The organism is Nitratireductor basaltis (genome assembly GCF_000733725.1).
Lineage (GTDB): Bacteria > Pseudomonadota > Alphaproteobacteria > Rhizobiales > Rhizobiaceae > Chelativorans > Chelativorans basaltis.
The window spans coordinates 622,509-677,468 of the sequence record NZ_JMQM01000002.1 but is presented as its reverse complement, the minus strand read 5'-3'; the positions used below and the strand labels follow the sequence as shown (position 1 = coordinate 677,468).

Annotated in this window: 58 protein-coding genes, 1 tRNA gene and 1 riboswitch (2 of these 60 running past the window's edge); of the genes, 32 read left to right on the top strand and 27 right to left on the bottom strand. The window is 60.1% G+C overall.

The annotated features are described in order from the left end of the window. The 3 genes from EL18_RS15670 to EL18_RS15660 all read left to right on the top strand — a co-directional run. On the top strand, window positions 1–105 hold the 3' end of the coding sequence (locus tag EL18_RS15670; RefSeq protein ID WP_036486553.1) for an electron transfer flavoprotein subunit beta/FixA family protein. It extends 645 nt beyond the left edge of the window; the window shows 105 of its 750 coding nt (coding positions 646–750); the start codon falls outside the window, past its left edge; its stop codon occupies window positions 103–105. Window positions 106–131: 26 nt separating this feature from the next. Further along, the gene (locus EL18_RS15665; protein WP_036486238.1) at window positions 132–1,061 is read left to right on the top strand and encodes an electron transfer flavoprotein subunit alpha/FixB family protein; all 930 of its coding nucleotides are present in this window, start codon (window positions 132–134) and stop codon (window positions 1,059–1,061) included. Window positions 1,062–1,167: 106 nt separating this feature from the next. Beyond that, a complete protein-coding gene (locus EL18_RS15660; RefSeq protein ID WP_036486551.1) occupies window positions 1,168–2,049 on the top strand; it encodes a 3-hydroxybutyryl-CoA dehydrogenase in 882 nt (293 codons plus the stop codon). 27 nt (window positions 2,050–2,076) lie between these two features. On the opposite strand, the gene EL18_RS15655 is transcribed toward EL18_RS15660, so the two are convergent. The 3 genes from EL18_RS15655 to tlpA form a co-directional block, all read right to left on the bottom strand. Continuing rightward, window positions 2,077–2,871 carry a GGDEF domain-containing protein gene (locus EL18_RS15655; protein WP_036486235.1) on the bottom strand — a complete coding sequence of 265 codons (795 nt, stop codon included), beginning with the start codon at window positions 2,869–2,871 and terminating at the stop codon, window positions 2,077–2,079. A 70-nt stretch (window positions 2,872–2,941) separates the two neighbouring features. Further along, entirely contained in the window at window positions 2,942–5,248 is a 2,307-nt protein-coding gene (locus tag EL18_RS15650; RefSeq protein WP_036486231.1) for an acyl-CoA dehydrogenase, read from the bottom strand. Between the two features lie 111 nt (window positions 5,249–5,359). Next, entirely contained in the window at window positions 5,360–6,028 is a 669-nt protein-coding gene (tlpA, locus tag EL18_RS15645; RefSeq protein WP_036486549.1) for a thiol:disulfide interchange protein TlpA, read from the bottom strand. Window positions 6,029–6,060: 32 nt separating this feature from the next. Here tlpA and argH point away from each other — a divergent pair, with 32 nt between their 5' ends. From argH to lysA, 3 genes are all read left to right on the top strand, one after another. Continuing rightward, window positions 6,061–7,464: an argininosuccinate lyase gene (gene argH, locus EL18_RS15640; RefSeq protein ID WP_081871280.1), complete on the top strand. Its 1,404-nt coding sequence runs from the start codon at window positions 6,061–6,063 to the stop codon at window positions 7,462–7,464. A gap of 73 nt (window positions 7,465–7,537) precedes the next feature. Next, window positions 7,538–7,741, top strand: a complete 204-nt coding sequence (locus EL18_RS15635) for a lipoprotein (protein ID WP_036486227.1) — start codon at window positions 7,538–7,540, stop codon at window positions 7,739–7,741. Between the two features lie 13 nt (window positions 7,742–7,754). Next, window positions 7,755–9,020: a diaminopimelate decarboxylase gene (lysA, locus tag EL18_RS15630; RefSeq protein ID WP_036486225.1), complete on the top strand. Its 1,266-nt coding sequence runs from the start codon at window positions 7,755–7,757 to the stop codon at window positions 9,018–9,020. A 4-nt stretch (window positions 9,021–9,024) separates the two neighbouring features. Here lysA and EL18_RS15625 read toward each other — a convergent pair whose 3' ends face one another. The 4 genes from EL18_RS15625 to EL18_RS15615 are packed head-to-tail and all read right to left on the bottom strand — an operon-like array spanning window position 9,025 to window position 13,777. Next, entirely contained in the window at window positions 9,025–10,206 is a 1,182-nt protein-coding gene (locus EL18_RS15625) for an OpgC family protein (protein WP_036486223.1), read from the bottom strand. Then, entirely contained in the window at window positions 10,203–12,011 is a 1,809-nt protein-coding gene (gene mdoH / locus EL18_RS15620; RefSeq protein ID WP_051914364.1) for a glucans biosynthesis glucosyltransferase MdoH, read from the bottom strand. The genes EL18_RS15625 and mdoH overlap by 4 nt, the downstream gene beginning before the upstream one ends. Window positions 12,012–12,051: 40 nt before the next feature. Then, complete coding sequence (locus tag EL18_RS17995) at window positions 12,052–12,195, bottom strand: hypothetical protein (RefSeq protein WP_161782011.1); 144 nt, start codon at window positions 12,193–12,195, stop codon at window positions 12,052–12,054. After that, complete coding sequence (locus EL18_RS15615; RefSeq protein WP_036486221.1) at window positions 12,179–13,777, bottom strand: OpgD/OpgG family glucan biosynthesis protein; 1,599 nt, start codon at window positions 13,775–13,777, stop codon at window positions 12,179–12,181. The genes EL18_RS17995 and EL18_RS15615 overlap by 17 nt, the downstream gene beginning before the upstream one ends. A gap of 503 nt (window positions 13,778–14,280) precedes the next feature. Between EL18_RS15615 and EL18_RS15610 the strand changes: the two genes are divergently transcribed. Further along, window positions 14,281–14,511, top strand: a complete 231-nt coding sequence (locus EL18_RS15610) for a hypothetical protein (RefSeq protein ID WP_036486211.1) — start codon at window positions 14,281–14,283, stop codon at window positions 14,509–14,511. Between the two features lie 84 nt (window positions 14,512–14,595). Here EL18_RS15610 and EL18_RS15605 read toward each other — a convergent pair. Continuing rightward, window positions 14,596–14,672, bottom strand: a tRNA-Arg gene (locus tag EL18_RS15605). Window positions 14,673–14,720: 48 nt separating this feature from the next. Then, window positions 14,721–15,887, bottom strand: a complete 1,167-nt coding sequence (locus EL18_RS15600) for a M20 aminoacylase family protein (protein WP_036486209.1) — start codon at window positions 15,885–15,887, stop codon at window positions 14,721–14,723. A gap of 232 nt (window positions 15,888–16,119) precedes the next feature. Here EL18_RS15600 and EL18_RS15595 point away from each other — a divergent pair, with 232 nt between their 5' ends. Then, entirely contained in the window at window positions 16,120–17,241 is a 1,122-nt protein-coding gene (locus tag EL18_RS15595) for a D-alanyl-D-alanine carboxypeptidase family protein (protein ID WP_051914362.1), read from the top strand. Beyond that, the gene (locus tag EL18_RS15590; RefSeq protein WP_081871262.1) at window positions 17,234–18,250 is read left to right on the top strand and encodes a CobW family GTP-binding protein; all 1,017 of its coding nucleotides are present in this window, start codon (window positions 17,234–17,236) and stop codon (window positions 18,248–18,250) included. The genes EL18_RS15595 and EL18_RS15590 overlap by 8 nt, the downstream gene beginning before the upstream one ends. Here EL18_RS15590 and EL18_RS17675 read toward each other — a convergent pair. The 5 genes from EL18_RS17675 to EL18_RS15565 form a co-directional block, all read right to left on the bottom strand. After that, complete coding sequence (locus tag EL18_RS17675) at window positions 18,240–18,485, bottom strand: sulfurtransferase TusA family protein (protein WP_081871261.1); 246 nt, start codon at window positions 18,483–18,485, stop codon at window positions 18,240–18,242. The genes EL18_RS15590 and EL18_RS17675 overlap by 11 nt on opposite strands. Further along, window positions 18,482–19,735, bottom strand: coding sequence for a L,D-transpeptidase family protein (locus EL18_RS15580; RefSeq protein WP_036486203.1), 1,254 nt, complete (start codon window positions 19,733–19,735; stop codon window positions 18,482–18,484). Before EL18_RS15580 ends, EL18_RS17675 begins: the two co-directional genes overlap by 4 nt. A gap of 236 nt (window positions 19,736–19,971) precedes the next feature. After that, on the bottom strand, window positions 19,972–20,922 hold the full coding sequence (locus tag EL18_RS15575) for an acetyl-CoA carboxylase carboxyltransferase subunit alpha (RefSeq protein ID WP_036486201.1): 951 nt from the start codon (window positions 20,920–20,922) through the stop codon (window positions 19,972–19,974). Window positions 20,923–21,014: 92 nt separating this feature from the next. Continuing rightward, a complete protein-coding gene (locus EL18_RS15570; protein ID WP_036486199.1) occupies window positions 21,015–21,929 on the bottom strand; it encodes a site-specific tyrosine recombinase XerD in 915 nt (304 codons plus the stop codon). Window position 21,930: 1 nt separating this feature from the next. Next, the gene (locus EL18_RS15565) at window positions 21,931–22,080 is read right to left on the bottom strand and encodes a hypothetical protein (protein WP_036486197.1); all 150 of its coding nucleotides are present in this window, start codon (window positions 22,078–22,080) and stop codon (window positions 21,931–21,933) included. Between the two features lie 151 nt (window positions 22,081–22,231). On the opposite strand from EL18_RS15565, the gene EL18_RS15560 reads away from it, so the two are divergent. Genes EL18_RS15560 through EL18_RS15550 form a run of 3 tightly spaced genes read left to right on the top strand, consistent with a single transcriptional unit; the run spans window position 22,232 to window position 25,246 of the window. Next, entirely contained in the window at window positions 22,232–22,813 is a 582-nt protein-coding gene (locus EL18_RS15560) for a shikimate kinase (RefSeq protein ID WP_036486543.1), read from the top strand. Between the two features lie 7 nt (window positions 22,814–22,820). Continuing rightward, window positions 22,821–23,954, top strand: a complete 1,134-nt coding sequence (aroB, locus tag EL18_RS15555) for a 3-dehydroquinate synthase (protein ID WP_036486195.1) — start codon at window positions 22,821–22,823, stop codon at window positions 23,952–23,954. Then, the gene (locus EL18_RS15550) at window positions 23,951–25,246 is read left to right on the top strand and encodes an HlyC/CorC family transporter (protein WP_036486193.1); all 1,296 of its coding nucleotides are present in this window, start codon (window positions 23,951–23,953) and stop codon (window positions 25,244–25,246) included. Before aroB ends, EL18_RS15550 begins: the two co-directional genes overlap by 4 nt. A 6-nt stretch (window positions 25,247–25,252) precedes the next feature. Here EL18_RS15550 and EL18_RS15545 read toward each other — a convergent pair whose 3' ends face one another. Next, entirely contained in the window at window positions 25,253–25,552 is a 300-nt protein-coding gene (locus EL18_RS15545; protein WP_036486191.1) for a BolA family protein, read from the bottom strand. Window positions 25,553–25,698: 146 nt separating this feature from the next. On the opposite strand from EL18_RS15545, the gene EL18_RS15540 reads away from it, so the two are divergent. The 4 genes from EL18_RS15540 (at window position 25,699) to EL18_RS15525 (ending at window position 30,297) form a co-directional block, all read left to right on the top strand. Next, entirely contained in the window at window positions 25,699–26,328 is a 630-nt protein-coding gene (locus EL18_RS15540) for a J domain-containing protein (RefSeq protein WP_036486189.1), read from the top strand. Window positions 26,329–26,413: 85 nt separating this feature from the next. Beyond that, a complete protein-coding gene (gene cobS / locus EL18_RS15535; RefSeq protein WP_036486541.1) occupies window positions 26,414–27,400 on the top strand; it encodes a cobaltochelatase subunit CobS in 987 nt (328 codons plus the stop codon). A gap of 13 nt (window positions 27,401–27,413) precedes the next feature. Continuing rightward, window positions 27,414–29,300 (top strand): cobaltochelatase subunit CobT, encoded by a 1,887-nt coding sequence (gene cobT, locus EL18_RS15530; protein ID WP_036486187.1) that lies wholly within the window; start codon window positions 27,414–27,416, stop codon window positions 29,298–29,300. Then, complete coding sequence (locus EL18_RS15525; protein WP_244444618.1) at window positions 29,290–30,297, top strand: esterase-like activity of phytase family protein; 1,008 nt, start codon at window positions 29,290–29,292, stop codon at window positions 30,295–30,297. Before cobT ends, EL18_RS15525 begins: the two co-directional genes overlap by 11 nt. Here EL18_RS15525 and EL18_RS15520 read toward each other — a convergent pair. After that, a complete protein-coding gene (locus EL18_RS15520) occupies window positions 30,294–30,920 on the bottom strand; it encodes a VUT family protein (RefSeq protein ID WP_051914360.1) in 627 nt (208 codons plus the stop codon). The genes EL18_RS15525 and EL18_RS15520 overlap by 4 nt on opposite strands. A gap of 65 nt (window positions 30,921–30,985) precedes the next feature. Next, the gene (rpmB, locus tag EL18_RS15515) at window positions 30,986–31,282 is read right to left on the bottom strand and encodes a 50S ribosomal protein L28 (RefSeq protein ID WP_036486185.1); all 297 of its coding nucleotides are present in this window, start codon (window positions 31,280–31,282) and stop codon (window positions 30,986–30,988) included. 237 nt (window positions 31,283–31,519) lie between these two features. Here rpmB and EL18_RS15510 point away from each other — a divergent pair, with 237 nt between their 5' ends. Further along, the gene (locus EL18_RS15510; RefSeq protein WP_036486183.1) at window positions 31,520–32,281 is read left to right on the top strand and encodes a DUF3108 domain-containing protein; all 762 of its coding nucleotides are present in this window, start codon (window positions 31,520–31,522) and stop codon (window positions 32,279–32,281) included. Between the two features lie 89 nt (window positions 32,282–32,370). After that, window positions 32,371–33,252: an aromatic amino acid exporter YddG gene (gene yddG / locus EL18_RS15505; RefSeq protein ID WP_036486180.1), complete on the top strand. Its 882-nt coding sequence runs from the start codon at window positions 32,371–32,373 to the stop codon at window positions 33,250–33,252. A gap of 2 nt (window positions 33,253–33,254) precedes the next feature. On the opposite strand, the gene gloB is transcribed toward yddG, so the two are convergent. Further along, window positions 33,255–34,022 (bottom strand): hydroxyacylglutathione hydrolase, encoded by a 768-nt coding sequence (gloB, locus tag EL18_RS15500; RefSeq protein WP_036486529.1) that lies wholly within the window; start codon window positions 34,020–34,022, stop codon window positions 33,255–33,257. A gap of 107 nt (window positions 34,023–34,129) precedes the next feature. On the opposite strand from gloB, the gene EL18_RS15495 reads away from it, so the two are divergent. Continuing rightward, window positions 34,130–34,888, top strand: a complete 759-nt coding sequence (locus EL18_RS15495) for a class I SAM-dependent methyltransferase (protein ID WP_036486178.1) — start codon at window positions 34,130–34,132, stop codon at window positions 34,886–34,888. Between the two features lie 3 nt (window positions 34,889–34,891). Then, complete coding sequence (locus tag EL18_RS15490) at window positions 34,892–36,007, top strand: NAD(P)H-dependent flavin oxidoreductase (RefSeq protein WP_051914358.1); 1,116 nt, start codon at window positions 34,892–34,894, stop codon at window positions 36,005–36,007. Here the strand turns inward: EL18_RS15490 and EL18_RS15485 are convergent. From EL18_RS15485 to metX, 3 genes are all read right to left on the bottom strand, one after another. Continuing rightward, the gene (locus EL18_RS15485) at window positions 35,973–36,932 is read right to left on the bottom strand and encodes an omptin family outer membrane protease (protein WP_036486176.1); all 960 of its coding nucleotides are present in this window, start codon (window positions 36,930–36,932) and stop codon (window positions 35,973–35,975) included. The genes EL18_RS15490 and EL18_RS15485 overlap by 35 nt on opposite strands. An 85-nt stretch (window positions 36,933–37,017) precedes the next feature. Further along, complete coding sequence (gene metW / locus EL18_RS15480; protein WP_036486174.1) at window positions 37,018–37,632, bottom strand: methionine biosynthesis protein MetW; 615 nt, start codon at window positions 37,630–37,632, stop codon at window positions 37,018–37,020. After that, complete coding sequence (gene metX, locus EL18_RS15475) at window positions 37,632–38,798, bottom strand: homoserine O-acetyltransferase MetX (RefSeq protein WP_036486172.1); 1,167 nt, start codon at window positions 38,796–38,798, stop codon at window positions 37,632–37,634. The genes metW and metX overlap by 1 nt, the downstream gene beginning before the upstream one ends. A gap of 78 nt (window positions 38,799–38,876) precedes the next feature. Next, window positions 38,877–38,954, bottom strand: a riboswitch (SAM riboswitch). Window positions 38,955–39,033: 79 nt separating this feature from the next. Between metX and hisC the strand changes: the two genes are divergently transcribed. Together hisC and EL18_RS15465 are read left to right on the top strand one after the other, a co-directional pair. Beyond that, window positions 39,034–40,134, top strand: coding sequence for a histidinol-phosphate transaminase (hisC, locus tag EL18_RS15470; protein WP_036486171.1), 1,101 nt, complete (start codon window positions 39,034–39,036; stop codon window positions 40,132–40,134). Window positions 40,135–40,138: 4 nt separating this feature from the next. After that, complete coding sequence (locus tag EL18_RS15465; protein ID WP_036486524.1) at window positions 40,139–41,074, top strand: prephenate/arogenate dehydrogenase family protein; 936 nt, start codon at window positions 40,139–40,141, stop codon at window positions 41,072–41,074. Here the strand turns inward: EL18_RS15465 and EL18_RS15460 are convergent. From EL18_RS15460 to EL18_RS17405, 3 genes are read right to left on the bottom strand one after another with little or no spacing between them, the layout of a single operon-like run. Next, window positions 41,071–41,436, bottom strand: a complete 366-nt coding sequence (locus EL18_RS15460) for a response regulator (protein WP_036486169.1) — start codon at window positions 41,434–41,436, stop codon at window positions 41,071–41,073. The two genes, EL18_RS15465 and EL18_RS15460, sit on opposite strands and share 4 nt — an antisense overlap. A gap of 58 nt (window positions 41,437–41,494) precedes the next feature. Then, on the bottom strand, window positions 41,495–42,037 hold the full coding sequence (gene hpt, locus EL18_RS15455; protein WP_036486166.1) for a hypoxanthine phosphoribosyltransferase: 543 nt from the start codon (window positions 42,035–42,037) through the stop codon (window positions 41,495–41,497). Beyond that, window positions 42,037–42,825 (bottom strand): hypothetical protein, encoded by a 789-nt coding sequence (locus EL18_RS17405; protein WP_051914354.1) that lies wholly within the window; start codon window positions 42,823–42,825, stop codon window positions 42,037–42,039. The genes hpt and EL18_RS17405 overlap by 1 nt, the downstream gene beginning before the upstream one ends. 29 nt (window positions 42,826–42,854) lie before the next feature. On the opposite strand from EL18_RS17405, the gene ftsE reads away from it, so the two are divergent. From ftsE to EL18_RS15430, 4 genes are all read left to right on the top strand, one after another. After that, a complete protein-coding gene (ftsE, locus tag EL18_RS15445) occupies window positions 42,855–43,514 on the top strand; it encodes a cell division ATP-binding protein FtsE (protein WP_036486164.1) in 660 nt (219 codons plus the stop codon). A 111-nt stretch (window positions 43,515–43,625) separates the two neighbouring features. Further along, on the top strand, window positions 43,626–44,570 hold the full coding sequence (locus EL18_RS15440; protein WP_036486519.1) for a cell division protein FtsX: 945 nt from the start codon (window positions 43,626–43,628) through the stop codon (window positions 44,568–44,570). Window positions 44,571–44,680: 110 nt separating this feature from the next. After that, window positions 44,681–45,367, top strand: a complete 687-nt coding sequence (locus EL18_RS15435; protein WP_244444617.1) for a YdcF family protein — start codon at window positions 44,681–44,683, stop codon at window positions 45,365–45,367. A 92-nt stretch (window positions 45,368–45,459) separates the two neighbouring features. Beyond that, on the top strand, window positions 45,460–46,251 hold the full coding sequence (locus EL18_RS15430) for a lysophospholipid acyltransferase family protein (RefSeq protein ID WP_036486160.1): 792 nt from the start codon (window positions 45,460–45,462) through the stop codon (window positions 46,249–46,251). 6 nt (window positions 46,252–46,257) lie between these two features. Here the strand turns inward: EL18_RS15430 and EL18_RS15425 are convergent, their stop codons facing one another. Continuing rightward, complete coding sequence (locus tag EL18_RS15425; RefSeq protein WP_036486158.1) at window positions 46,258–46,773, bottom strand: gamma-glutamylcyclotransferase; 516 nt, start codon at window positions 46,771–46,773, stop codon at window positions 46,258–46,260. A gap of 65 nt (window positions 46,774–46,838) precedes the next feature. Between EL18_RS15425 and EL18_RS15420 the strand changes: the two genes are divergently transcribed. Continuing rightward, window positions 46,839–47,822, top strand: coding sequence for a DUF2125 domain-containing protein (locus tag EL18_RS15420; RefSeq protein ID WP_051914352.1), 984 nt, complete (start codon window positions 46,839–46,841; stop codon window positions 47,820–47,822). Window position 47,823: 1 nt separating this feature from the next. On the opposite strand, the gene EL18_RS15415 is transcribed toward EL18_RS15420, so the two are convergent. Beyond that, window positions 47,824–50,367 (bottom strand): TIGR02302 family protein, encoded by a 2,544-nt coding sequence (locus EL18_RS15415; protein ID WP_244444616.1) that lies wholly within the window; start codon window positions 50,365–50,367, stop codon window positions 47,824–47,826. Between the two features lie 125 nt (window positions 50,368–50,492). Then, window positions 50,493–50,969: a MarR family winged helix-turn-helix transcriptional regulator gene (locus tag EL18_RS15410; RefSeq protein WP_036486156.1), complete on the bottom strand. Its 477-nt coding sequence runs from the start codon at window positions 50,967–50,969 to the stop codon at window positions 50,493–50,495. Window positions 50,970–51,157: 188 nt separating this feature from the next. Between EL18_RS15410 and ectA the strand changes: the two genes are divergently transcribed. The 5 genes in view from ectA to EL18_RS15385 are tightly spaced (at most 49 nt apart) and all read left to right on the top strand, a layout consistent with a single transcriptional unit that may run on beyond the window. Then, window positions 51,158–51,700, top strand: a complete 543-nt coding sequence (gene ectA, locus EL18_RS15405; protein ID WP_152553071.1) for a diaminobutyrate acetyltransferase — start codon at window positions 51,158–51,160, stop codon at window positions 51,698–51,700. 42 nt (window positions 51,701–51,742) lie between these two features. Next, window positions 51,743–53,032 carry a diaminobutyrate--2-oxoglutarate transaminase gene (gene ectB, locus EL18_RS15400; RefSeq protein ID WP_036486154.1) on the top strand — a complete coding sequence of 430 codons (1,290 nt, stop codon included), beginning with the start codon at window positions 51,743–51,745 and terminating at the stop codon, window positions 53,030–53,032. A gap of 6 nt (window positions 53,033–53,038) precedes the next feature. Beyond that, window positions 53,039–53,434: an ectoine synthase gene (locus tag EL18_RS15395; protein WP_036486151.1), complete on the top strand. Its 396-nt coding sequence runs from the start codon at window positions 53,039–53,041 to the stop codon at window positions 53,432–53,434. Window positions 53,435–53,483: 49 nt separating this feature from the next. Next, window positions 53,484–54,416: an ectoine hydroxylase gene (gene thpD, locus EL18_RS15390; protein ID WP_036486149.1), complete on the top strand. Its 933-nt coding sequence runs from the start codon at window positions 53,484–53,486 to the stop codon at window positions 54,414–54,416. A gap of 23 nt (window positions 54,417–54,439) precedes the next feature. Next, window positions 54,440–54,960 carry the 5' end (the start) of an aspartate kinase gene (locus EL18_RS15385; protein WP_081871258.1) on the top strand. The gene runs 970 nt beyond the window's last position, so only the first 521 of its 1,491 coding nucleotides appear in the window; the start codon lies at window positions 54,440–54,442; its stop codon lies beyond the right edge, outside the window.

Here is a 54,960-nt window from a genome sequence, read left to right as displayed (position 1 = left end):
AAGGTGCTCAAGACCGAGGAACCGGCCGGCCGCAAGGCAGGCGTGAAGGTGGGCTCCGTCGCCGAACTGGTCGACAAGCTCAAGAACGAAGCCGGCGTGCTTTGATCAGCGGTCAGAAAGGATACTGAAACATGGCAATTCTTCTCATCGCCGAACACGACAACCAGTCGCTTTCCGACCAGACGGCAAAGGCGCTTGCCGCTGCTGCCAAGATCGGCTCAGACATCGACATTCTGGTGGCCGGCAAAGATGCTTCCGCTGCAGCCGACGCTGCCGCCAAGCTTGAAGGCGTTCGCAAGGTTCTTCTCGCCGATAGTGACGCTCTTGCAGAGCGTCTGGCAGAGCCGCTGGCAGCGACCATTCTTGGCCTCGCCGACGGCTATGACGCATTTGTCGCTCCGGCTACCACCACCGGCAAGAATGTCATGCCGCGCGTGGCAGCACTTCTCGACGTGATGCAGATTTCCGACATCATGGAAGTCGTGGACGAAAAGACCTTCAAGCGTCCGATCTATGCCGGCAACGCCGTGCAGACGGTTGAATCGACCGACGCCAAGCGTGTCATCACCGTGCGCACCTCTTCCTTCTCCGCTGCAGGCGAAGGCGGCTCCGCAACGGTTGAGAAGGTCGATGCAGCAGCCGATCCGGCTGTCTCCAGCTTCGTCGAAAATCGCATCGAGGAAAGCGATCGTCCGGAGCTGACCTCTGCGAAGGTCATCATCTCCGGCGGCCGCGCCTTGGGTTCCGCCGAGAAGTTCGAGGAAGTCATCCTGCCGGTGGCCGACAAGCTCGGTGCTGCAGTCGGCGCCAGCCGCGCAGCCGTCGACGCAGGCTACGCGCCCAATGACTGGCAGGTCGGTCAGACCGGCAAGGTGGTCGCGCCTGATCTTTACATTGCCTGCGGCATATCCGGTGCCATCCAGCATCTGGCTGGCATGAAGGACTCCAAGGTGATCGTTGCCATCAACAAGGACGAGGAAGCTCCGATCTTCCAGGTCGCCGATTACGGTCTCGTGGCAGACCTCTTCGAGGCTCTTCCGGAGCTTGAAAAGTCGCTGTAATCTGCGACTTCTGAATTGATGATAATGGCGGGGTAGACGGAACTATCCCGCCATTTTAGTTTGCGCTGCAACAATACCGGCAATGGCCAGGATGGGGTTCACGAAGATGACGGCGAGGATCGAAACTGTTGGCGTGATCGGAGCGGGGCAGATGGGCAGCGGTATTGCCCATGTCTGCGCAGCATCCGGCTTCAAGGTAAAGCTGTATGATCTCTCAGCTGAGCGCATCGAGGCTGGGATCGCCACCATCAGCGGCAACATGGCCCGGCAGGTATCTTCCGGCAAGCTGAAGGACGAGGATCGTCAGGACGCTCTCAAGCGCATCAATCCTGCACACAAGATGGAAGATCTCGCCGATGCGGACCTGGTCATCGAGGCTGCCACCGAAGACGAGACCATCAAGCGCAAGATCTTCGCGCAGCTTTGCCCGGTTCTGAACCCGGAGGCCCTGGTCGCTTCCAACACCTCATCCATCTCCATCACGCGCCTTGCTGCACAGACGGATCGACCGGAGCGCTTCATCGGCATCCATTTCATGAACCCGGTGCCGGTGATGAAGCTGGTAGAGCTGGTGCGCGGCATTGCAACGGAAGACACCACTTTCGAGACTGCCCGCGACTTCGTGGAACGTCTCGACAAAACCATCACCGTTGCCGAGGATTTCCCCGCCTTCATCGTCAACCGCATCCTGCTGCCGATGATCAATGAGGCGATCTACACGCTTTACGAAGGCGTTGGCACGGTCGAGGCCATCGACACGGCCATGAAGCTTGGTGCGAACCACCCTATGGGTCCATTGCAGCTTGCAGATTTCATCGGTCTGGATACCTGCCTGTCAATCATGCAGGTGCTCTATGAAGGTCTGGCGGATTCGAAATACCGCCCCTGCCCGCTGCTGGTGAAATATGTCGAGGCCGGATGGTTGGGCCGCAAGGCCGGTCGTGGATTCTACGATTATCGCGGCGAGCATCCAGTTCCCACGCGATAGGGGTCGCGCAGGCGCCGCATTGGCAGCCTAGTGCAGTGATATCACTCCTGCCGGTGCCGCCTGATTGATCAGGGCATATTGCACCCGGTTGCGACCGGCTTCCTTTGCCTTGTAAAGCCGCTCGTCGGCGAGCCGGAACAGCTCGGAGAAATCGACCTGCCGGGCAAATGTGGCGCAACCCACGCTAACCGTCAGCGGGCAAGGCTGACCTTTTGGCATGAAGCTCAGGTTGCAGATGGCGGAGCGGATGCGCTCTGCAACAATCCGCGCAACTTCCTCATTTGCGTTGGGCAGGAAAACGCCGAATTCCTCGCCCCCCAACCGTCCCACGAGATCGTCACGGCGTACGGTCGAGCGGATGGCCGTGGCAATGCTCTTCAGCGCCACATCGCCTTCATGATGGCCAAACGTGTCGTTGATCTTCTTGAAATGGTCCGCGTCGATGACGAGTAGTGCGCCACGCGGCTGATCTTCATCGCTCTTTTTGTTCAGGTGGTTTTCAACCTGGGCAGAGAATGAGCCACGGTTGAGGCAGCCTGTCAGGAAGTCGGTTGCCGCAGCTTCCTTGAGCTTGTGATTGGCTACCGCCAGTTCCCGCAGCTTGAGGCTGAGATAGAAAAAAAGCGGGCCTGCGAGGATTATCGGATTGATGACCGCTGAGATCACCGCACGCCAAAGCGTCTGCTCGCCAAAACCGGCGAAAAGGCCCAGATTGATTGCCGTCGCGGGAATGATGCAGCTCAGGGGTCCCAAAGTCGTCCAGAGGAACAGCTTTTTTCGTCCCCGCGAGGACATACCACGCAGCGTTGCGATCAACCTCATACTCATTCCCCCAAATGATCGTTCAGACTAGATGCTGAATCTGAACAATCCGTATATGGCGGAATGGGCGCTACTCGGCAGCTTCCGAAACTGACTTTTTCCGCGGCGGAGCCCGGCGCGCAGGTTTCTTTGCCGGCGTCTTTTTCTGATGCTGGGCCGCCAGAGGCGAAACCTCTTCCATGGGAAATGAATCAACCGCCACTACGCGCTCCACCGTCTGGCGCGCCGTAAGAACACGATAAGCCTCTCCGGCCGAAAGCACCCCGGCTTCGCGTGCACGGGCAACGTCGCTGATTTTCGCTTCGCGCATCTTCTTCTCCAGCGGCGCAACTTCCGTGACCAGCCTGAATGCCTCTTCCAGATCCTTCAGCGGATGCTCCGCATGGCCCTCGCCAAGGTAGAGATCGGGCGTCAGCCTCTCTCGCTGCGCACCAGGCTTCATCAGCATGTTGGCGACCTGGATTGTCAAACGGTCGGATGCAACCGGATCGGGAACACCCCCGGGGAAAGCGATGATGCGTACCAGAATGGCTGCCCAGCGCGCGGGAAGATTGTCCAGAACACCCCTGAAGGCTTTGCCAATACGCCCCTCGCCCTGCTCCATGATGAAGTCGACAAGCGGACGATCCTCATCCGGTCGCCCTTCATCCTCGAACCGCTTCAGGACACAGGCAAGCAGATAAAGCTCCGACAGAATGTCGCCCAGACGTGCTGAAAGAAGCTCCTTGCGCTTCAGGGACCCGCCAAGCGTGAGAAGTGACAGGTCCGAGAGGAGCGCGAAAGCTGCCGAATAGCGCGACAGGCGCTTCCAGTGGCGGCTCATGGCTCCCTTTGAGGGTGCAGGCCCGATATGGCCACCGCTCCAGCCGCGAATGAATGCACGTCCGGCGGTTTTCAGCGCATGTCCCACATGCTTCCAGAAGGCCTTGTCGAACTTGTCGAGACCGCCCTTCTTGTCTTTATCAGACAGGGCCAGAAGTTCTTCGAGCATATAGGGGTGGGAACGTATCGCACCCTGACCGAAGATCATCAGATTGCGTGTCAGGATGTTCGCACCCTCGACTGTGATCCCGATGGGCACGGACCGATAGGCCGAACCGAGATAGTTGCGCGGCCCGTCGATGATCGCCTTGCCGCCATGAATGTCCATCGCGTGCTCGATCGAACGGCGCATGCGCTCGGTGGCGTGATATTTCATGATTGCCGAGATGACCGACGGCTTGTGGCCCTGGTCGAGCGCGGCCAGGGTGGCCCGTCGTGCAGCATCGATCAGATACGCATTGGCCGCAATCTCGGCGAGTGGGCCCTGAATGCCCTCGAACATACCGATCGGCATGTTGAACTGGGTACGCACACGGGCATAGGCACCCGTGGCCCGCGCACACACGGCTGCGGACGCCGCCGACTGGGACGGAAGGGAGATGCTGCGTCCGGCTGCAAGCGCAGTCATGAGCATGGTCCAGCCCTGACCGATCTGCTTCTCACCGCCCAGGATGCGGTCGAGCGGCACAAAGACGTCCTTGCCGTAAAGCGGACCGTTCTGGAAAAAGGTGAACTGCGGAATATGCCGCTCTCCGTGGCTGACGCCGGGCGTGTCCGTCGGCAACAGCGCAACCGTAATACCGAGATCCTCTCCCCGACCGAGATGATTCTCCGGATCATGCATCTGGAACGCCAGTCCCATCACGGTCGCGACAGGCCCGAGAGTGATGTAGCGCTTGTGGAAGTTGAGGCGAATGCCTAGCACTTCCTTGCCCTCGAAGGTGCCATATTCGACAACACCCGTATCCGTCATGGCTGCAGCATCGGAACCTGCGGCAGGCGATGTCAGGCCAAAGCAGGGAATTTCCCGGCCGTCGGCAAGGCGCGGCAGCCAATATTGGCGCTGCTCATCCGTGCCGAAATGCATCAGGAGTTCGCCGGGACCAAGCGAGTTCGGCACCATAACCGTGACGCCAGCAACGACGCTGGTGGAAGAGAGCGTGCGCACGACTTCCGAATGGGCAGTGTTGGAGAAGCCAAGCCCGCCAAATTCCTTCGGAATGATCATGCCGAAGAACTTGTTCTTGCGCATGAAATCCCACACTTCCGGCGGCAGGTCGCGGTCGTGCCAGTTCAGCTTCCAGTCATCGACCATGGCGCAAAGTTCGCGCACCGGCCCGTCCATGAAAGCCTGCTCTTCCGGCGACAGCTTCGCCGGCGGCATGGAAAGGAATTCATCCCAATCGGGGTTGCCCGTAAAAAGCGCGCCGTCCCACCAGACCGTGCCCGCATCGATCGCTTCTCGCTCGGTCTGCGAGATTGGCGGCATGATCGAGGAGGCCCACCCATAGATTGTTTTGGTAAGCCGATCACGACGGAAGCTGTGGAATCCCATAGAAGACTGCCTTTCTGCGTCTACCCCGGTGGTAGCCTATTACACAATGGCGCCGGTTGCGACGGGTTCCCCTACTTCCACCACCAGAAAGTGATCAAAGAGACGTAGCCCTCATTCTGGTGGCTGGAGTGCGTGGCGGATAAGCGCCTTTGCGTCTTCGCTCGCCCATTCCGCAGGGCCGTTCATCTGAGCAATGGCACAGCCATCCTCGTCCACGAGAACGGTGACAGGCAGCCCGAGACCGATGCCCTTGCGCTTGAGATCATTGAACACACCCATGGAATTGTCCCGATAGAAATTCAGCGCCTCGATGCCGATTTCGTCCAGAAAGTTCTTGGGCTTGTCGATATCGCCGCGATCAACGCTGATGGCGACAACCTCGAACTGATCCGACCCCATGTCCTTCTGCAACACGTCAAGTGCCGGCATTTCCTCGCGGCAGGGTGCGCACCACGTTGCCCAGAGATTGACCAGAAGCACCTTTCCCGACATGTCGGCAATCGAAGTCTGCTTCCCGGCAGGGCCCTCGAATGTCAGATCGCGAACCGATTGCGGAGTGTCCGAGGGCAGCATCGCCGCGACATCTCCGACCGCATATTCTTTGAGCCCCGCAGCTCGCGGAGCCTTTGCGGCACAGACTGGACCTGTGCCATTGGCTGCTGACTGGTTGCCATTGGCCTCACCCATCACGTATACGGCGATGATCCCGGCCACGACGCCTGCGAGTGCGGCGAGTACGACGAGGCGAATGGCCGGCAAGTTCAGTTTCGTGTTCGACATATTCATTCAACTCCAAACATCCGGCTATCATGATGACGCAAGACAAAAGCAGCAACCGCATGTGGGGAGGGCGTTTTGCCTCAGGGCCGGATGCGGTCATGGAAGCGATCAACGCATCCATCTCATTCGACAAGAAGCTCTACGCACAGGACATCCGTGGCAGCATCGCTCATTCAGCCATGCTTGCCAAAGCGGGCATCATTTCGGCTGAGGACGTCAAACAAATTCACGAAGGCTTGAACACGATTCTCGCCGAGATCGAGGACGGAACCTTCGAGTTCTCCACGCGCCTGGAAGACATCCACATGAATGTCGAAGCGCGCCTTGCCGAACTGATTGGCCCGGCGGCCGGTCGCCTCCATACCGCGCGCTCGCGCAACGACCAGGTGGCCACCGATTTCCGCCTTTGGGTGAAGGAAGAACTGCAGCGCGTGGAAGAGGCTCTCACCGGCCTGCTGAGCGCGTTCCTGAAGCGTGCGGAAGAACACGCCGACACCGTCATGCCCGGCTTCACGCATCTTCAGACCGCCCAGCCCGTCACCTTCGGCCATCATCTGATGGCTTATGTCGAGATGTTCGGCCGCGACCGCAGCCGCGTGCGCGATGCACTTGAGCGCATCGACGAATGCCCGCTCGGCACCGCCGCACTCGCAGGAACGGGTTTCCCCATCGACCGCCACATGACGGCAGAAGCGCTCGGTTTCCGCGAGCCAACCCGAAACTCGATTGACACCGTGTCGGACCGTGATTTCGCGCTGGAATTCATGTCGGTGGCGTCGATCTGCGGCATGCATCTGTCGCGCCTGGCGGAAGAAATCGTCATCTGGTCCACACCGCAATTCGGCTTTATCCGCCTGTCGGACTCCTTCTCCACCGGCTCTTCCATCATGCCGCAAAAGAAGAACCCGGACGCTGCCGAGTTGATCCGCGCGAAGACGGGCCGCATCAACGGCAATCTGATCGGGCTGTTGACGGTCATGAAAGGCCTGCCGCTCGCCTATTCCAAGGACATGCAGGAAGACAAGGAAAGCGTGTTCGACGCAGCTGAAACGCTGGACCTCATGCTTGCGGCAATGACCGGCATGATCGGCGATCTGCAGGTGAATGCCGACGCTATGGCTGCAGCGGCAGGCAGCGGCTACTCCACCGCGACCGACCTGGCCGACTGGCTGGTCCGTGAAGCGGGCCTGCCCTTCCGCGAAGCGCATCACGTCACCGGACGTGCCGTCGCCCTGGCGGAGGAGCGCAAGGCGCAGCTTGGCGATCTTCCGCTTGATGACCTGAAGGAAATCAACCCAGCCATTACCGACGATGTCTATTCGGTGCTGACGGTTGAGAAATCGGTCGCAAGCCGCACCTCCTTTGGTGGCACCGCCCCCGAACGCGTGCGCGAACAGGTCGCCTACTGGAAAGACCGCCTGTCTCGGGACGTTTGAGCAAAGGGCGCGACTTTGCGCCCGCACTCACCGGTGCTATGAACACCACACGCATCTGAAGGGATCACCATCCATGCTGGCTCGCGCCTCTGCCCTGCTTCTCGCTTTTCTTGTGGCCTCCGCTTTCAGCGCATGCGGTCGCAAGGCACCGCTTGACACGCCCTATGAAGCCGCTGTGGAAGCGCGCAAGGAAGCAGAGCGAAATGACGAGCCGGTGCCAGCAGAACCGGCCAAGCCGGTCGAAGACCGCCCCTTCATACTCGACAGCCTGATCTGAAAGCCAAAGTCCAGTGAACCATTTCGAGTATCGTGACGGCATCCTCCATGCCGAAGACGTTTCCGTACCGCAGATTGCTGAGGCTGTCGGCACTCCGTTCTACTGCTACTCCACGGCTACCCTGACGCGACACTACACCGTCTTCAAGGACGCGCTTGCCGGACTGGACTCGCTCGTCTGCTACGCGATGAAGGCAAATTCAAACCAGGCCGTTCTCAAGACGCTGGCCGCCCTCGGTTCAGGCGCCGACGTCGTCTCCGAAGGCGAACTGCGCCGTGCGCTGAAGGCAGGCATACCGGCTGAGAAGATCCTGTTTTCAGGCGTCGGCAAGACCATCCGCGAGATCGACTTCGCATTGGAAGCAGGCATCCTCTGCTTCAATGTCGAATCGCTGCCTGAACTGGAGGTTCTGTCGACCCGTGCGGTTGCGCTGGGAAAAGAGGCGCCGGTTTCGCTGCGCATCAATCCTGACGTCGATGCGAAGACCCACAAGAAGATCTCGACCGGCAAGTCGGAAAACAAGTTCGGCATTCCATGGAAGGATGCTCGTGCGGCCTATGCGCGTGCCGCCGAACTGCCCGGCCTGAAGGTAACCGGCATCGACATGCATATCGGCAGCCAGATCACCGAGCTGCAGCCTTTCGATGATGCCTTTGCGCTGCTGACCGAACTCACCGAAACCTTGCGTCAGGACGGCCACGAGATCGAGCATGTCGATCTGGGTGGCGGTCTGGGCGTGCCCTATCATGAGGACAATCAGCCTCCGCCCCTGCCCGCAGCCTATGCGGAAGTCGTGCATCGCCACATGCGACGTCTCGGACTGAAGGTCATCTTCGAGCCGGGCCGTCTCATTGCGGCCAATGCAGGCATTCTGGTCAGCGAAGTCATCTATGTGAAGCACGGCGACGGGAAGAACTTCGTCATCGTGGACGCTGCGATGAATGACCTCATACGTCCGACGCTCTATGAGGCCTATCACGGCATTCGCCCTGTCCGCGAAGCGGCGGCAGGCGGCAAGCGGCTGAAGGCCGACATTGTCGGCCCCGTCTGCGAAACCGGCGATTTTCTTGCTCAGGATCGCGATCTGCCGGCGCTGAAGGCAGGTGACCTCGTGGCTGTCGGCTCGGCTGGGGCCTACGGAGCCGTGCAATCAGGCACATATAATTCGCGCCTGCTCGTGCCAGAGGTGCTGGTGAAGGGCGACCGTTTCCACGTGATCCGGCCGCGTCTCACCTATGATGATCTGATCGCTCTCGATTCGCTGCCGGACTGGTTTTAGCCGATCAGGCCGGAGCGAGCGGCTGCTTGCCCGGCTCCTTCGCATCGCGCAATGCCGCATGCGAAGCGGCATCACGCCGCTTCTTACCCTTGTCGGAGATCGCCGACAAACCCGCCGCGACAAGATACTGCACAAGCAGCCCGGCCAGTAGCAGCGCACCATCCTGTGCGATGTTCGTCTCCATCCCGACCCGGACGACCTGCAGTCCCATTGCAAGCACCGATCCCGTCGCGAAGACCGCAAGTCCGTTCTGCCCCATCAATGCGACAGGTTGGAACATGGACGAGGACATCAGCCGTGTCACTGTCGGCAGGTTTGTCACGACATAGGCCAAGGCCAGCACATGCAGCAGTCGGGGCAGCGACTCATAGGTCTTGTCGAAGCCCGCAACGTAGTAAGGCAGGAACGACCGCCCCGGCAGCCCCCCCATGCGCAACTTCATCCAGACAAGCGAGAAGGCGAGAAAGCCCGCGGCCAGCCAGAAGAGCCAGCGCCGGTAGGGCACGAATGCCTCACCCTTGATCATCCCCAGCCCGCCTGCAATGCCGAAGGCATAAACGAGCTGCCAGGAAAACGGATTGAAGAACCAGCCGCCGGGATTGGGATAGTTCGGGAGGTTCAACCGGAAATGTCCGGCAGCAAGCCAGATGACGACAGCCATGCCGATCATGGCCAGTCGGCTCCTCAACCCAACCATGATGTAGATCGGCGACAGGATGAGCAGCACGAAATAGAGTGGCAATATGTTGAAATAGCCGATCTGGTGGCCGAGTGTCGGCAGCCCGATCATGGCTTCCAGAGGCTGGTCCAGAAGCCGCGTGAAGTTCACGCGCTTGACCATCTCATGCGCATCGAGGAACAGGAAACCGGCAGCAATGATCCCGATGGCGATGACGGATGTCACGAGATGCGTCACATAGAGCGTTCCCGCCCGCCGCCACACTCGCAGCACCCCGTCACCGATGGCACCGCGCATGAAGCCCCGGGAATAGGCAAGCCCGACCGCAATCCCCGACATCAGCACGAACCCTTCCGCGGCATCGGAAAACCCGAAATTGCGCGAGGTAAAGTGCTCGTAAAAATTACCCGGCACGTGGTTGATGAAGATCGTGATCAGGGCCAGACCACGAAACACGTCGAGGCGCAAATCACGGCCGCCGCTGCCGGCTATGATGGGACCACTCATGCCCCGCTCCTCTCGCGTATGGCCTTCTCGGCGGATATGGCCACACCTAGTGGCGATGGCGCCTTGGTCGACGCAACGTCACTCATGTTGCGCCAGCGGCTCAAAACCTGTTCCTGATCATGTATCACGCCGGCCTGCACCCGCTCGCGCGAGGGCTCGAAAAGGCCGATCCTGTTCATCCAGCCGGCAGGCGCGTGAGACGTGGCGGCAATCAGCAGCGGAGCGAAAACCTGCGGCCCTGCAACGAGCAGCACCCAGATGAGGTAATCGGGCGCAAGGCGATAGGTCGCGCCAATGGTCATCAGACCGATCACGACAATCCACCAGCTTCCCGTCCAGGCTTCCTGAAGGCTCACGCGCCCAGCCTCGCGATCAGCCGAAGGCCAGCCGCCGTCGGCTCCCGACAGAACCTGCAGAACGGCGCGCGTCTGGAACAGCATCATGACGGGCGCGAGCAGGCTTGTGCAGACGATTTCCACCGCCACACTCAATGCCGTGCGCAGACTGCCACCGAATTCGTGGTTTCTGCGCGTGGCCACGCCATCAAGGACAACCATCAGTTTCGGACCGATCAGGAGACCAAAGACGCCGGTCAGGAGCGCAATCGCGACCGCCTGCTCCACATGAGGGAAGACCGGAAGATGACCGGGTTCGGGGAAGTAGTCCGGCACGACGGATAGCGCGGGCGCCACGATGCTTGCTGCGAGAAAGAGCGCCCAAAGCGGTGCCGCCACATAGGCCATGATGCCCTGCAGGAAGACGAAACGGCTCCACCATTTGAGGCCCGGAGCAGCAACAAGGCGTCCGTGCTGCAGGTTTCCCTGGCACCACCTGCGATCGCGCTTGGCGAAATCCATAACATTGTCCGGGCCTTCTTCGAAGGAGCCGGAAAGATCCGGATCCACCCGCACCTTCCAGCCGCTGCGTGCAAGGAGCGCTGCCTCGACGTAATCATGGCTGAGTATGTGCCCGCCAAAGGGGGGCTTGCCGGGCAATTCCGGCAATCCGCAACTCTGCGCAAAGGCACGCGTCCGGGTGATGGCATTATGGCCCCAGAACGGCCCCTCGTCCCCCTGCAGCACGGAAAGACCGCGCGCATAGACGGGAGAATAATAGGAAGCGGAGAATTCGATTGCGCGCCCGAAGAATGAGCGTGAATGCATGATTTTCGGCAGTGTTTGCAGCAGTCCCAGCTGCGGCTCCGCCTCCATGCGCCGCACCATCTCGACCAGCGTGGCCCCTTCCATGAGGCTGTCGGCATCAAGGATCACAAGATACTCGTAAAGCGCGCCGGACCGGGTGATGAAGTCGGCGATATTGCCAGCCTTCTTGCCCGGATTGCTCTCGCGGCGCCGGTAGAAGATCTTCGCCTGCGGCACTTCACCCCGGAGACGCTCCAACCAGAAGCGCTCCTGATTGGCGATCGTGTCGTCGCGCGTGTCGGACAGAACTGCGAAATCGAAGCCTCCGAGTGCACCGAGCTTCTGCAGGCTTTTCGCCATCGCAGCGACATGGCTGAAGGTTTTCACCGGATCTTCGTTGTAGACCGGCACAAGGATTGCCGTGCGCACATGCTCGCGTGGCAGACTGGAGGGGATGTCGGTCCGGGGATTTGCCGAAAGCCCGTTGAAGGCGATCGAAGCGCCCCATGCGAGCCAGGCAGTGCTTAGCGCGAGCAAACCGATGCGCAGCAGGTCGATCCACTGAACGCCGTCGGCAAAATAATAGTCACCCGCCAGAAGACTGGCCGCAACGGATGTCACCAGCGCGAAAAGAAGCGAGATAGTGCGGCGAATTGGGGTCATCTTGTCAATCTGCCCGGTTCTTCACCGGGCTTTATTTGCGTCAGCGCCAGGCAAGCCAGGCAAGACGCGGGTGAGAGAAAATGCTGCGCCGACGCTGGCGCACCAGCACCTGCTCGGGCATGGCCAGGGGCGCAACGGGAAGGTCCAAGGCGTGGTCGCCACGGGTCTTACGATCTGCGGTCATCACCATTTCTCCACTGATACAGCCAGGTTTCAGTCACGGCCTCATCTTCGATGGCCAGATGCGCTTTCATCTCGACGGGCTTGTCGCCTTCCGGCAGAAGATCAATCACGAGGCGCCAGACGCCATTTGCTTCAACGCGCGACACACCGCTATGGGTGATCTCGGCGTTGCTGACCGATATCTGCGCTAGAACCTCATCATCCGACGAAAGGTTCCGCAGAACCTCCCCATCGAAGTCGATCACGAATTTTCGCAAACCTTCTTCGTTCTTGACCCCGGACACGCCGCCCTCACCGGTGCGAAGCGCAACGACACGGCCAAGCTTCTTCCCTGGCTCCGGCAGATCGCCCCATGAAAGGCGATAGGCAAATTCCAGTTCCTGTCCGGCCTTCACCTCGCCCTCCGGCACCCAGAAGGCGACGATATTGTCATTCACCTCGAGATCGGTCGGGATCTCGACCAGATTGATCCAGCCCTTGCCCCAGTCACCCTCAGGCTCCACCAGCAGCGAGGGACGACGCTCGTAACCGGCACCGGCATCCTGATAGTTCTGGAAATTGCGGTCGCGCTGGTAGAGGCCGAATGCCTTCGGACTGGTTTCAGAGAAGAACGAGGTCGCAAGCTTGCGCGGATTGTTCAGGTTCCGCCAAAGCTCCTCGCCGCTGGCACGAACGATCTTCAGCCCGTCGCTGTCATGGACCTGCGGACGGAAATCATCGAACGAACTGTCATTGTTCTCCGCGAAGAGGAACATTGAAGTCATGGGCGCAATGCCCAGCCGCTTGATGTCCTCTCGGATGAACAGGCGTGCGGTCACGTCCATCTGCGTGCGTGCACCCGGCGTGATGACGAACCGGTAGGCGCCGGTAACGCTCTGGCTGTCGAGTGCGGCATACACCGTCACGGACTTGCTCTGGCGCTTGGGCTTCTCGATCCAGAACTCGCTGAACCGCGGGAACTCTTCCCCTTCCGAAGTGGCCGTGTTCACCGCAAGTCCACGCGCGGAAAGGCCGTAGAAATTGCCGCGTCCAAGTCCGCGGAAATAGCTGGCGCCGAGAAAGGCGACAAGCTCATCCATCACATCCGGCGAATTGAGCGGGTAGTGCAGGCGGAAACCCGCAACACCCGGCAGCTTCAGCCCCTCGAAGTCGCTCGCCTCGAGTGGCTTGTTGTATTCAAAGTGATGGCTGTCGAAGCCAAGCACCTCTTCCACCCCATCTTCGACGACATGGATCTTCACCGGCTCCTTGAAGAGCCAGCCGGGGTGAAATGCCTGGAGTTCGAAGGGAGCTTCGCCGGCCCAAACTGCCTCATCCGGCCGGAAGCGGATGGCCCGATGCTGGTCGTAGTTCAGCTCGGCAATCGCGTCAGGAAGGGTCGCTTCTGCGGCTTCATATGCCTTGGCTGCCCGCTCCTTCATCATGGCCGTCAGCCGGTCGAAAGAGAACGGGTTGCCGGCTGGTGCCTCCGACGCGCCAACAGGCTCCGGCGCACTCTGCGCCGATGCGCTGGACGCCGCGAAGACAGTATGGCTGGCCAGCACTGCCGCGCAGCCGTTCAAAAGCAGAGAACGTCGATTCATATCCGGATATGTACTCATGAGTATTCGCGCGGAACGCGCTATTGGCCCCTCTGTCATCCCGAATGGAATGTCGAGCTGGTTCAACGCACTAAACGTGATCAGGTTGAGGCGAAAGGCCTCAAATAAAGCGACAGGTTGTTATAGAAAATGATGACACCATTCGCTCGGAAGAACGCCGGCAAATGGTCGCGGACAGCTGTCATCGTGAACGCGGGAGATGACTCCCGGTTCCCGTATTCCGTCGCAAGTGAAGAAATCGCGGCCCGAAAGCCAAAAGCAGCGCGAAGCCGAAGCATGGTCGTTACGCCAACAACAAAGGGTGCGCTCGCATAGTACATCCGCTGATGAAATGCACGCGGATTCGTGCGATCGAACTTGGGAAAATCGTGTTCAACTTATTCGACGGGAGACCTCAACCCGTTGTTGACAGAACCACGCATTACAACCAAAAAAACGATGACAGTTTCCTACACTTTACTCTTGCGCTTCTGGAGAGAAACTAAATGACAACAAGCGATAAGACGTTGAACTTTGCCACTTTAGAAGGGCATCTAATGAGTGTGCTAGCGGAGGTCGAACGTGGCAACTTGAGCCGTCGTCAAGCCTTGCGATTGATTATGCAGCCAACAAAGCAGTGGCTTATGGGCGATGAGCAGGGTGCTTTGGAAATGATGGAAGCTGCTCTTCACACCTGGGAAGACACCGTGCAGCACTATAGAAGCCAATCCGATTAGTGCGACTGCTTCGTTTCCTACTATTATCGAAGCTACTCGCCATACTGCAAATGGTGTCGAACGTTTGCAATAAAAAAACGTTTATGGCGATCCCGACAGGATTCGAACCTGTGACCCTCAGATTAGGAATCTGATGCTCTATCCTGCTGAGCTACGGGACCGCATGGGTGACGTCATAACGCGTCTTTCCTGCTTCGCCAAGACTGCCGTCAGGCGGGTGCCAGTGCCGTCTCCACAAGACGCGCCCAATAGCTGATGCCGAACGGAATGGCTTCGTCGCAGAAGTCGTAACGTGAATTGTGCAGATAGGCGCTGTCGCCATTGCCGATGAAGATGAAGGCGCCGGGGCGGGCTTCGAGCATGTAGGAAAAGTCTTCTCCTCCCATGAGCGGTGCAACGTCGCCGTCAACCCGCTCAGCACCCGCGATGTCACCGGCTATCGCCTGCGCGAACCTGGCTTCATCGGGGACGTTGAAGGTAACGGGGTAGTTGTTGTCATAGTCGACCGAGATCTGCGCGCGATGCGCCGCGGCGATACCGGCAGAGATTTCGCGCATGCGCTGTTCGGCAAGTCCTGCCATCTCCTTGCGCAGCGTGCGAACCGTACCGCGGAGTACCACCTGGTCGGGAATGATATTGTGCGCGTCGCCGCCGTGGATCTGTGTCACTGACACCACCAGCGATTCCAGTGGATCGGCTGAGCGTGATGCGATGCCTTGCAGCGCCACGACCAGATGGCCGGCGGCAACGACTGGATCGATGCTCTTGTGGGGCATGGCAGCATGGCCACCGCGCCCGCGCACGACGATCTCGAATTCCGCCGTCGCCGCCATGATCGGTCCGGGACGTATGGCGAACTGGCCGACAGGAAGGCCAGGCAGGTTGTGCATGCCATAGACCTTCTCGATCCCGAAGCGCTCCATCATCCCGTCCTGAACCATTGCGGCACCACCAGCGCCACCCTCTTCGGCCGGCTGGAAGATCAGAGCAACGCGCCCTGCAAAGTTCCGCGTCTCCGACAGATATTTCGCGGCACCCAGAAGCATGGACATGTGCCCGTCATGTCCGCAGGCATGCATCCGCCCTTCGGTGAGCGAGGAATAGGGCTTGCCGCTCTCCTCACGCATAGGCAGGGCATCCATGTCCGCCCTCAGCCCGATGACGCGACCTGCCCCCTTCGAACCGTTGATGATGCCGACCACGCCGGTGCGTCCGATACCTGTCACCACCTCGTCGCAACCGAACTGGCGCAGCTTGTCCGCAACGAAGGCTGCAGTCTCGTGCACCTCATAGAGGATTTCGGGCCTTTGATGCAGGTGATGGCGCCACGCTGTAACCTCGCCTTGAAGTTCTGCTGCACGGTTTAGAATGGGCATGAAAGTTCCTGATCCCTGGCCAGAGCGTTAAGGCTGGCGAAAACGTCGCGGCGGCACCGCTTTGCCATCATCAGGTCATATGCTCTAGATAACGGCGATACAATGCCGATATGCTGGACCAGCAAGCGGGCGATGAGTAGGTCGCCGGGCTGGCTGCTGGCAGCAGAACATCTGCCACATGTCGGGGCAGGCAAGAGCGGCAAAATTATTCGCTAGGATTCAGGGGCGCTTCATGCGGTTCAGTCGAAACATATTTGCAGCAATCGCTGCCACGCTGCTTTTGGTTACAGCGGCCCCATTGGGCGCCGCCAAGGCGGAACCCTATGTTCTCATGGACATTGCCAGCGGTCGGATTCTTGCCGAAGAGGATGCCACCAAACGCTGGTATCCGGCTTCGCTCACCAAGCTGATGACAGCCTACACGGTTCTGCGGGCGGTGGAAAAAGGCTATATCCGGATGGATTCACCGGTAGTCATCTCTAAGAGTGCGACGCGTGAACCACCAAGCAAGATCGGATTTCCCGCCGGCACGGTCCTCACTTTCGAGGAAGCCCTGAAGATCATCATGGTGAAGTCCGCCAATGACATTTCGACCTCCATTGCCGAAAGCCTTGCCGGCTCGACCTATGGCTTTGCAGCCTTGATGAACGAGGAAGCGAAACGGCTCGGCATGACGGGCTCGAATTTCGTGAATGCCCACGGCCTTTTCGCGACAGGGCAGTACACCACCGCCCGCGACATGGCGATCCTCACCCGGGCGTTGCGCACGGAGTTTGCCCGCTATGACTGGCTCTACCGGATCGATGGCCTGACCGTTGGCGAAAAGCGCTACCCGAATTACAACTACCTCCTGGGCCGCTTCCCCGGAGCAGATGGCATGAAGACCGGCTATGTCTGTGAATCCGGCTTCAACCTCATTGCCACCGCCACACGGAACCAGCGCACTCTGGCAGCGGTCGTGCTTGGCGCACCGGGCCAGGTGGAGCGCGCGGCTCTTGCCGCCACACTTCTGGAAAAGGGCTTTGCGAACGAAACCGAGCAGACCGCCATGCCCGTGGCCATGTACACGCAGCGCCCCGAAGACACCGAGCCGACCAATCTGCGCCCGACCGTGTGCTCTCCGGAAGTGGTGAAGACACGTATCGATCGCGGCGATGACGAGAACGTGCTGATCAACGCATCGCAATTCGTCAGCGCCCGCGCCAGCGAACCCGTGTTTCAGGAGGTAAGGTTCGGTGCTTCGGGACCTGCTTCAACTGCACCGAAATATGCCGATGTGCCCCTGCCGACCCCGCGTCCCAACTACACGCCGCCCGCGCAGCCGGTAGCCGCCGAGGCCGCTCAGGGTGGCTGACACATTGATCCCGGTCACCATCCTCACCGGTTTTCTGGGAGCCGGGAAGACGACCCTCCTCAACCGCGCGCTGTCGCACGCGGAGTTTGAGAACGCCGCTGTCCTCATAAACGAGTTCGGTGAGGTCTCGGTTGATCACCTGATCGTTGCCGCCGTCTCCGACGACGTGACGGAGCTCGCCGACGGCTGCATGTGTTGCGCCGTGCGTGGCAGGATGGTCGATGCGCTGCGCGATCTTGCAGCACGCGATAAAAAGCCGGACCGGGTCATTATTGAGACCAGCGGTCTTGCAGACCCGGCGCCGGTCGCCGAAGCGCTGCTGCGCGACGACGAACTTTCGCGCCATTTCGCGCCCGCGCGCATCGTGACCGTGGTGAACCTGGCGGAGACGGAAGCCCAACTAGCCGACTATCCGGAGGCAGAGCGACAGATCGCACTGGCCGATGTCGTCATTCTGACCCGCGCGGAGCGTCTGGATGAAACCGTCCGCCACGGAGCGGCAGCGCGTATTGCTGCACTCAACCCGGCAGCCGATCTCATCGCTGACCCGTCAGGTAATGAACTAGCAGGCCTTCTGACGGGTTCGGCCAGTAAAACCGTAGGCCTGCCGCGAACCGATGCAGCCCATCATCACGCTCACGGAACTGCGACCTCCACCATCGTGCGTGAACCGCAGCCGGTTCAGCTTGCCGTCATCACCGGCTTCTGTGACTGGCTGATCTCGCGGCCGGACTTCCGGCTCCTTCGTCTGAAGGGAACGGTTGCAACCCCGCAAGGCGCTTATCTACTGCAGGCCGTGGGTCGTACATTGGAAACACCGCAGCTTCTGATCAGACAGGATGCAGCAGAACCCGGGACCATGCTCGTGATCATCGGTGAGGGCCTGGACGCAGCAACCATCGAAGACGCGTTTTCCGGCTTCATCGGGCGACCGGTCCTGGATCGGCCCGATCGGACCGCGCTTCAGGATAACCCGCTGTCTGTTGCCGGTTTCAGCTTCAATCCCTGACGGGCTCACCCCGCTCCAGGAGAAAACGATGGCCGCCGTCGAAAGCGGCACTCTCGATGAGCCTGTGTCCTTCCTGCTGGCAGAAGGCAGGGATATCGATGACGGCAAGCGGGTCTGTCGTCTCGATCCAAAGCCGCGCACCTGTGCGCATGCCCGCCATGCGCTTTCGCGTCTTCAGGACAGGCAACGGGCAATTCAGTCCACGCAGATCGTAAAGGTCGATTTCAGTCGTCATTGACTGCCGAATAGATTGCCGATGGCGCCGCGCGCGCGCTGGGCGGCGGATGGCGTCGCGACGTCATTGCCTGTCGCACCGAAGCGGCGCGGATTGGGCGCTGGCAATGCAGCCGGCTGTTCGGGTGCCTGAGCTGCCTGCGGCTCGGCCGGCTCGTTCTGAGCTGCACCGGTTTGCGCAGATACGGGAATGGTGGAGCCGGTCGATTGCGGCTGCACATCTGCCGCAGCAGTATCGGGACTGGAATATGCAGTCATGGTTTCCGGAGCCGAAACGCCTGTTGGAGCAGGCGCAAGGCTCGGCGGCTCAGCTGATACCCGCTCGCCACGAGCGCGCTTGCGGCTCCAATCCGCCACCAAAGCTGCTTCCTGGACGCCATAGATCGACGGCTTCGTCTCCTGATTGCGCTTGGCCTTCGTCGCCTTTGCAAAATCGAGCTGATAGGCCTTCTGGTAGCTTTGATAGGCAGTCAGGAGCGGCTGAGGGGTAGAGGCCGGCGGACAGGCTGCTACCGGGTCAAACCGTGCGCCGTCGGCTGCGACCTTGTTGAAGACATAGCGCCGCTCGCAAACATCGACTTTCGGCGGCTGCTTTGTCACATGGAAGTAATCATAACCTTCCTTGAGCATGGTCCAGAACGGGTAGTTCGGATCATTCTTGTACCGGGCCATGTTGGCTGCAGTCATGCGGAAGGGATATGCCTGAAGCTGAAAGGCCTGCTGGCCACCGCGGAAGGCGTCGCGGGCGAAAGCATAGATTTCCTCGACCTGCTCGTCGGTCATGGAATAGCAGCCAGCCGATGAGCAGGCGCCATGCACCATGAGATGCGTGCCGGATCGGCCATTGGCGCGATCATAGGCATTCGGAAAGCCGATATTGAAGGCGAGGTGATACTGCGACTTCGGGTTCATCTGGGCCGGGCTGATCGTATAGAACCCTTCGGGGGCCTGGCGGTCGCCCTCGGTGTATTTGGGACCGAGTTTGCCCGACCATTTGCAGATGTCGTAGCTCGCGATCAGGTCGTAGCGGCCATTGGTCTTTTGCTTCCAGACCTCAAGCTCACCTTCTTCCTTGAAGATGCGCATCATGATGGGGGCATCCTTGCGCATGCCCTTGGCCTTCATCTGCGTCAGGATCTTCTGCGGAAGCTCACGCTCAGCCTTGGGGGCGATATCTTCGAGAGAACCGCTGCAGCCGGCGATCACAAGCGCGGACACCATCAAAGCTGCACTGGCAAGGCGACGTATCATGAACTTCTCTTAGACTTCGTACCCACGCGGACGATCCGCAGGTCCCACATCAACGCCCAGTAAACACCCGTTAAGCTTGAGAAATGATTACCGGCCGATCACCCCGTTTGGCTGGCTCCCGGCTAGATTGGGCATTTGAGCGGCGATTTTGTGGCAAATTGATACAAACTGACGCAACCCCGCGCAAGCTGTCTTGCGCGCAGTTCCATTTCAAGAAGCCATGAGAGCAGAAGTGCCTAGAGTGTGCGGCCGATGGCCAGGAACTTGTCGCGGCGGTGCTCCCGATAGTCGGTGCCAGCCGCCTGTAGATCGGCGAAGCCCTTCTCGATCGTCGCTCCGGTGGCTTCGATGACGGCCTCACGTGCCCGATGCGCACCGCCAACCGGCTCTTCGATGATGCCGTCGATCACCTTGAGCGCCAGCAGGTCCTGGGCGGTGATCTTCATGTTCGTGGCAGCATCCTTGGCGCGCGTCGAGTCATGCCAGAGGATGGAAGCCGCACCTTCCGGCGAGATCACCGAATAGATCGAGTGCTCGAGCATGTAGACAAGATTGGCCGTCGCAATGGCGATTGCGCCACCTGAACCACCTTCGCCGATGATGACGGAAATGTTCGGAACGGTCAGGCCGAGGCATTTGGACGTCGAGCGCGCGATGGCTTCCGCTTGGCCGCGTTCCTCCGCACCGATGCCGGGATAGGCACCGGCGGTATCCACCAGGCTGACCACCGGGATCTGGAAGCGCTCGGCAAGATCCATCACGCGCACCGCCTTGCGATAGCCTTCCGGCCGCGCCATGCCGAAATTGTGCTTCAGCCGGCTCTGCATGTCGCTACCCTTCTCCTGACCCAGGATCGCGACAGACTGGCCTTTGAAGCGGGCAAAGCCGGCAATGACGGCCTCATCATCGCCAAAGCTGCGATCACCGGCGAGCGGCGTGAAGTCGGTGAAGAGTTGTCGCACATAGTCCATGCAGTGGGGACGGTCGGCGTGCCGGGCCACCTGAGCCTTCTGCCAGGGCGTCAGCGACTGATAGACATCGTGCAGCGCATCACGGGAGCGCTTTTCCAGCCGGGCGATCTCGTCGGCCACATCCACGGCCTCGCCGGTTTCGTTGAGCTTCTTGAGCTCGAGGATCTTTCCTTCGAGATCTGCGACGGGCTTTTCGAAATCCAGATAGTTATACATGAGCGCCTGCGGACACGGGATCTACGATACGGCTGCATGTTGCCGGTGCGGCAACAACCGCTGAATGTGCGCCTCACATAACCGTCATCTGCCTAATCGGCAAGCGGGTGGTGATTCTGCACCAGTTCTTCCAGCCGCTTTTCCAACACATGTGTATATATTTGAGTGGTTGAAATGTCTGAATGGCCCAGAAGTTGCTGCACGGCGCGCAGATCAGCGCCATTTTGCAACAAGTGACTGGCGAAAGCATGTCTCAATACATGCGGTGAGAGTTTCGCAGATGGAATTCCCGCCCGTGCCCCGAGAGCTTTCAACTCGCGACCAAAGACCTGCCGCGGAAGATAGCCTGTTCGGGATGCGGCGGGGAACAGCCATGCACTTTCCTGGAAGGCCGGCACCAGTGTGCGATAATCCAACCACTCCTTCATGACCTGCCGCGCGCGCGGCGACAGGGGAACGATGCGTTCCTTGCCGCCCTTGCCGCGCACCACGAAGAAGCGCTCATCGCGTTGCGCCACGGTGATCGGCAGGCTGACGAGTTCCGATACGCGCAATCCGGATGCGTAGAGCACTTCCAGAAGCGCTTGCATGCGCAGTGCCAACAGATGCTCTTCGCTGCCGGCCACAGCCTCCCTCACCTCGACCGCTGCTCTTTCGAGGAGGGTGCCGACTTCGGCTTCACCAAGCACCTTCGGGAGCGCACGCTCTTTCTTTGGACTATCCAGTACCCCTGTCGGATCATCCGAGCGCATACCTTCGGCATACAGGAACCGGAAGAACTGGCGCAGTGCGGAAAGCTTGCGCGCCTGGGTGCCCGGCGTGAAGCCGCGAGATGCCATATCGGAAAGGAAGTGACGAATGTCATCGGCACTGGCTTTTTCCAGCGGCCCGTCCATGAATGCGCTGGCATCTTCCAGGTCACGGCGATAGGCGCCGAGGGTGTTGTCGCTGGCACCGCGCTCCGCTGCCATCATTTCCAGAAAGTTTTCGACCCGAACTCCGCTCATCTCAGCGCTGGTCTGTCAGGCGTTCGGCCGGTATGCGAACCTTCATTTCACCCTTTTTCGGCTCAACGAATGTCGCCAGGGCAAACATGGCGCCATAGACGAGACCCACCAGAACGGCGATGACGGTAATAAGCCGGAATAGGGTCGGCATCAGCAATCTGCCCTGAGCATGCGTAAACAGGAATGGACATCAATCTTATGAGCACTCGGCTGGGTCAATGCAAGTTTGACCATGACAATTGCTTGACGCGACAGGCCTTTTCATGTCGAACCGGCGTGAGTTCAACAATGCTGGCGCGGGGATGACAGAGACAGCCATCAAGCACAGCGTGGATACGAAAACCCTGCTGGACCGGCTGGGGCGGCGCAGCATTGTCTTTGTCGGCCTCATGGGTGCCGGCAAGACGGTCATTGGCCGCAAGGTGGCATCCGCACTTTCGCTTCCGTTCATCGACAGTGACCACGAGATTGAAGCGGTGTCGCGGATGAGCATCCCGGACCTTTTTGCCAATTACGGCGAGGCGGAATTTCGTTCGCTGGAACGCCGCGTGCTCGCCCGGCTGCTTCGGGAAGGCCCGCAGGTGCTTTCCACCGGCGGCGGCGCATTCATGAGCGAGCGCACCCGCAAGGCTGTTGCACGAAACGGGGTCTCGGTCTGGCTGAAGGCGGATCTGGACACGCTCATGCAGCGCGTCGCAAAACGCCAGAACCGCCCCCTTCTGCAAACACAAGACCCTCGCGCCGTCATGGAAAAGCTGATGGCAGACCGCTATCCGCTCTATGGCGAAGCCAATGTGGTCGTGCGCACACGCGAAGAATCGAAAGACGTGATCGCCGCGGAAGTCCTGGATGGTCTCGCGGCCCATCTTATCGCGGATCATTGAGGGCAGGATGAACGAACAGGCGGCAGCGGGAAATCAGACCACGGTGAAGGTTGGTCTCGGCGAGCGAAGCTATGACATCGTGATCGGACCTGGCATCCTGCGGGACGCAGGCAACCGGCTTGCACGCGTTCTGCCCGGTGCACGCGCAGCCGTTGTTACTGATGAGACCGTGGCGGGCTTTCACCTGGATACACTGAAAACCGCGCTCGATAACGCTGGCGTCGGGCATGAGGTGATCACTGTTCCGCCCGGCGAAAAGAGCAAGAGCTTCGAGCACCTGCAGGAGGTCGTTGACGGGATACTGGCTGCCCGCCTGGAACGTGCGGATGTGGTCATTGCGCTCGGCGGTGGCGTGGTGGGCGATCTCGCCGGCTTTGCCTCGGGCATCGTGCGCCGTGGCATGAACTTCGTGCAGATCCCGACATCCCTGTTGGCGCAGGTTGATTCCTCCGTCGGCGGGAAAACCGGTATCAACTCCACCCATGGAAAGAACCTTATCGGGGTCTTTCATCAGCCGAAGCTGGTCATCGCCGACTCCGCTCTCCTCGACACGCTGACCCCGCGGGAATTCCGCGCTGGTTACGCCGAGGTGGCAAAATACGGCCTCATCAACCAGCCCGATTTCTTCGGATGGCTGGAGAAGAGCTGGGAAGACATTTTCGCAGGCGGCCCGGCCCGTGTGGAGGCGATTGCCCGCTCCTGCCAGTCCAAAGCGGATATCGTGGAACGCGATGAACGCGAATCCGGTGAGCGCGCATTGCTAAATCTCGGCCACACCTTCGGGCACGCGCTGGAAACGGCCACCGGATATGACAGCAAACGCCTCGTCCATGGGGAAGCCGTGTCCATCGGCATGGTCATGGCGCATCGCTTCTCTGCCCGCATGAACCTGGCAAGCGTGGACGATGCCCAGCGCGTCGAGGCGCATCTTCGTGAAGTCGGCCTCCCGACCCGGGTGAGCGACATAAGGGGCGAGCTCCCTGACGAAGAGACACTGCTTTCCTATATTGCACAGGACAAGAAGGTTTCGCGCGGCGCGCTGACCTTCATCCTGACCAATGGCATAGGCCGGTCCTTCATCGCACGCGATGTGCCGGCTTCTGAAGTATTGTCCTTCCTGAGGGAGAACAGACCGCAATGACCGGCGAAATCCTGATCACCGGCGGCATCATCATCGGGCTCATCGCCCTGTCATTTTTCTTCTCGGGCACGGAGACTGGAATGACAGCGGTCTCGCGTGCGCGATTGCATACGCTTGAGCAAGGGGGCGACAAGCGCGCCGGAATCGTTGCCACGCTGGTGACACGACGCGACCGCCTCGTGGGGGCGCTGCTCATCGGCAACAATCTCGTCAACATCCTTGCTTCGGCATTGACCACCAGCCTCTTCCTGACGCTGTTCGGTGAGGCAGGCGTGGTCTACGCCACGATCATCATGACGGTGTTGCTTGTGATCTTCGCGGAAATCCTCCCGAAGTCCTGGGCGCTGTCAAACCCCGAACGCTTCTCCCTTTTCGTCGCGCCCTTCGCGCGTCTTGTGGTTCTGCTGTTCGGAACGCTCTCCTCGGCGGCCAATGCCCTGGTTCGCTTCATGCTCGGACTGTTCGGCGTAAGCCTCTCGCGCGACACCTTCATGCTCTCCGCCCATGAAGAGCTTCGCGGCACGGTGGAAGTGCTTCACCGCGAAGGCGGCGTCTACAAGCAGGACCGTGATCGCCTTGGTGGCTTGCTCGACCTGCATGAGCTCGAAGTTTCCGACGTCATGATCCACCGGACCAATATGCGTTCGGTCAATGCAGATGATCCTTCTGAGACAGTGGTGCGCGAGATCCTGAGCAGCCCCTATACGCGCATCCCGGTCTGGCGCAATTCCAACGAAAACATCGTCGGCGTCGTCCATGCCAAGGACCTGCTGCGGGCACTCAACGACGTGGAAAACGACTCAAGCCGCATCGACATCATGAAGGTGGCTTCCAAGCCATGGTTCGTGCCTGATACCACCACGCTTCAGGACCAGCTCAATGCCTTTCTGCGCCGCAAGGCCCATATCGCCATCGTCGTTGATGAATATGGTGAAGTGGAGGGGCTCGTCACGCTGGAAGACATCATCGAGGAGATCGTCGGTGACATCTCCGACGAACACGATGTCGACATGCAGGGCGTGAAGCAGGAAGCAGACGGCTCTGTCGTGGTCGATGGGTCGGTGCCGATCCGCGACCTCAACCGCGCGCTCGACTGGAACCTGCCCGACGAGGAAGCCACGACCATCGCCGGCCTCGTCATTCACGAGACGCAGACGATCCCCGAGGAGAAGCAGGCCTTCACCTTCTTCGGCAAGCGATTCATCGTGATGAAGCGTGACAAGAACCGCATCACCAAACTGCGGATCCGTCCTGCAGTGGACGAGACGACACTCGCATCCACCGACAGCTAGCAGGTTCTACCAGCGGGTAGCCTCACCGGGCGCTGCCGGCTCGATGGCGAGCGCGTGAACGCCATCGGCCAGTTCCTGCGAGAGGGCTTCATTCACCGCACGGTGACGGTCGATGCGTCCCATGCCCGCGAATTTTGGGGAAACGAGACGCACGCGAAAATGCGTCTCGCCCTCCCCGTCGAAGGTTTCGCCCGCTCGGTCGCGATTGTGATGACCGGCATGGAGATGGCTCTCATTAAGCACCTGCATGCGTTCGGGTGCGAAGGCCTCATTCAGCTTCTTTTCGATGCGTTCCTGTATGGACATTGACGTCTCCTGGACCCATATGGGGCTCTCACCCCTGAAATCTTCTCATTTGTCTGGCTAGGTCCCTTAGCTGCGAAAAGTCAATTCTTGTTTCGCATTGCTCAAGGTCCATAATCCCTGACTGATTTGCGTGAACCAGGTAAGCGATGAAAGTGAACTCGAAATATTTCGAGAAAATCAGGATCCGGCCCGAGAAAAAGGCCGAAGCCAACGCCAGTGCGCCTCGCTGCCAGTGGGACGGCTGTGATGCGCCTGGCACGCATCGCGCGCCTGTGGGCCGCGAGCGCGAAGGCGAGTATTTCCGCTTCTGCTTCGATCATGTTCGCGAATACAACAAGGGCTATAACTATTTCTCCGGCCTGCGCGACACCGATATCCAGCGCTTCCAGAAGGAAGCGCTGACCGGGCACCGCCCGACCTGGAAGGTTGGACTGACGGGCCCCGGAGGCTCCAAGCCGTCCGGAGACTTTGCCCCGTTCCGTTCGGGCCGCGCCGGCTACTACAAGCGCATTGGCGACCCGTTCAACCTTTTCGGGGAAGCGGCAGCCGAGGCGCGTGCAGCGACACCGGCCAAAAGAGTGCGCCCGCTTGAGGCCAAGGCGCTGGAAACGCTTGGTCTTGGCGCAGAAGCGACTGGCGAAGATATCAAGGCGCGCTATAAAACTCTGGTAAAGCGTCACCATCCCGATGCGAATGGCGGCGACCGCGGTTCCGAGGCCCGTTTGCGGGATGTTCTTCAGGCGTACCGGCTTCTCAAGCAAGCGGGTTTCTGCTGACCGCGATCTCTGCTAGACGTTCCGGGTTTTCACGAAAAAGGCTGCGCAGCTTGGAAATAACGCACAAGCGAGCGCTGGAGGCATGATGAACCAGATGGACCGCGATATCGCTAACCTGCCCGACACGACCGTTTCCGTTCAGGAGACTTTCGGTTTTGAGTCGGACATGGTGGTACCGGCTTACACGACCGCCGATTCCTACGTACCTGATATCGATCCGGACTATCTGTTCGACCGCCAGACGACCATGGCGATCCTGGCCGGTTTTGCCTACAATCGCCGCGTAATGGTGTCGGGTTATCACGGCACGGGCAAATCCACCCATATCGAGCAGGTAGCCGCACGCCTGAACTGGCCGCTGGTGCGCATCAATCTCGACAGCCATGTCAGCCGTATCGATCTCGTCGGCAAGGACGCCATCGTGGTCAAGGAAGGCAAACAGGTCACCGAGTTCAAGGACGGCATGCTGCCCTGGGCATACCAGCACAATGTCGCGCTGGTCTTCGACGAATATGACGCCGGTCGCCCGGACGTGATGTTCGTGATCCAGCGTGTTCTGGAATCCTCCGGCCGTCTGACGCTCCTCGACCAGAGCCGCGTTCTGCGCCCGCACCCCGCTTTCCGCCTTTTTGCAACGGCAAACACGGTGGGTCTTGGCGACACCACCGGCCTCTATCACGGTACGCAGCAGATCAACCAGGCGCAGATGGACCGCTGGTCCATTGTGACGACGCTGAACTATCTGCCCCATGACGAGGAAGTCTCCATCGTCCAGGCGAAGGCCAAGCACTACCAGAACGAGGAAGGCCGCGAGACCATCTCCCGCATGGTGCGCGTTGCCGACATGACCCGTTCGGCCTTCATGAATGGCGATCTTTCCACCGTCATGAGCCCGCGCACGGTCATCATGTGGGCGGAAAATGCTGAAATCTTCCGCGATGTCGGCTTTGCCTTCCGCCTCACATTCCTGAACAAGTGCGACGAGCTCGAGCGCACCATCGTAGCCGAATTTTACCAGCGCGCCTTTGGTGAGGAACTGCCCGAATCTGCAGCCAATGTGGTCCTGAGCTAGGAGCGGCGTTTCCTTGAGCACCTCCAACCGCAAGCCAGGCCAGCCTCATGACGCGCCCCTTGATCCATTCAAGCGCGCGGTCACGAGCTGCATGCGTGCGGTGGCAAGCGATCACGAGCTGGAGGTCATCTTCTCCAAGGACAAGCCGGGCCTTAGCGGAAACCGCGCACGGCTGCCGGATCTGGGGAAGAAGGCGACATCCGAAGCTCTGGAAATCACGCGAGGCCTTGGCGATTCCATGGCCCTGCGCCGTGCGCGCCACGACCAGCAGCTTCACAGCCGTCTGGCCCCACATGGTCAGCAGGCCCGTGCAATCTTCGATGCTGTCGAACAGGCGCGCGTGGAGGCCATAGGTGCACGCGCAATGCCGGGCATGGGTGACAACATCACCGCCATGCTGGAAGACAAATATGCACGCGCCAATCTTGCGGATGTGAACGATCGTGCCGAGGCGCCGCTGGAAGAGGCAGTTGCGCTGATGGTGCGCGAGAAGCTGACTGGCCGCCCTGCCCCCAAAAGTGCGGAAAAGCTCGTCGCGCTCTGGCGCGACTGGATCGACGAGAAGGCCGGTGCCGACTTCGATGCGCTCGAGGCCAATATAGAAAACCAGGACGCATTCGCACGCGCCGTGCGCGATATCCTTGGCTCCATGGAAATGGGCGAGGAGCTTGAGGAAGAACAGCCTCTCGACGAGGACGAGAACGCTGAAGACCAGCCGCAAGGCGAGGATTCTTCCGACGAGGGTGACACGGACGAAGCAGAAGGCGAAAGCGCTCAGGCCGAGGAAAGTGACGCCGCTGGTGAGGATCAGGAAACCGGCGAAAGCGAACCTTCCGAATCCACCGCCGAAGATGCGGGCGAGGACGAGGATGTCGATACAGAGACGCCCGGTGAGGCGCGCAGGCCTGACAATCCGTTCGACCAGGCCGCCAGCGAGATGGATTACAAGGTCTTCACGACCAGGTTTGACGAGACCATCGGCGCCGAAGAGCTTTGCGACGAGGAAGAGCTTGATCGCCTGCGGGGCTATCTCGACAAGCAGCTGGCCAACTTGCAGGGCGTGGTTGGACGCCTCGCAAACCGCCTGCAGCGCCGCCTGATGGCGCAGCAGAACCGCTCCTGGGACTTCGATCTGGAAGAGGGCGTGCTCGATTCCGCGCGGCTGGTGCGCATGATCATCGACCCGATGCAGCCCCTTTCCTTCAAGCAGGAGCAGGATACCAATTTCCGCGACACGGTGGTCACGCTGGTGCTGGACAATTCCGGCTCCATGCGCGGTCGGCCTATCTCGGTTGCCGCCACCTGTGCCGACATTCTTGCACGCACGCTTGAGCGCTGCGGCGTGAGGGTGGAGATTCTCGGCTTCACCACCCGCGCCTGGAAGGGCGGGCAGGCCCGCGAGCAGTGGCTGAAGGACGGAAAGCCCGCCACACCGGGCCGCCTCAACGATCTGCGCCACATCATCTACAAGTCAGCCGACGCCCCATGGCGCCGCGCGCGCCGGAACCTTGGCCTCATGATGCGCGAGGGGCTTCTGAAGGAAAACATCGACGGCGAAGCACTTCTGTGGGCGCATCAGCGCCTGATGGCGCGCCCGGAGCAGCGCAAGATCCTGATGATGATCTCGGATGGCGCGCCGGTGGATGATTCCACCCTTTCGGTCAATCCGGGCAACTATCTGGAGCGCCATCTGCGTGGCGTGATCGACCTGATCGAAACGCGCTCACCGGTCGAGCTTCTGGCCATCGGCATCGGCCACGACGTCACGCGTTACTATCGCCGCGCCCTAACCATCGTCGATGCGGAAGAGCTGGCCGGCGCGATGACCGAGCAGCTTGCCTCGCTCTTCGAGGAGGAAGGACGCGGGGCGCGCAGCGGAAAATTGCGTCGTGCGGGCTAGCGCGCGTCGGCTGCTGGCTGCGGTCGGTGTCAGCACCTTCGCACTTGCGGCGACAGTTCAGACCCATGCCGCGTCCATTGAAGTGCAGTCGCGACAGATTGAACAATTTCGGATAGGGCATCAGCAGACGAGGTTCGGCACCCTCGAATTCGTTGGCGGCCTGGAAATGGTTTCCACCGCCCGCGATTTCGGCGCCATCTCCTCCATGCGCTTTGTCAGCGGCACCACCTTTCTGGCCGTGACCGACACCGGCTTCTGGCTAAGAGGTGACTTGCGCCATGACGCGCAGTCGCGCCCCAGCGGCATCAGCAATGCGCGCATGGACCCGATCCGCGACGAGAACGGGAATGCCAGCGGTGAAAAATGGACCACTGACGCCGAGGCACTGGCCGTAGACAAGGGTCGCGCAACGGTCGGTTTCGAGCGGGTTCACCGCATTGTGGAATACGATCTGTCGGAGGAAATGTCCGGCGGACCGCTCTCGGAGGTGGAGTACCTCATCCCTCGCGCTGAACTGCGGTCGAACCGAAGCTTCGAAACGATCGCCTACGCGCCGGAAGGAAGCGCCCTCTCGGGTGCCCGCATAGTCATCAGCGAGCGCAGCATAGACGAAAACGGTAACATCTTCGCCGCCATTCTCGAAGGACCCCGCAAGGGCATTTTCAAGGTGAAGCGGTCGGACGACTTTGACGTAACCGACGGCGCGTTCCTGCCTTCCGGTGATCTGATCCTGCTTGAACGTCGCTTCTCCATGGCAACCGGTGTGGCCATGCGTCTGCGCCGCATCGCCGGCGACACATTGGCCAAAGGTGCATTGGTAGATGGGCCGGTGCTGTTGGAAGCGGATATGAGCTACCAGATCGACAATATGGAAGCGATGGATGTCTGGCAGCGCCAGGACGGCGCCACCATGATCTCGATCATGTCAGACGACAATCATTCGATCCTGCAACGCAATCTCTATCTCGAATTTACGCTGCAGGATCAGACTGATTAACCGGCAGCTTCCGCGGGCTGTGTGATTGCAAGTATGCCGCGATAGGGAACCAGCATCGCAAGCCCCACCAGGATCTTCACGCCAAAGTCGCCCAGCGCCAGCGAGAACCAAAGCGGCACCATGGCGCCAAACCCAAGCAGCGGCACTTCGAAGGCCAGAGAACCATCGCTGAGGCCAAGACCGGTGTCGAGGAAGGCGAATACACCTGCGAAGGCGATCGAGAAGAACAGTACCGTATCGAGCACCGAACCGATCAGCGTGGAAATCAGCGGCGCGCGCCACCAGGCATCGCCCCGCAGCCGATTGAAGACAGCGGTATCGAGTAGCTGGGCTGAGAGAAACGCGGTCCCCGACGCAAGCGCGATGCGCGGCGTGGCAAGCCAGATCGACAGAAGCACGGCAAGCGCGAAACCGACCAGGACCACCCGACGCGCAGCCACAGGGCCGAAGCGGCGATTGGTCAGATCATTGATCAGGAACGCAGCCGGATAGGTGAATGCACCCCAGGTGAGGATCTCACCAAGGCCAAGATGGCTGAACGGGTATTGTACGAGAATGTTGGAGGCAACGACCGTGACAGCCATTGCGGCCACGAAGGGCCAGACAGCATATATGCGTGTCATTTTTTTATCCTGGGTGATGGAACCAGTGGACGGGCCCGAGGGCCCATCCGAAAGGATCGGGTTGCTTATGCAGCTTCCTGTTCGGAAAGCTTCTTTGCCACCTGCTTCTTGATCAGGCGGGCACGCTGCGACAATTCGTTGGACTTCGCCTTGAGAAGGAAAGCGTCCAGGCCGCCACGATGCTCGACCGTGCGCAGTGCTGCCGCGGAAACGCGCAGGCGGAAGTTCTGGCCGAGAGCCTCGGACATCAGCGTCACATCGCACAGATTGGGCAGGAAACGCCGACGGGTCTTGTTGTTGGCGTGGCTCACATTGTTGCCGCTCATCACGGCCTTACCGGTCAGTTCGCAAGCGCGGGACATATTTTCTACCTTATCTTTCGGGCCATGATACTCCCACCGCACCTGTGAGTGCGGCTAGCGAAAGCATCAAGCAGCCTCGTGGAAATTGCGCTTCCCATAGAGGCATTCCGCCATTGCGTCAAGTAAACAGCGCCGGAAGCACGGGATAGAGCAGGCAACTTGCAGCATCATCCCCATAAATGCCGGATTTGACCTTCTCATACGACATGAAGGGACGCCCATCCAAGGGGAACTGAAATGAAGACCCGTCATCTTTTCGCGCTGATACTGGCCGGCACCTGCCTGGCTCCGACAGTGGCTGCAACGCAGGAGCGTTCGGTGCGGGTGCGATACGATGCCTATTATCTGGGCCTGCCCATCGGCAAGGCGGAGTTCGATACCCGCCTCAACAAGGCCGGCTATGCCATATCGGGCAGCTTTGCCAGCGCCGGGCTCGTGCGCATTTTCGACCAGACCAATGGCCGGATAAGCATCAATGGCCGTTTCGCCGGCAGTGAAATACGGCCAAACAGCTATGATCTGAAATACTCAAGCGGCAAGAAGCAAAAGCGCACGACCATTGCCTTCGACGGTAGCAAGGTGAGCAAAACGACAAATGTCCCGGAACTGAAGAAGCGCAAGGACAAGGTCCCGCTCAAGCAGGACCACCTGACTGGCGTGGCCGACCCGATTTCCGCAAGTCTGATCAACACGGACGATGCCGCCTCTGTCTGTCGCCAGACCCTGAAAGTTTATGACGGCGAGATGAGGGTCGACCTCAAGCTTTCTCCTGCCCCGCGGAGTGAAAGCTTCAAGCAGTCTGCAGTGACCTGCAGAGGCAGGTTCGTACCACTTTCGGGCCACCGTCCGAACCATTCCTCGATAAAGTTCCTGCGCGACAAGGCTGTCATCCGCATCGGCTTCAACCCGGTCGAGGGCACCAGCCTTTACTCACCTTCAGAGGCAATCGTGGGAACAAAGATCGGCAATGTGCATGTGAAGGCGCGACGCATCCAGTGATGCACCGTACCAATGGGATGATCTGTGCCATTGCGCGCTAACCGCGGGAAGGGCAGAAGCTCCTGGACTTTGGCAGCAGGGCAATCAGGATGATCAAGGCAACGCTGGTCGGCTTTTCGGCAGTTGTTATGTGGGCGCTTCTGGCGCTGTTCACTGCGGCATCGGGCAATGTCCCGCCATTCCTTCTATCGGCGCTGTCATTCAGCGTTGCTGCCTTAATCGGCATTGCGGCCCGTCCGTTCACGCAAAACGAGAATGCTCAGCCCGTTCCGGTGACCGCCTGGATCGTGGGCATTGCGGGCTTGTTCGGCTACCATTTCTTCTACTTTACCGCATTGCGTAACGCGCCGGCCGTGGAAGCCAGCCTCATCGCTTATCTCTGGCCCCTGCTCATCGTGCTTGGCTCCGCCCTGATGCCGGGAGAAAGACTTGGCTGGCATCATATCGCCGGCGCCATGATGGGCCTTGCCGGAACGTTCCTGATCATCACCAAGGGCGGCGGCTTCAGCTACGATTCCAGCTACAGCCTCGGCTATGCCGCAGCCGGAGCCTGTGCGCTGTTCTGGTCCGGATATTCCCTGTTGTCGCGGCGCTTTCAGGCAGTACCCACGAGCGTGGTCACCTGGTACTGCGCGGCAACGGCTGCGCTTTCGGCACTTTGCCATCTGGCGCTGGAAACGACCGTCTGGCCCGCAACGCTGCAGGAATGGCTGGCTGTGGCCGGCCTCGGTCTGCTGCCGGTTGGCGCGGCCTTCTACGCCTGGGATTTCGGCGTGAAGCACGGGAACATCCAGGTGCTGGGTGCAGCCAGCTATGCTGCCCCTCTGCTCTCCACCGTGGTACTAATCCTGGCCGGTCAGGCGGAAGCGACGGCCAATATCCTTGCCGCCTGCCTCCTGATTACCGGAGGCGCAGCACTGGCGGCCAAGAACATGATCCTGCGCCAGCGATCCGCCGCACCGGCGGAGTAGTTTCAGGCAACATCCTTGCGCTTGCGGATTTCGGCAAACACCTCCGCATCGCTCGCCCGTTCCATACCCAGATTGCGCCGGATGACCGGATCATGCCAGCGCATGAATGGGTTGGTCGCAAGCTCTTCCGCAATCGTGGTCGGAAGGGTGGGCCTGCCTTCCTCACGCAACCTCTTGATCTTCTCGGCACGCTCCTTGAGAGCCGAGTTCGTCGGGTCGACTGTCAGCGCAAAGCGGGCATTGGCCTGCGTGTATTCATGCCCGCAATAGATTTGCGTCTCCAGCGGCAACGCCGCCAGCTTCTTCAGCGATTCCAACATGACCGGCGGCTTGCATTCGAAGAGCCGACCGCAGCCAAGGGCGAACAACGTGTCTGCTGTGAAGGCGATATTCGCCCCGGCGAAATGATAGGAAACATGTCCGGCCGTATGCCCCGGCGTCTCGATGACGCGCGCCCTGGCCGCCCCGATCTCGACAACATCGCCCTCGCGAACAGCTTCGTCGATCCCCGGGATCCGATCAGCTTCGGCGGCAGGGCCTATGATCTTCAGTCCGAAGCGCTCCTTCAGCGCCAGATTGGCTTCCACGTGATCGGGATGGTGATGCGTGGTGAGAATGAAGCTTGGACGCCAGCCGGTGCGGCCAATCATTTCAAGAATGGCCGTTTCCTCGGGCGCATCGATCAGCGCCACCGTACCCGTTTCGCTGTCGCGCAACAGAACCCCGAAATTGTCGCTCCGGCACATGAACTGTTCGATCTGAAGCGTCATCATTCCCCTCCATCTGGTCGCCGCGCACGATAGGACGGGCGTGGCCACTTGTCATCTCGGACAGGTAATTCTTGCGCCCGAACGAGGGTGAACATACCGTCGCTGCCATGAATTCGGATATCGTTGATCTCAAGGCATTTTATTCCTCCGTCCTGGGTAGGCTTACAGAGCGGTCCATCGCCATGGCGCTGACAAGCCTGTGGTCGCGCCTGCCCGATGAAAGGCTGGTGGGGCTTGGGTATGCCCTGCCGTGGTTGGAACGCTTCGGGCAGGATGCCGAGCGCTGCTTTGCCTTCATGCCAGCCCGGCAGGGAGCGGTTCGCTGGCCAACACAAACGCCTTCTGCAACCGCACTGGTCTTTGAGGAAGAGTTGCCTTTGAGCGATTCCTCAATAGATCGCATGCTGCTTGTGCACACGCTGGAGCACATGGAAAATCCGGGACAGGCCTTGAGCGAGATCTGGCGGGTGCTTGCGCCGGGCGGGAAGCTGATCCTTGTCGTTCCGAACCGACGCGGCATGTGGGCGCGCTTCGAACATACGCCCTTCGGCACGGGCAGGCCCTATTCCCGCACGCAGCTCACCAATATTCTGCGCGAAGCCAACTTCACGCCAACGAAATGGGCAGACGCGCTGCATTTCCCTCCTTCGCAGAAACGCTGGATCATGCGCCTGCACCGCTGGATGGAGCAGGCGGGACGGCGCTTCTGGCCCTTGTTCGCAGGTGTGCTCGTGGTGGAAGCTGAAAAGCGCCTCTACCAGGGCATAAGGGTCGCCAATCGCCAGAAGCGCAAGGTTCTGGTGCCGGTGCTCTCACCGCAGGGTGCGACCATGGCGGGCGCGAAGCGCGAGCCGATCAGGGAGTAATCCATGTGGCATGACACACGCATCACCGGGATGTTGGGCATAAAAAAGCCGCTGCTGCTTGCACCCATGGCAGGATCAGGAGGCAGCGCGCTTGCCATTGCGGTGATGAAAGCAGGTGGCCTCGGCGCCCTTCCCTGCGCCATGCTCTCGCCCGACCAGATAAGGCAGGAGGTTTCGACCATCCGAAATGCGGTGGATGGACCGCTGAACCTGAATTTCTTCTGTCATGTCGAGCCTGAAGCGGACCCGGCGCGGGAGAAGAGCTGGCTGGAGAAATTGTCCCCCTACTATCACGAACTGGGCATCGCCCCGCCGAGCGCGATCTCCGGTGCCGGTCGCAATCCCTTTAATGAAGAGGCCTGCGCCCTGGTGGAAGAACTCAGGCCGGAGGTGGTAAGCTTTCATTTCGGCCTTCCGGTCCCGGACCTGCTTGAACGTGTTTTTGTCACGGGAGCCAAGGTCATTGCTTCCGCGACCACGGTGGCTGAAGCACGAGAGCTGGAAGCGCATGGCTGTGATGCCATTATCGCTCAAGGCGTGGAGGCTGGCGGTCATCGTGGCATTTTTCTGGAAAGCGATATCGCTTCCCAGCCGACCACTATGGCGCTTGTCCCTCAGATCGTTGACGCCGTTTCCGTGCCGATCATCGCTGCTGGAGGCATCGGTGATGCCCGTGCAGTGGCGGCGACCTTCGCCCTGGGCGCATCTGCGGTTCAACTGGGCACTGCCTTCCTCCGCTCGCCCGAAGCGCTGACCACCAAGATCCACCGCCGCGCTCTGGCCGAAGCGAAAGAAGATGAAACGGTACTGACCAACATCTTCACCGGCCGCCCGGCACGTGGCATCGCCAACAGGGCAATTGCCGAACTCGGTCCGCTTGCACCCGATGCTCCCGCATTTCCCCGTGCAACAGGTGCGCTCACGCCGCTGCGAAAGGCTGCGGAAGACCGGGATTCGGGCGATTTCTCGCCGCTATGGGCCGGTCAGGCGGTGGCCTTCGCAAGGGAAGCGCCGGCCGAGGAAATTGCAGGGAATCTGATGAAAGAAGCCGCGCAGCTGGCACGGCCCTCACTGTTGGGGCGCATCAGAAGCGCAAGCTCAGCCCGCCTGAAATCGTGAATGCTTCAAGTTCGGCACCAGCGCCATCGGCATCGCTGTCGGTGACCAGTCCGTCATCGATATTGCTGAGCACGACATCTCCGACATCGTGAAAATAGCGGTCGTATGACGCGGCCAGGAAGATGCTTGTCATCGGAGCCACCGCGTATTCGGCGCGTCCTGAGAGACTGACGAATGGCAGGGCGTTGAACTCGTCATCGAAGCGGGTGTTGGTCTGCCAGTGCCAGTCGTGGTCCTGTGCGTTGATCGTGACGCCGCCGCGGGCCTGCGCCGTCAGGGTAAGATCACTGATGCGGGTTTGCGCACGCGCGCCGATAAAGACACCGGGAAGCTTCTGCCGATAGGAGATGGCGCGCTGGCCTTCTGGCTCGGTGCCGGTTTCGTTCCGGTATCCGCCATTCTCGCTATAGACATAAGAGCCGCCATAGGACGCCCATTTCACATCCGTATATTTGAATCCGGCATGGAGGTTGATGCTTGAGGTGACCAGCGAGAAATTGCGGCCGAGCGCAATATCACCGGAGAAATAGTGCTCCAGATCTGTATTCGGATGCTCCGAGCGGTCCGACCAATCTTCGAAGGCAAAGCTGGGGGCGGTGTCCAACCAGTCATAGTCGACCATGTGGCTGTCGCCACTGAACCCGACGACTAGATTTGAGAGGATACCCCAATTGTTGCCAAGGTGGATCTCAGCCGCAGCAGTCACGACCGGAATGTCTGACTCCCAGAAGAGCTGACTGATCCGGTTGCCCGAATCGTCATAGACGAACTCTTCCGCACTCAGTGACGCATAACCCACGCCGCCAAGCAGGCGGATTCGCTCTGGTACGATCAGGTCCGGATTACCAACGGCCTCCAGGTCTGCTGCCTGCAGAGGCATGGTCGAAAGAACGGATGCAAAAACCGCCAAACACAACTTCTTCATGAAACCACCCCATAGAAACCCTGACCGTTCTTACAGAACCGCTCGTTAAAAAAAGCAACAGGAATTACAGCCGGTGATTGAAATTTCAGCGTTTCAGAAGAAACACGGCCTGCTGACCGAAGAAGTTCCAGAACCACCAGGGCATGGACAGACCGATCTTCTGGCCGGTCGCATCAAGTGCCGTGGCGCTTTCGACGGTTGCGCCGAGTTCGTCCGAAAGTTCCACGAAATCACGGATCGTACAGAAGTGGATGTTCGGCGTGTCATACCATGAATAGGGAAGATCCTTGGTAACCGGCATCCGCCCCTTCATGAGCAGTGACAGGCGCACGCGCCAATGCCCGAAATTCGGGAAGGAAACGATGGCGCGGTTGCCAATCCGCAAGAGCTCGTCCAGCACCTTCTTGGGATTGTGGGTGGCCTGCAGCGTCTGCGACAACACCACATAGTCGAAGCCCTTGTCGGGATAGAACCCCAGGTCACGGTCTGCATCACCCTGAATGACAGAAAGGCCACGAGCCACGCATTCATTGACACCGCGCTGGGAAAGCTCGACCCCGCGCCCGTCCACGCCTTTCTGTACTTCAAGCAGTTCGAGAAGCGATCCGTCGCCCGACCCGACATCAAGAACCTTCGACCTCGGTTCGATCAGATCCGCAATGACCTGCAAATCCACGCGCTGTGCATTGTTCACACTCATCAGATCAGCCCCGCATTGCGCGCCGCGGCCTTGAGAAAGCCGTCTATGGCAGCATGAAATTCCGGTTCGTCCAGAAGAAAGGCGTCATGGCCGCGATCGGTCTCGATTTCCACGAACGAGACGGAAGCGCCGGCAGCGTTGAGCGCATGAACCACCATGCGGCTCTCCTCGGTCGGAAACAGCCAGTCGCTGGTGAACGATACCACGCAAAAGCGGGTCTTCGTGCCCTTGAAGGCTCTCGACAGAAGCCCCCCATGCTCGCTCGCGAGATCGAAATAATCCATTGCCCGCGTCAGGTAGAGATAGGAATTGGCGTCGAAGCGATCGACGAAGGTGATGCCTTGGTGCCGCAGATAGCTTTCGATCTGGAAATCGGCGTCAAATCCGAAGGTCGGCTGGTCGCGATCCTGCAGATTGCGACCGAACTTGCGGTGCAGCGCCGGTTCGGAGAGATAAGTGATATGCGCGGCCATGCGCGCGACAGCGAGCCCCTTCCCCGGATGGCGCCCATCCTTCAGATAGGCACCGCCGCGCCAGTCCGGGTCGGCCATAACGGCCTGGCGCCCGACTTCGTGAAAGGCGATGTTCTGTGCCGTATGCCGCGCGCCGGTCGCGATGGGCACCGCCGTATTCACCCGTTCAGGATAGCTCGCCGCCCATTCCAGAACCTGCATTCCGCCCATGGAGCCGCCAACGACGGAAAACAACCGTTCTATGCCCAGATACTCGACCAGCATCGCCTGCGCACGCACCATGTCCTTGATGGTGATGACCGGCAGGCCGAGACCATAGGCCTGGCCCGTCTCTTCATTGGCGGAAGCCGGTCCGGTAGAACCAAGACAGCTTCCGATAACGTTGGAGCATATGACGAAGAAGCGATCCGTATCGATTACCTTGCCCGGTCCCACCAGCGCTTCCCACCAGCCAGGCTTGCCTGTGACTGGATGCTGGTTGGCAACGTGCTGGTCACCGGTCAGCGCATGACAGATCAGTATGGCATTGCTCTTGTCCGCATTCAGTTCGCCATAGGTCTGATAGGCGACCTGGAAGGGCGACAGCGTTACACCGGCAGCAAGCTGCAACGGCTTGTCCGACCCGAAACGCACCACCTTGCTTGAGGGGTTGTTCGCCTCGTCCCGCGCTTTAGCGACCCGCGACTTTGCCATTACACGCTCCTTCGACCATCCGTGCGCCACAGGCGCAGGCACAAAAAAACCGGCCCATGCCAATATCGCAAAGCCGGTCAGGAACGCTGCACGGCCTTTTAGCGACTTGTTTAACGTGGCTGCAAGCCGACCGGCCAAATCACCACGAGATGGGCCTGCTTTTAAGCTCCAAGCCCCTTTGCGTCAACGCTGGTGATGGGGTAAGTGAGGCGGCTTCAATCCGTGGGAACTTCCTATGAGCTCTTCCGACCGCCCCCAGCCGAAACCCGGCGTAATGGAAATTTCTGCCTATGTGCCCGGCCGCGAAACGGCCGAAGGCGTTGCAAAGGTACACAAGCTGTCGTCCAACGAGACCCCGCTTGGCCCTTCGCCCAAGGCCATAGAAGCCATGCAGGCGGTTACGAACCATCTGGAACTCTATCCCGACGGCGCAGCCAACGCGCTTCGTGATGCGATTGCGGAAATCCACGGGCTGAACCCTGCCAATATTCTCTGCTCGAACGGTTCCGACGAATTGCTCGGTCTGCTCGCTCATGTCTATCTGGGCGCAGGCGATGAGGCGATCTTCACCGAGCACGGCTTCCTCGTCTATCGCATCCAGACGCTGGCCAACGGCGCGACCCCGATTGTTGTCAAGGAAAAGGATGCGCGCGCCGATGTCGATGCCATCCTGGCCGCTGTCACCGAGCGCACGAAGATTGTCTTCCTCGCCAACCCCAACAATCCGACCGGCACCTATCTGCCGGTGGACGAGGTCCGTCGCCTGCAGACCGGCCTGCCGCCCCATGTTCTGCTGGTGATAGACGCAGCCTATGCCGAATATGTGCGCCGCAACGACTATGAGGCCGGTGTGGAGCTTGTCTCCTCCTGCCAGAACGTCGTCATGACGCGCACCTTCTCGAAGATCTACGGGCTCGCTGCCCTGCGCATTGGCTGGATGTATGGTCCTGCACATGTGGTGGACGCGATCAATCGCGTGCGTGGCCCATTCAACGTAAACGCAATGGCAATCGCGGCAGGTGCTGCGGCCATCCGCGACCGCGAATATCTGGCAAAGGCGGTGGCGTTCAACGACGAATGGCTGAACTGGCTGACGAAGGAATTCGAACAGATCGGACTTGAAGTCACCCCGAGCGTCGGCAACTTCCTGCTGATCCATTTCCCCGAAACCGACGGTAAGGGTGCTGCCGCGGCTGACGCATTTCTCGCCTCGCGGGGTTTCGTCCTGCGTCGCGTCACCGCCTATGGTTTCCCCAATGCCTTGCGCATGAGCGTGGGAACGGAAGAAGCCAATCGCGGCGTGGTCGCTGCCCTGAGGGAATTCATGAATGGCTGAGGCCATGACAGCACCGCTCTTCGAGAAAGTTGCACTGATCGGCATCGGCCTGATCGGGTCATCGCTCGCACGGGTCATTCGCCGCGAAAATCTGGCGAACGAGATTATCGTCTCGACCCGCAGCGCCGAGACGCTGAAACGCGCCGAAGCACTGGATCTGGGCGACGCCTATTTCCAGGATGCCGCCCAGGCGGTCGAAGGTGCCGATCTTGTGGTCGTCAGCGTCCCCGTCGGCGCGTCCGGGACCGTCGCCAAGGCCATTGCGGGATCGCTGAAGCCCGGGGCGATCGTGACAGATGTTGGCTCCACCAAAGGCTCCGTCATCTCCCAGATGCAGCCCGAACTGCCGGACCACGTTCACTTCATTCCCGGCCACCCGATTGCCGGTACCGAACATTCCGGCCCTGATGCGGGCTTCGCTGAACTGTTCGAAGGCCGCTGGTGCATTCTGACGCCACCGACCGGCGCCAGTCAGGAAGCGGTATCAAGCCTGACCCGTTTCTGGGAGCGCTGCGGCTCGACCGTGGAAGTGATGGACCCTGAGCATCACGACATGGTGCTCGCCATCGTTTCGCACCTGCCCCACATCATCGCCTACAACATCGTCGGCACTGCGGACGACCTGGAGGCGGTGACGAAATCCGAAGTCATCAAATATTCCGCCTCCGGTTTCCGCGACTTCACGCGTCTGGCGGCATCCGACCCCACCATGTGGCGCGATGTGTGCCTGCACAATCGCGACGCCATCCTGGAGATGCTGGCGCGGTTCTCGGAAGACCTGTCAGCACTGCAACGCGCCATCCGCTGGGGAGATGGGGACAAGCTCTTCGAGCTCTTCACCCGCACGCGCGCCGTCCGCCGCTCGATCATCGAGGCAGGTCAGGATATCGACGTACCGGATTTCGGCCGCCACGTCGTTGCACATCCGAAGAAGGACTAGGCGGCGAGTGCCTCGCCGACGCGGTCGCGGATCTCGGCCAGCGTGAAGGGCTTGTTGACGACGCCCTTGGCGGTGCCGTCGAGCTCCGCCGCGCGTTCGCGCTGATCGGCAAAGCCGGTCATCAGCAAAAGACGCAGGTCTGGGAAATCGCTCGCCGCTTCGCGCGCCATCTGGATGCCGTCCATTGCCGGCATGCGGATGTCGGAAAGCACGAGATCGAAGCTGCCTTCTGCAGCCTTGATCTTGTCGAGCCCGTCCATACCATCCTCGGCGGTCTCGACCGTATGGCCGGCAGCCGCAAGAGCACGGGCGGTGAAGGTTCTGACGGAAACGTCGTCTTCGACAATGAGAAGTCTAGCCATGGCGTCAATCTCGCCGCAAATCGTTACGGTTCACTGAACGCATTCGCACAGCAAAGGTTCAGTCTTCGCCCTTGATCACACCGACGAAGGGCAATTCACGGAATGCATGTGCGACATCCATCCCGTAACCGACGACGAAGTAGTCGGGACACTCGAACCCGACGAAGTCCGCGTCCAGCGTCGCCTTCCGCCGCGACCTCTTGTCGAGAAGAACGGCGATGTGCACCTTGTTTGCCCCACGCGAAAGCATGAGTTCGCGCGTGTATTTCAAGGTATTTCCTGATTCGAGGATATCGTCGATGAGCAGAATGTCGCGCCCGCGCACATCATTGTCGATATCGCGCAGGACCTTGATCTCACCGGCGGTTTTACCTGCACCATAGGAAGAGATCATGATGAACTCGACTTCAGGTGAGATGCCGACATCATTCATTGCGCGGATGAGATCGGCCGCGAAGATGAAGGAGCCTTTCAGCACCGAAATGACCAGGAGATCCTTGTAGTCTCGCTTCGCGATTTCCTTCGCCAGTTCCAGATTGCGGCGTGCGATGGTCGACGCCGAAAAAAGAACCTCGATTTCCTTGCCACGCACCTGATGCATCAGCGGGCGAACTCCTGAAAAGTGACTGAGACGGACTGTACCCCCTCTTTAGGGGCGGCCAACCGGCCGGAGAAGGCAATGCGTCCACCTGCGGCCAACTGGCTTTCATTTGTCCCCAGATAATGGTGCGTCTTGCGCCCATCGCCGGAAGCCAACGTGATCACAAGCCCGGGAACTGCGGCTACATCGTGGCCACTATTCTCTACCATCCCCTCAACCAGCACCACTTCCCGCTGCCCCTCGCCCGCGGGGAGAATGCGGCTGGAAATGCTCTCCAGGCGCAAGTCGCTGCGCTGCTGCTGCAACGCTCCGGCCACCAGCGACGGCAGTTGATGACCTCCCGCCATCCAGAAAGCGCAAAATGCAACGAGAGCGCCAGCCACCCAAAAGACAAGGCCAAAACCGGCTCTGCTTCCGGTGGAAAGGCTTTGAGCGCCGACCAGGCTTGAGAACCCGCTCGTTGCCGCCGTGCCGGAGACACTCGACTTTGTGCTCAGCCCTGCTACAGGGCCAAATGGGTGAACCACTGTTTCGAACTCGGCATCCACGATGTCGCCATGCGTCGAACATGCCGCAGCGGCTCCCGCTCCTGCGGAGCCGGATGCCATCATCCCTGATGAACTGAAACGCGCCATTGCACCCATTTTTGTGATGAGGGTCCTTTTTCTGTCAGCCTCAAGCATATAGACCCCAATGGTTAACATTTGCCCGAAGCAGGCAAATCTTAACGACGCATTAACCATGTTTATCTGAAGGTCGGATGAAGCCAGCCCGAAGGCCTTCTCCACTTCACACTCAAGCCCGCAGGTCGTGCCGCGTGATCCGCTTAGAAAATGTCGGTCTTAGATACGGAATGGGTCCGGAAGTGTTGCGCGACATCTCGCTCAACATCCCCGAGCGGTCGTTTCAGTTCCTGAGCGGGCCGTCAGGCACCGGCAAGACAACCTTGTTGCGCCTGCTTTTCCTGTCGCTGAAACCGACGCGCGGGCTGATCACGATCTTCGGCAAGGATCGCGCACGCATCACCCGCGAGGAACTGCCGCTTATTCGCAGACGCATCGGCGTTGTGTTCCAGGACTTCCGTCTGCTCGATCACCTCACGACCTACGAGAATGTCGCGCTTCCCCTGCGCGTACGTGGCCGGGAAGAGGCAAGCTACCGCAATGACGTGGTGGATCTCCTGAAATGGGTAGGCCTTGGCGATCGCATGCATGTGTTGCCGCCCGTGCTTTCCGGTGGAGAGAAGCAGCGCGCCGCTATCGCCCGCGCGCTGATCGAGCAGCCACGCATTCTTCTGGCCGACGAACCGACCGGCAATGTGGACCCGCAGCTTGCCCGCAGGCTCTTGCGCCTGCTGATCGAACTCAACCGCATGGGCACGGCGGTCGTGATCGCCACTCACGATATCGGACTGATGGATCAGGTCGACGCCCGCAGGTTGGTTCTGGCCGGAGGAAGGCTCGACATCTATGAGTAGGCCTGCCGTTTTCCGCTTAGCTTGGAGGCGCTCGTGAACCAGCACACCGCGCGCCCGAAAGCCCGCGCCAAGTCCGCACCATCTGCCAAATGGCAGCTAAACCTGTCGGCCATGGCAAGGACCGTCATCTCGGTTTTACCCTTTGCGAAGCCGGCCCGTCGCCAGACACCAATCGTCCCGCCGGACAATATCGCCGGACGCGCCATGGTGCTCGTCATTGCCATCATGACCTTTCTGTCATGCCTGACCCTTGGGGCGGTTACCCTTGTGCGCGATACGGCGTCCACCTGGCAGACACAGATAGCGCGCGAGGCGACAATCCAGATCAAGCCCGACGAGGGGCTGGACATCGACGCCGCCCTCCAGACTGCTCGTGGCATCGCCGGCGAATTTACAGGCGTACTTCAAGCCACAATCGTGGACAATGAGGCCACCGCACGTCTTCTGGAGCCATGGCTTGGCACAGGTCTCGACATCGAGGAGCTTCCCGTCCCGCGCCTCGTTATTGTCACGATAGACCCACGGGAAAAGCCGGATTTCGAAGCCATGCGAGCGCGTCTGGCCGAAGAGGTTCCATCGGCCAATCTCGATGACCATCGCACTTGGGTAGACCGTCTCGTTGCCATGGCGCGCACAACCGTGACCATCGGTCTATCGGTGCTTGCGCTGATGCTCGTGGCCACGGCACTGACCGTGATCTTCGCCACTCGCGGTGCAATGTCCGGCAATGGACATGTGATCGAGGTGCTTCACTTTGTCGGTGCCGAAGCGCCCTATATCGCCCGCCAGTTCCGGCGCCACTTCCTGCTGGCCGGCATGAGGGGCGCAGCTGCCGGCGGCATCGCCGCGATCATTGTTTTCGTGCTCTTCTCCTGGTGGTCCGCACGCAATGTCGCGACACCGGAAGCCGATCAGGCCTCCGCCCTGTTCGGGGATTTCGCGATCGGCCTGTCGGGATATATGGGTGTCGGCCTCATCGTTTGCGTCATCGCCATCCTGACCGCTGCCACCTCGCACTTCACCGTGATCAGCTTTCTCAAGCGCATCGAGACGTGAAGAAAGCAGAACTCACGCATTGAATCAGCACGTTATGCATTGTGCATACCCGAAGCCGCGCCGTCCTCTACTTGCCTAAATTGTCTGATAGCGCTTTGAATATGACGAGTATGGCACACACCGATTCGGAACATGTCCAGGTAAATTCTCAGACGCGGCTGGCGCGCGCCTACCGTGTGCTCGTCCTCGGCGGCCTGTTCCTTTCCGCTGCCTTCCTTGGTGGCTTCGCGGTTTTTGCTGCTCACATCGCCTCGCTCGAAACACCTGCCGAATTCGATTCCGCGGACGGCATCGTTGTCCTGACCGGCGGACAATCACGTCTTGATACAGGCGTTGATCTGTTGAAGGCAGGCAAGGGCAAGCGCCTGCTCATCAGCGGCGTGAACCCGAAGGCGCGGGTTGAGGATCTACGCGTTGCAACGGGCGGCGAGGAACAGCTCTTCAATTGCTGCGTGGACATTGATCGCGCGGCACTCAACACGATCGGCAATGCGGAAGAAAGCGCCAAATGGGCGGCTGCAAACACCTATGGCAGCATCATCGTGGTGACCAACAATTATCACATGCCCCGCAGCCTTCTGGAAATGCGCCGCATCCTTCCCAAGGCGGATCTGCAGCCCTATCCCGTCGTGAACACGCCCCTGCGCAGCAGTGTCTGGCTGTCGAAGCCCGATGCCCTACGCGTGCTGGCAACCGAATATTCCAAATATGTCGCAGCTCTCGCCCGCGGCATGTTCCCGGCTCCAAACGCAGTCGAGCCCTATGAAATGGTCCGAGTAAACACTCCCGCGCAATAGCTGCATTCGTCCCGAGGGCTTTCCGCATCCGGCAAGTTGGGCTAACCACTCGCGTCAATGGGTCACTTTGCCCAACCGAATGGATAGCCGACATGCTGAAGCTTCGCTCCCTGGCATTCAACATCGCGTTTTATGTCAATCTCATCATCCTGATGATCATATTCACGCCGATCTATTTCGTCGTGCCGCGCCGGATGGCGTGGTTTGCGCCGAAGACCTGGGCAAGTACGAGCATGTGGCTCCACCGCGTCATCGCCGGCACCAAGGTGGACATTCAGGGACTTGAAAACCTGCCCGAAGGCCCCTGCATCCTGGCTCCCAAGCACCAGTCCTTCTGGGATACCTTCGCCTTTCTCCCCGTCATTCCCGATGCGCTGTACATCCTGAAGCGCGAGTTGATGTGGATTCCGCTGTTTGGCTGGTATGTCGCCAAGATGCGCATGATACCGATCAACCGTGGAAGCAGATCGAAGGCGCTGCGCGAAGCTGTCACCAAAGCGCGGGAACGCATGCGGGAGCGCCGCCAGCTCATCATCTATCCCGAAGGCACCCGCCGCCCACCCGGCGCCGAACCGGCCTACAAATACGGAATCGTGGAACTCTATTGCCAGCTCGATGTGCCCGTTGTGCCCATCGCCCATGTGGCCGGGCTCTATTGGCCCCGCAGGCGCTTCCTGCGCCATCCGGGCACAATCAGGGCCCGCTTTCTGCCGCCGATCCCGCCAGGTCTGTCCCGCGCTGAATTTCAGGACCGGCTGGTGCGTGAAACCGAAACGGCCTGTGACGAGCTCCTTCTGGAAGCAGCCCATAGCGAGAACCCTCCGCCCATGCCGCCCACAGCTGCCGCGCGCCTGGCCGAACTGCGCGGACTGGAACAGATTTAGATAGGTTCAGCGCAGACGCTGCGCCACGCTCTCAAGCCAGTGGTCCCGGATATCCAGCGCCTCGAGATGCTCGACTGTGTTGAGCACATATTCGATATTCGGTCCGGACTGGCCGTGTGAAGCTGCCACCGTCGCGGCTGCATGGATGACATCCATGCGACCTGCATATTGCGGGTGGCTCCGGTCGACAACATAGGTCAGCGCCTCGACATGTCGGCCGTCCTGAAGCCGAACCTGCAACTGCCGCTCGCGATAGACATGCGTGACCAGTTCCCGCGAGCGAAGATAGGAGACGACCTCCTCACGCAGGTCACCGGGCACTCGAAACGCCAGACCCAGGCAGGAACCGCCTCGGTCAAGGCCGAGCACCAGACCCGGCCGCTCTGGGGTGCCACGGTGAACATGGGAGTGGACGCACAACGCGCGACGATAGCCGAAGAGACGGCCCTTCACGGTCTCCACATGCGCAAAACCGGGCCGCCACATCAAAGAGCCGTAGCCAAAGACCCAAAAATCGTCCATTTCCACCTGCCAGTTGCATGATGTCGCCGCACCGGCGATGTGGAGCGAGTAGCGGGATGAGGACCATGACGTCAAGGAATGCGGGCGGATCTCGGATCTTTCGCCGGTTTATCTGGTTCGCAGGAGCAATTCTGCTTGCCATCGCGGCCTATACCGGCGCCTGGTTCTATCTTGCCGGGAAACTGGAAGCGAAGGCGAACCAGACCGTCTCCGAGCTCAACCGAAATGGCACGCGCGCGCATTGCGAAGAGCCCGAAGCCCGTGGCTATCCGTTCCGTATCGGCCTGTATTGCGGCAGCATATTCTATGAGGATGTCCGCCAGGGGTTTTCGATAAGGGCTGGAGCTTTCCGTTCGGCCGCGCAAGTCTACCAGCCGCAACATCTGGTGGGTGAGGTCGATGGTCCAGCAGAACTCGAATTGCCCGTCAGCTCGCCCCTGACGATCGATTGGGAAGTCCTGCGTGCCAGCGCTCGTATCGCCGACCCCTTGCCGCAGCGGTTCTCAAGCGAAGCGCGCAGGCTGACTGTCGCGCTTGAAGAGACGCCTTCCGAAGTCCTGGCAACAGCGGAACTCGGGGAGTTTCATGCCAGGCTGCATGACGGTGACCTGCAGATGGCAGGCCTGCTGCGCCAGCTCGCGGCCACGCAAGCCCTTGGCGTGTCTCTACCCTCCATGGACGCACAATTCGCCGCCACCTTGAAGCAGGGCGAGACGGTTCTGACCGGAAAGCCTGAAAACCTTCGAGGCAAGGAATGGCAGCTCGATGAGCTCGTTTTGAGCCAGAATGGCAGTACGGCCAGCATCGCGGCATCAGGACCGATCAGCATCGGTGCGGATGGTCGCATGAACGGCATGCTGACGATCACCGTCACCGACGCCGACAGGATTCTTGAGATGGTGAGCGCCAATGCACCCGAACTCGCCGAAAAGATCGATGGCGTCAGGCCATTGATTATGGGCCTCGCTCAAAAGCCGATGGAACTGCGCATCAACAATGGACGCATGATGCTGGGATTCATTCCACTGGGGGAAATCCCTCCGCTTTGAACTACTGAAGCTCCAGAAGACGCTCCAGATACTGCTTTTCCAGTTCAGGGCTTAGCGCATCGCCAAGACGCTTGCGGATGGCGTCGAGGATTTCGCGCGCACGCTGCCTGTCGATCTCGTCCGGCACTTCAACGGAATCCCCGAAATCCGGTCCGGTGCTTGCGCGCGGCCGCCCCAGCGGATCCTGTCCATTCTGGCCTTGTGCGCGGCCTTGCTGGCCCTGCCCTTGCTGGCCCTGCATGGCCTGCTGCATCTGGTTCATCATGTCCTGCGCGCCCCGGCGCATGGCTTCAAGTGCACGCCCCTGCTCACCGACAGCGCGCTCACCTTCACCTTCGCCAAGTGCGCCTTCGGCCTCGCCCATGGCCTCACCCGCCTCGCCGAAGCCCTCGCCAGGCTGGATGCCCATGCCTTCGAGATCGTCCATCAGCCCCTGCAATTCCTGCTGCAGCTGACCCTGACCCTGCTGCAACTCCCGCAAGGCCTCGGCCAGCTCCTCAGGCGACATGCCCTGCCCGTTCTCGCCCTGCTCCTGTCCTTCGCCTCCGGGCTGCCCCGGCTGGTTCATCTGCCCCTGCCGGTTGCCTTGCTGCTGCTGGTCGAGGCGGAAGGTCTCGTTCATGAGCTCCTGCTGGCGCCGCATGAGGTCACCAAGCTGGTCCATCTGCTGGCGCATCTGTGACTGCTGCTGACCGTTCTGCCCCTGCTGGGGGCGACCGGCCTGCAGATTGTTCATCATGTCCTGCAGCTGCGAAAGAAGGTCCTGCGCCTGGTCGCGTGCACCGTTTTTCGCCAGATCTTCCATCTGGTCCAGCATGCGCTCCAGGTCATTCTGCGTCATCATCTGACTGTTCTGGTTCTGGGAGAACTGGTTGTTCTGCTGCTGATTGCGCTCGGCGAATTCACGCAGGAATTCGCGCATGGCTTCGCGCAGTTCGCTCATCAACTGTTCGATTTCTTCATTGCTTGCGCCATCTTCGAGCGCTTGCCGCAGCGCTTCCTGCGCCTGTCTGAGGCGTTTCTCCGCCGCGGTGAGATCACCGTCTTCAATGATGAGCGCGATTTCCCAAAGGTCGTCGACCACCTGCCGCAAGGCATCATCATTGCGCGCGATCCCCAGCTTGGAGCGCGCAGCCGAGATAAGAAGGAAATGCCGCGGTTCGTCGAACGTCTCTTCCGGCCATAAAAGCACGGCATCCATGAGCCGTGCGACCCGATCACGCTCGCGCGCATCGAGCGCCAGCATCTGGCGCTGTTCGATCAGCGCGCGTGAAACGGGGTTGGAAAAGGGACGCTGCGGCAGCGCAAATGACTTGGCTTCGCTGCGCCCCGCCTGGTCCGCGGCATCGCGTGCTTCAAGCACGAGGCGAACCCGCTTGCCCGCCCAGGGATGCTCCGTCAGGTCAATGGATGACTTGGCCGCTCCGTCCTTGGCATTGCGCCGTGGCAAACCCAGCGAAATCTCCGGAGCCTCATACAAAGCCTGCGCCTTCGGGTCGAACGCTTCAAGCTCCATGATTCCTTGTGCACTGACAGCGCCATAGTCATCGGTGATCGCGTAGATGAGTTCCAGCGCGCCAATGGCCGCGCGACGCGGTTCCTGGGTGAAGGAAATCGATGGAGGCGCATCCGGGACAATCTCGAAATGCCACGACAAATCGCCCACGCCACCCCCGCTCAGTTCCACCTCGCCATTTTCGGTGAGTAGCAGCGAATATTGTCGCGCGCTGATACCTTCATCCGTTGCATCCGGGGCAACGAGTTGATCGTCACCCTCATCAGCCCGCATGAGCAGTTGGGTTCCCTCCCCACCGCCGCTGATACGCACCTGCAACTGGCTGTTCTGGGGAACCGAGAAGCGGTTTTCCTGCAGGTTCGCCTCGGCCGTCAGGAACACGGGCGCCTTGCCCGTGTAGCCAGGGGGCGTGACCCAGGCATCGACGCGAGCCGATGCAGCCTCAGCGCCGGTCTCTCCTCCGAATATGTCGGATATGCTGCCGCTCAGCGGGCTGAGGGAAAATGCGAGTGCTGTCACGAAAAGCAAGGCAACCACGGCCCGCAGGCCCCACGGATCACGATCAGGAACGCGGGTCCGCGGCAGATCGCTTTTCATCTGCGAAAGTTGCCGCGCCATTCGTGCCTGATGTTCTTTCCACAAGGCTTGCGCGAACGCATCCTCTCCGCCCGCTGCAAGCTGATCTCGCTGCGTGGCGGCCGGCGCATGTTGCAGCTTGTTCGAGAGCTCGATGCGACGATCGATTTCCGGCTCGCTGGGTCTTTTCAGACGCCGGAAGGGCCAGAACGAGACGACGAGGCAAAGGCCCAGGATCAGAAGGATCATCACCCTCGTCCAGCCCGGCACGACACGAAACACGCCGAACCAGGAAAGGCTCAGAAACAAGCCTGCGACGAGCACTAGAGGGAGCATGAGCGGCCAGAGGCGCTCGAAAACCATCGTGAGGCGCGTGAGAAACCGCATCCGGGCAAGGCGCATCATGAGCGGTCCGTGCTCTGGTGAAGCCTTGTTGTCGCTCATATCGGCCATGGCTGCGATCCGTTTCAGCGCGCGTTTATGCGTCAGGTTTCAGGATAGCAGCAATCGCGGCGAAGGCGAGGCATGAAGGGAGATTTCCCGGCATCACCCGCCCTTTCCGTCACCATCGCCAGGCATCAACGCCGGTCTACTGCTCCGACATCGAGAAGCGGGGATGCGTCGATCATCTCGGCATTCAACATGGCTCCGACCTTTTCAAGCGCCGCCACGATCATGGCTTGTTCCCAATCCGGCAGCCGCTCGAACTGGTCGGAGAATGTGCGCTGCAGGGGATCCGGAGCGGAATCGATCATCTGCTTGCCGGCATCGGTTGGGGCCACCCAGACCACGCGCCTGTCACGCTCGCCCCGCGTACGCGTTACAAGCCCCGCTGTTTCAAGCTTGTCGACCAGCGAGGTCGCCGTCGCCTGTCCAATTCCCGCCTTGCCTGCGATGTCCTTCGGCGTTGCGCGCCCGGCTGCGGTCACGATCTCCAACACGATCAGCTGTGGCGTCGTCAGCCCCGTGGCCTTCGCAAGCCTGCGCGCGTTTAGCTCCGTCGCCCGCAATATGCGCCGGAGCGCTATCAATGTCGTTTGTGTCCGGTCTTCCATTGCCCACCTGATCGTGCTGCCCACGGTCTTTTGATAGCAGAAATTCTTTATTTTGATTAGCGAAAGATATTTCGCCTTTAATTCCCGCCGTTTAGCGGCTTTTTCGGCCTTGTCGGAACTTTTTTATCCTGCAGCGGTTGAAATATGGTTCGCTGATCGTAATATTAAGCGCAACGAAGAGGAGAGTCATGAGCCCCAGTGAGATCAAACTTGTCCGGAAAAATTCCGGGACATTTTCATTCCGCACGCCGGTCACCGAGGACGGCACTGCCGTGTGGAATCTCATCCGCTCCTGCCATCCGCTCGACGAGAATTCCCTCTACTGCAACCTCCTGCAGTGCGATCACTTCGCGGATACCTGTGTCGTTGCCGAACGGGACGATGGCGAGATTCTTGGCTGGATCTCGGGCTATCTGATGCCGGATGATCCGAGCACGCTTTTCGTGTGGCAGGTTGCCGTCGACGAGCGCGCCCAGGGGAATGGTGTCGCCAAGCGCATGCTGAACGCGCTGCTTGAACGCGACTGCTGCGACCAGGTCGACACGATCAAGACCACCATCACCCGCGACAATGATGCCAGTTGGGCGCTGTTCCGCTCCTTTGCGCGCTCACAGGGCGCCAAGCTGAGCGACGAGCCCTACTTCCGCAAGGAAGAACATTTCGACGGCGAGCACGCCACCGAGCACATGGTGACGATCTCGCTGATGAATGCGGCACGCAGCGCCGCCTGAAGGCAGGCGCGCCCGCAGCGAAACAACCCGAAAGGAAGAACCATGACGACCGTTACGACGGACGATAAAGCTGTATTTGAACGCCGGGAATCGGCTGCGCGCTCCTATTGCCGCAGCTTTCCGGTTGTTTTCGAGAAAGCCAGCGGCGCAACGCTGAAAGGTGCCGACGGCAAGGAATATATCGACTTCCTCGCCGGCTGCTCGTCGCTCAATTACGGGCATAACGACCCGGACATGAAGACGGCTTTGGTCGACTACATCACCAATGACGGCGTCACCCACGGCCTCGACATGCATACGAGCGCAAAGGCAGCGTTTCTCGAGGCATTCGAACGCATCGTGCTGAAGCCGCGCAACATGGACTATCGAATGATGTTCATGGGCCCGACCGGCGCGAACGCGGTTGAGGCAGCGCTCAAGCTTGCGCGCAAGGTGACAGGTCGTACCAACGTGATCTCGTTCACCAACGGCTTCCATGGCGTGACGCTCGGTGCGCTGGCCGCAACGGGCAACGGCTATCACCGTGGCGGTGCTGGCGTTCCGCTGACCGGTGTCACGCGCATGCCCTTCGAAGGCTCGATGGGCAAGGATGTCGATACGGCCGACTTCCTGAACCGCATGCTTTCCGAGCCATCCAGCGGTATCGAGCCGCCGGCAGCGATCATCCTTGAGACGGTTCAGGGCGAAGGTGGCCTCAATGCCGCATCGCGCAACTGGGTGCGTCGCGTAGCCGAAATCGCCCGTGCGCATGGCGCGATGTTCATCGTGGATGACATCCAGGCCGGCTGCGGACGTACCGGTTCCTTCTTCTCCTTCGAGGAGATGGGAGTGGAGCCGGACATGATCACGATGGCGAAATCGCTGTCGGGCTTTGGCCTGCCCCTCGCCACACTGCTCATCAAGCCGGAGCATGACATTTTCGGCCCCGCGGAGCACAACGGCACTTTTCGAGGCAACAACCATGCCTTCGTGACCGCACGTGTCGCTCTGGAGAAGTACTGGGCCGACAGCGATTTCCAGACGGAAATCCGCAAGCGCGCCGACCTGATGACCAAACGCCTTGGCGAAATCGCGTCCATGCTTCCCGACGCGCGCCTGAAGGGCCGTGGCATGATGCAAGGCATTGACGTGGGCTCTGGCGAGCTTGCCAGCGAGATCTGCGCACGCTGCTTTGCAGCAGGCCTCATCATCGAAACCTCGGGTGCGCACGACGAGGTGGTGAAAATTCTGTGCCCGATCAACATTGAAATTGGAACCTTTACCCGTGGTCTCGACATTCTCGAAGAGGCCGTTGGTGAAATTGCACGTTCCACCAAGATTGCAGCGGAGTGATTTCAGATGATCATACGTGACCTGAACGAAGCGAAAGGTACCGAACGCCATATCCACTCCGATGGGTGGGACAGTGTTCGTCTGCTCCTGAAGTCCGATAATATGGGCTTCAGCTTCCACATCACCACGATCCATGCCAACGCCGAACTCGAGATGCACTACAAGAACCATCTTGAGAGCGTGTATTGCGTGGACGGTACAGGCTCGATTGAGGATCTCGCGACTGGGGAGATCCATCAGATCCGCCCGGGCGTGATGTACGCGCTGGACCAGCACGACAAGCATATCCTGCGTGCGAACGACAAGCCGATGATCATGGCTTGTGTGTTCAACCCGCCGGTGACGGGAAAGGAAGTTCACCAGGAAGACGGCTCCTACGCACTCGAGGCCGAAGAGGCGTGAGATAAAACTTCTCGCGCCTTCCAATCCAAAGGAAGAAGGAGAAGCGAAAATGTCTGCCATCACAAATCCGGTCGACCGAACCAGCGACCCCTATCCAAGCCGGCTGCAGGAAGAAAAGTGGCTGCCGCGCGAGGATAAGGTGGTCTGGTCCCAATGGCGCCCCGATGCGCCGCTTACCGCCCAGCAGGCGGATCAGTTTGATCGTGACGGTTTTCTGATACTGAAGGATCTTTTCACAAAAGAAGAAGTCGAGGCTCTCGTAGCCGAGTCAGCCGCCCTTCGCGGCGGTGAACGTGACCTCATGGAAGGCAGTGTTGTAACGGAACCGGACTCCGACGAAGTCCGTACCATCTTCAAGCTGCCGGAACAGAGCCCGCTTTTCATGCGCCTGGCTGCTGACCGACGCCTTGCAGGCATCGTTAGCTTTCTGTTGGGCGATGATGTTTACATTCATCAGTCACGCCTGAACTACAAACCCGGCTTCACGGGCAAGGAATTCTACTGGCATTCCGATTTTGAGACCTGGCATGCGGAAGATGGCATGCCGCGCATGCGCGCCATTTCTGCCTCGCTGCTCCTGACGGACAATGATGCAAACAACGGTCCGCTGATGCTGATGCCCGGCTCTCACAAGACCTTTGTGGCATGTGCCGGCGAAACCCCGGAAGACAACCACAAATCTTCGTTGAAGAAGCAGGAGGTGGGTGTTCCGTCCCCGGAGGCTCTTACGAAGCTTGCCTCGGACCACGGCATCACCACCGCGACCGGCAATGCGGGTACTCTCGTTCTGTTCGACTGCAACACCATGCATGGTTCGAACGGAAACATTACCCCTTTCCCGCGTTCGAATGCCTTCTTCGTGTTCAACGCAATGTCGAACCAGCTCACCGAGCCGTTCGGCGCGAACAAGCCCCGCCCTGACTTTCTCGCCGAACGCGGCGAACCGACTCCGGTCAAGGTCGAGACGGGGCGCCTGGTGTAACCAGAAAGGCTGTAGACCTGAAAATGACACATGAGAACAAGACGAAGCGTGGCGCGCAGATGCGCGCTGCGCCGGAAGAAAAACGCGGCAATCACACGGTGGAGAAAATCGGCGGCACGTCGATGAGCCGTGCCCGCGAGCTTCTGGACACGATCCTGATCGGAAATCGAAAAGGGGCTGAGCTCTACGAGCGTGTCTTCGTCGTCTCGGCCTTCGGCGGCATTACCGACAAGCTGCTTGAGCACAAGAAGTCCGGCGAACCGGGTGTCTATGCGCTCTTCGCTCATGCCGACAATGATCACGGCTGGATGGATTCACTTTCGAACGTCAGCCGTGCCATGCTCGAAATCAATGCCGAACTCTTCGATGATGCCGGCGACAGGAATGCTGCGGATGATTTCGTTCGCGAGCGCATCGAAGGCGCACGCGGCTGCCTGATCGACCTGCAGCGTCTGTGCTCCTACGGTCATTTCCAGCTCGTGGAGCATATGCAGACCATTCGCGAGATGCTTTCTGCACTCGGCGAAGCGCATTCCGCCAACAA

What these genes read in the sequence shown, in the direction of transcription:
- EL18_RS15615 (WP_036486221.1), bottom strand. Translation starts at nt 13,777, where the DNA reads ATGAATCGACGTTCTCTGCTTTTGAACGGCTGCGCGGCAGTGCTGGCC.
- yddG (WP_036486180.1), top strand. Translation starts at nt 32,371, where the DNA reads ATGATCAAGGCAACGCTGGTCGGCTTTTCGGCAGTTGTTATGTGGGCG.
- EL18_RS15595 (WP_051914362.1), top strand. Translation starts at nt 16,120, where the DNA reads ATGCGGTTCAGTCGAAACATATTTGCAGCAATCGCTGCCACGCTGCTT.
- EL18_RS15575 (WP_036486201.1), bottom strand. Translation starts at nt 20,922, where the DNA reads ATGTATAACTATCTGGATTTCGAAAAGCCCGTCGCAGATCTCGAAGGA.
- hpt (WP_036486166.1), bottom strand. Translation starts at nt 42,037, where the DNA reads ATGCATCAGGTGCGTGGCAAGGAAATCGAGGTTCTTTTTTCGGCGTCG.
- EL18_RS15610 (WP_036486211.1), top strand. Translation starts at nt 14,281, where the DNA reads ATGACAACAAGCGATAAGACGTTGAACTTTGCCACTTTAGAAGGGCAT.
- EL18_RS15560 (WP_036486543.1), top strand. Translation starts at nt 22,232, where the DNA reads ATGACAGAGACAGCCATCAAGCACAGCGTGGATACGAAAACCCTGCTG.
- EL18_RS15655 (WP_036486235.1), bottom strand. Translation starts at nt 2,871, where the DNA reads ATGAGGTTGATCGCAACGCTGCGTGGTATGTCCTCGCGGGGACGAAAA.
- ectA (WP_152553071.1), top strand. Translation starts at nt 51,158, where the DNA reads ATGAGCCCCAGTGAGATCAAACTTGTCCGGAAAAATTCCGGGACATTT.
- EL18_RS17675 (WP_081871261.1), bottom strand. Translation starts at nt 18,485, where the DNA reads ATGACGACTGAAATCGACCTTTACGATCTGCGTGGACTGAATTGCCCG.
- EL18_RS15460 (WP_036486169.1), bottom strand. Translation starts at nt 41,436, where the DNA reads ATGGCTAGACTTCTCATTGTCGAAGACGACGTTTCCGTCAGAACCTTC.
- EL18_RS15635 (WP_036486227.1), top strand. Translation starts at nt 7,538, where the DNA reads ATGCTGGCTCGCGCCTCTGCCCTGCTTCTCGCTTTTCTTGTGGCCTCC.
- EL18_RS15425 (WP_036486158.1), bottom strand. Translation starts at nt 46,773, where the DNA reads ATGGACGATTTTTGGGTCTTTGGCTACGGCTCTTTGATGTGGCGGCCC.
- EL18_RS15465 (WP_036486524.1), top strand. Translation starts at nt 40,139, where the DNA reads ATGACAGCACCGCTCTTCGAGAAAGTTGCACTGATCGGCATCGGCCTG.
- argH (WP_081871280.1), top strand. Translation starts at nt 6,061, where the DNA reads ATGACGCAAGACAAAAGCAGCAACCGCATGTGGGGAGGGCGTTTTGCC.
- EL18_RS15410 (WP_036486156.1), bottom strand. Translation starts at nt 50,969, where the DNA reads ATGGAAGACCGGACACAAACGACATTGATAGCGCTCCGGCGCATATTG.
- EL18_RS15660 (WP_036486551.1), top strand. Translation starts at nt 1,168, where the DNA reads ATGACGGCGAGGATCGAAACTGTTGGCGTGATCGGAGCGGGGCAGATG.
- thpD (WP_036486149.1), top strand. Translation starts at nt 53,484, where the DNA reads ATGTCTGCCATCACAAATCCGGTCGACCGAACCAGCGACCCCTATCCA.
- EL18_RS15550 (WP_036486193.1), top strand. Translation starts at nt 23,951, where the DNA reads ATGACCGGCGAAATCCTGATCACCGGCGGCATCATCATCGGGCTCATC.
- EL18_RS15510 (WP_036486183.1), top strand. Translation starts at nt 31,520, where the DNA reads ATGAAGACCCGTCATCTTTTCGCGCTGATACTGGCCGGCACCTGCCTG.
- metX (WP_036486172.1), bottom strand. Translation starts at nt 38,798, where the DNA reads ATGGCAAAGTCGCGGGTCGCTAAAGCGCGGGACGAGGCGAACAACCCC.
- cobS (WP_036486541.1), top strand. Translation starts at nt 26,414, where the DNA reads ATGAACCAGATGGACCGCGATATCGCTAACCTGCCCGACACGACCGTT.
- EL18_RS15600 (WP_036486209.1), bottom strand. Translation starts at nt 15,887, where the DNA reads ATGCCCATTCTAAACCGTGCAGCAGAACTTCAAGGCGAGGTTACAGCG.
- EL18_RS15485 (WP_036486176.1), bottom strand. Translation starts at nt 36,932, where the DNA reads ATGAAGAAGTTGTGTTTGGCGGTTTTTGCATCCGTTCTTTCGACCATG.
- gloB (WP_036486529.1), bottom strand. Translation starts at nt 34,022, where the DNA reads ATGACGCTTCAGATCGAACAGTTCATGTGCCGGAGCGACAATTTCGGG.
- EL18_RS15540 (WP_036486189.1), top strand. Translation starts at nt 25,699, where the DNA reads ATGAAAGTGAACTCGAAATATTTCGAGAAAATCAGGATCCGGCCCGAG.
- aroB (WP_036486195.1), top strand. Translation starts at nt 22,821, where the DNA reads ATGAACGAACAGGCGGCAGCGGGAAATCAGACCACGGTGAAGGTTGGT.
- mdoH (WP_051914364.1), bottom strand. Translation starts at nt 12,011, where the DNA reads ATGACCCCAATTCGCCGCACTATCTCGCTTCTTTTCGCGCTGGTGACA.
- EL18_RS15440 (WP_036486519.1), top strand. Translation starts at nt 43,626, where the DNA reads ATGGCAAGGACCGTCATCTCGGTTTTACCCTTTGCGAAGCCGGCCCGT.
- EL18_RS15665 (WP_036486238.1), top strand. Translation starts at nt 132, where the DNA reads ATGGCAATTCTTCTCATCGCCGAACACGACAACCAGTCGCTTTCCGAC.
- EL18_RS15495 (WP_036486178.1), top strand. Translation starts at nt 34,130, where the DNA reads ATGAATTCGGATATCGTTGATCTCAAGGCATTTTATTCCTCCGTCCTG.
- EL18_RS15435 (WP_244444617.1), top strand. Translation starts at nt 44,681, where the DNA reads ATGGCACACACCGATTCGGAACATGTCCAGGTAAATTCTCAGACGCGG.
- EL18_RS15650 (WP_036486231.1), bottom strand. Translation starts at nt 5,248, where the DNA reads ATGGGATTCCACAGCTTCCGTCGTGATCGGCTTACCAAAACAATCTAT.
- EL18_RS15520 (WP_051914360.1), bottom strand. Translation starts at nt 30,920, where the DNA reads ATGACACGCATATATGCTGTCTGGCCCTTCGTGGCCGCAATGGCTGTC.
- EL18_RS15565 (WP_036486197.1), bottom strand. Translation starts at nt 22,080, where the DNA reads ATGCCGACCCTATTCCGGCTTATTACCGTCATCGCCGTTCTGGTGGGT.
- EL18_RS15430 (WP_036486160.1), top strand. Translation starts at nt 45,460, where the DNA reads ATGCTGAAGCTTCGCTCCCTGGCATTCAACATCGCGTTTTATGTCAAT.
- rpmB (WP_036486185.1), bottom strand. Translation starts at nt 31,282, where the DNA reads ATGTCCCGCGCTTGCGAACTGACCGGTAAGGCCGTGATGAGCGGCAAC.
- EL18_RS15625 (WP_036486223.1), bottom strand. Translation starts at nt 10,206, where the DNA reads ATGAGTGGTCCCATCATAGCCGGCAGCGGCGGCCGTGATTTGCGCCTC.
- EL18_RS15570 (WP_036486199.1), bottom strand. Translation starts at nt 21,929, where the DNA reads ATGAGCGGAGTTCGGGTCGAAAACTTTCTGGAAATGATGGCAGCGGAG.
- EL18_RS15415 (WP_244444616.1), bottom strand. Translation starts at nt 50,367, where the DNA reads ATGGCCGATATGAGCGACAACAAGGCTTCACCAGAGCACGGACCGCTC.
- ectB (WP_036486154.1), top strand. Translation starts at nt 51,743, where the DNA reads ATGACGACCGTTACGACGGACGATAAAGCTGTATTTGAACGCCGGGAA.
- hisC (WP_036486171.1), top strand. Translation starts at nt 39,034, where the DNA reads ATGAGCTCTTCCGACCGCCCCCAGCCGAAACCCGGCGTAATGGAAATT.
- EL18_RS15420 (WP_051914352.1), top strand. Translation starts at nt 46,839, where the DNA reads ATGACGTCAAGGAATGCGGGCGGATCTCGGATCTTTCGCCGGTTTATC.
- tlpA (WP_036486549.1), bottom strand. Translation starts at nt 6,028, where the DNA reads ATGTCGAACACGAAACTGAACTTGCCGGCCATTCGCCTCGTCGTACTC.
- EL18_RS17995 (WP_161782011.1), bottom strand. Translation starts at nt 12,195, where the DNA reads ATGACCGCAGATCGTAAGACCCGTGGCGACCACGCCTTGGACCTTCCC.
- EL18_RS15580 (WP_036486203.1), bottom strand. Translation starts at nt 19,735, where the DNA reads ATGATACGTCGCCTTGCCAGTGCAGCTTTGATGGTGTCCGCGCTTGTG.
- EL18_RS15395 (WP_036486151.1), top strand. Translation starts at nt 53,039, where the DNA reads ATGATCATACGTGACCTGAACGAAGCGAAAGGTACCGAACGCCATATC.
- EL18_RS15490 (WP_051914358.1), top strand. Translation starts at nt 34,892, where the DNA reads ATGTGGCATGACACACGCATCACCGGGATGTTGGGCATAAAAAAGCCG.
- metW (WP_036486174.1), bottom strand. Translation starts at nt 37,632, where the DNA reads ATGAGTGTGAACAATGCACAGCGCGTGGATTTGCAGGTCATTGCGGAT.
- EL18_RS15545 (WP_036486191.1), bottom strand. Translation starts at nt 25,552, where the DNA reads ATGTCCATACAGGAACGCATCGAAAAGAAGCTGAATGAGGCCTTCGCA.